Genomic DNA, 57,294 nt, shown 5'->3' on the forward strand with positions numbered 1-57,294 from the left:
CCCACAATTAGGACAAATTTCGAATTTTCCAGAAAAAATAACCATAAAATCTCACAAAAAAACACATGACAAGAATACAGATTTAAACGAAACAAACAAATACAGTCTTCACCCGATCAAGCTAATAAAAACCGAAAATACGGATATAAAATTTACGATTATATTTTCGTTTAGAAAATCTGCGAAACAATTTCACTTGGGACAAATTTACTTTTCAGATTCATGTGAATAGTGGATATCTTGGCAACTGATTCTTCGAATTAACAACAACACGACTTATTATGGTTTCGGTCTTCTAAAACAAAACCCCGCCGGATTGCTCTGGCGGGGTTTTGCCTTTGCACGGCCCCTTGCCCCCGGGACCGCACATCGGGGTTTTGATCAGAGGGACTTTGTGCAGAAATAGAAGTCCACATAATCATAGGCGGGATTGGATGCGCGTTCCGCGGCGGCCTTGGCGGTATGGGCCGGCGGGACGATGACCTTGTCACCCGGCTGCCAGCCTTCGGGGGTGGCGACACCGTTCTTGTCGCTGGTCTGCATGGCGTCGATCATGCGCAGGCATTCGGTAATGGAGCGCCCGTTGCTCATTGGGTAATAGACCATGGCGCGCAACATGCCATCCGGGTCAATGATGAAGGTCGCACGCACAGCAGACGTGTCGCCCGCCCCCGGATGGATCATGCCATAGGCTTGGGCGACTTCCATTTTCAGGTCTGAAATAATCGGAAACGGGATTTCCACACCAAAATTCTGCTGGATGTTACGCATCCAGGCAATGTGCGAATGGGTGCTGTCAATCGACAGGCCCAGCAATTCGCAATTGCGCTTGGCGAATTGATCGGCATGTTTGGCAAAGGCGATAAATTCGGTTGTGCAAACCGGGGTGAAATCAGCAGGGTGGGAAAACAGGACAAGCCATTTGCCGCGATAGTCCGACAGGGCTCTGACACCATCGGTGGTCGGGGCCGTAAAATCCGGTGCAGGTTCATTGATCCGCGGCAGACCGACACGAATCTGGGGGGATACAGTCATTGTCAGGCTCCTTGGTCAGGAAATATCGTCCACTCCATTTGAAAACATTATAATTATTTAATTCTTCGTCCTAGACGATGATGTAAATCAATCATCTGTTGGTTTTTTAACGCAACATCGCGAGGCACCGCCGTTTCTGGTTCGTGCAACTATGTTGGCTGCCCCCTGACATCCCGCCTTAGCAATACCACGCTGCAGCCGCCCGGCACCGCCGTTGCGCCTTGTTCTTTTTCACTGGCCTGCCTTCGTGCTTCTGGTTAAGGTCAGCGCGCTTGCCACCATACTTTCAACGACTTACAATCCTGCGGAGCTCCCATGCTGCGTGATATTTCGCCTCAAAGTATTTTCATGGGCCTGTTGGCCGGTTTTGTTGGCTCTGCCAGTTCGTTTGCGGTTGTGCTGCAAGGCCTTACCGGCGTTGGCGCAAGCCCGGAACAGGCGGCATCGGGCCTGATGGCGCTATCCATTTCGATGGGCCTTTGCGCGATTGTTTTATCCCTTAAAACCCGCCTTCCGATCAGCATTGCGTGGTCCACACCCGGTGCGGCCCTTCTGGCGACATCCGGTGCCATTGAGGGCGGCTTTGCGGTTGCTGTTGGTGCGTTCATCGTTTGCGCCATCCTGATTATCATCAGTGGCGTTTGGAAGCCGCTGGGCCGTGCGGTTGCTGGTATACCGGCCCCCTTGGCAAACGCGATGCTGGCCGGTGTGTTGCTGGGTCTGTGCCTTGCCCCGGTCAAGGCAGTTGCCTTTGATCCGTTGCTTGGTCTTCCAATCGTGATTGCATGGATTGTCATGGGCCGGTTCAACCGGTTGCTTGCCATCCCGGCCGCTTTGTTGGCCTTTATTGCCGTGATGGTGTTCGGCATTGAGTTCCCTGAAAATGCCCTTGCCGATCTGGGTGGGGCGATTGCGCCGCCCGTTGAATTCGTCATGCCGGAATTCACATTGGCCGGACTGGTCGGCATTGCCTTGCCGCTTTTCATCGTCACCATGGCATCGCAAAACATTCCGGGCACAGCGGTTCTGCGCGCCAACGATTATGATACCCCACCGGGGCCGCTTTTTACCGTGACCGGGATCTTCTCGTTACTCTCAGCCCCATTTGGCGGCCATGCGGTAAACCTTGCCGCCATCACCGCCGCCCTTTGTGCGGGCAAGGATGCCCACCCCGATCCGGCCAAACGGTATTGGGCCGCGGTATCAGGCGGCGTTTTCTATATCGTGTTTGGGCTTCTGGCCGGGCTGGTCACCGCGTTTATCAGTCTGGCACCGGGCATCCTGATTGAGGCGGTTGCCGGTCTCGCCCTGATTGGGGCGTTTGCGGGATCAGCCGTTGCAGCCTTCAAGGACGAAGACGGACGTGAAGCAGCCGCCGTGACCTTTATCGTCACCGCAGCTGGCCTGACATTCTATGGGATTTCGGGCGCGTTCTGGGGCTTGCTTGCCGGCGGGCTGATTTATTTCCTGACCCATCTGCGCGATGGCAAAAAGAAACCGGACTGAAAACTCAATCCGGTTTCGATTTTCGGTCCTAGACCAGTTTGATTTTTGGTTCGGTGCTTGGTGGTGTTTCCGCCACCTGCACGTCTGTCAGTTTCGAAACAGCTTCGAACTGGGACAGGAAAACCTCGCCGGTCAGTTCATCAAGGAAGTGGGTCTTTTTCAGTCGATCCATCACCGGGCCTTTGACCTCGGACATGTGAAGGGAAATACCCATTTCCTCAAGCCGGTGATTGATCGCCTCAAGCGATTCAAGCGCGCTTAGATCGATCTCGTTCACGGCCGAGCACATCAGAACCACATGCTTTAGGTTCTTGCACCCGACCACCCGGTCATAGAGGTAATCCTCCAGATACCGCGCATTGGCGAAATAAAGGCTTTCATCAATCCGGATCGTCAGGACCGATGGATGGGTGATGACCTTATGACGCAGGATGTTGCGGAAATGCTGGGTATCGGGCACAAGGCCGACCTCGGCAATATGCGGGCGTGATGTTTTATACAAAAACAGCCCGATCGACAGAACCACACCGGCGGTCACCCCGACCTCGACACCAAGACCAAGGGTCAGAAGGATGGTGGCCAGAACCGCAATGAAATCCGCCTTGGAATATTGCCAACTGGTTTTCAGGATCGAGAAATCGACCAGCGACAGCACCGCAACAATGATGGTCGCGGCAAGGGTTGCCTTTGGCAGAAAATAAACCAGCGGAGTCAGCGCCACGGCGGCAATCGCCAGACCAACAGCGGTAAAGGCCCCGGCAGCAGGTGTCTGCGCCCCGGCATCAAAGTTCACGACCGAGCGGGCAAAACCACCCGTTACCGGATAACCGCCCGTGAAGGACGCTCCGATATTAGCAGCCCCCAGACCAATCAATTCCTGGTCCGGGTTGATGCGTTGACGTCGTTTGGCCGCCAGCGTCTGCGCGACAGAGATCGATTCAACAAATCCGATGACTGAAATCAGGATCGCCGGCACCAAAAGGTCCACCATCAGTCCTGGGCTGAAGTCCGGCATGGTCAGCGGCGGCAGGCTTTGCGGAACCTCGCCCACGATCTTGACCCCTTTATCAGCCAGACCAAGATACCAGGTGGCTGCTGTGGTCGCGAAAACAGCAAAGACCGGGCCCGCCTTGGTCAGGACATCCGCAGCCCGTACGCCAAGGCCCAGTTTGCGCAAGGCGGGTTTAAGGCCCTTGCGCACCCAGAACAGAAAACCGGTGGCGCAAATGCCGATGATCAGGGTCGTCTGATTGGTTTCGGGAATATGGGCAATCAGGAAGGCGACAATTTCCCAGAGGTTATGGCCGCTGGCATCCACACCAAGGATGTGTTTGAGCTGACTGGCGGCAATGATCATGCCCGATGCAGTGATGAAACCGGCAATCACCGGGTGTGAGAGGAAGTTCGCCAAAAAACCCAGCTTGAACACCCCCATCGCAAGCAGGATCGCCCCGGAAAGGGCGGCAAGCGTCAGCGCGGCCAGCGCATAGCCCATGGTGCCGGTTTCGGCAATATTGCCCACCGCCGCCGCCGTCATCAGCGAAACAACCGCAACCGGACCGACCGCAAGTGCGCGGCTGGTGCCAAAGATGGCATAAAGAATGATCGGCGCGATGGAGGCATAAAGCCCGGCCTCGGGTGGCAGACCGGCCAGCAACGCATAGGCAAGCGATTGCGGGATCAGCATGATCGTCACGATCACGGCTGCAATCATGTCATTGCCAAAGGCCGTCCTGTCATAGGTCTGTCCCCAGTCAAAAATCGGGACATATTTCCGAAGCATTTTGAAACGCATTGATCGATCTCTTAGATCAAGGTTGATCCAAGGCAACGCGCACGCTGCCTTGGACGAAGGGTGTTTTAGGCGCCGGTGACTTTTTCAGGCTTGGCCAGCCATTCCTTACCGCGCAGCATCGCCTTCCAATAGATCGGCGGCAGCAGCTTTTCCTTAAGCAACCAGGCAAGGTGGGACGGTTTGGTGCCGTCAATCAGCCATTTCGGGAAGGACGGCAAAAGCGTTCCGCCATACCCGAATTCGGCCAGAACGATGCGGCCGCGTTCCACAGTCAGCGGGCAGGACCCATAACCGTCATATTGCGCGACCGGGGATTTGCCCTCGATGTCGGCAACCACGTTCTCGGCAACAACCGGGGCCTGTTTACGGGCCGCAGCAGCCGTTTTGGCGTTGGGGGCATTCATCACATCGCCCAGCGACCAGATGTTTGTAAATGACTTGTGGCGAAGGGTCGCCTGATCGACATCCACCCATCCGGCGGCATCCGCCAGCGGGGACACACGAATGAAGTCCGGTGCCACCTGCGGCGGGCAGACATGGATCATGTCAAACGACTTCTCAACGCGTTCAACCTTGGTATCTGGCTTGGCGACATCGAACCAGGCCTTTTTCGCCTGACCGTCAATCGCCACCAGATTGTGGAAGAAATCGAGATGTGCGTCGTATTTCTTCACATAGCTTTCAAGGGCCGGGACATAGTCCTTAACCCCGAACAGCACGCCACCGGCATTGCAGAAATCGATATCAATGTTCTTCAAAACACCGGTGCGATGCCAATGATCGGCCGAGAGATACATCGCCTTTTGCGGCGCACCAGCACATTTGATCGGCATCGGCGGCTGGGTAAAGATCGCCTTGCCTTCGCGCATCGAGGAAACCAGTTCCCACGTGTAAGGGGCAAGATCATAACGATAGTTCGACGTTACACCATTGCGGCCGAGCGTCTCGACCAGACCTTCAACCCGGTTCCAGTCAAGCTTAAGCCCCGGGCAAACGATCAGACGGTCATATTTGACCACCCGGCACCCATCAAGGATGACAGCATCGTCTTGCGGCTCAAACGCGGCGACGGCGGCCTTAATCCAGTGCACGCCCTTGGGGATCAGCGATCCCATGGTCTGGGCCGTGGTGCTGGCTTCAAACACGCCACCGCCAACCATGGTCCAGCCCGGCTGGTAATAGTGGATATCGGCCGGATCGATTACTGCAATCTCAAGACCGGAACGACGGGCGATCAGGCTGGATGCCACCGAAATACCGGCAGCACCGCCACCGATGATCACGACGTCATATTTTGCGTCGCCCTGATCGGTCGGCGTCTTGCCGCCATTCACAATCCGGCGGACAACACCGCCCATGTCATAACCGGCCGCCTTGGTGGCGCGAAGGATTTCGCTGGTATCAAGATGCGCAGCCTGGCTTAGCGACCAAAGTGTCGTTGAACGGGTGCCAGTGCGGCAATAGGCAAAGACCGGCTTGGGCAATTCATCATAAAGGCGACCAAAGTCACGGGCATCATCATCGCTGACCTTGCCCGACACAATCGGCTGATAGCGGACCTCAAGCCCGGCTTCCTTCGCCGCGTTTGAAATCTCTTCAAAGGTTGGCTGATCGGCGCCCTCGCCGTCCGGGCGGTTACAGACGATGGACCGGAAGCCGCGCTTGGCGATTTCCTTGATATCGTCTGCAACGATCTGCGGACTGACTGAGAACCCATTGCTTATTGTTTTGATTTCCATGGCTTTTCCTCACCTGAGTGTTGATCACAGCCCGTTTACCGGGACTTTCAGCATTTTTTTGCCGCTGCTATCCGTCGGCACCTGACCGGCGCGCATATTGACCTGAAGCGACGGGATGATCAGACGCGGCATATCAAGCTGGGCATCACGCTCGGTGCGGAACTTGATGAAGTCTTCGCGGGTTTTGCCTTCGCCAACGTGAATGTTGTGCTTTTTCTCTTCGCCGACGGTGGTTTCCCACTTGATCTCGCGACCATTGGGGCCGTAGTCGTGGCACATGAACAGACGCATATCGTCCGGCAGGGCCAGAAGCTTTTGGATGCTGTCATAAAGCGTCCCGGCGTCACCGCCCGGGAAGTCGGCACGGGCCGAGCCGCCATCAGGCATGAACAGGGTATCGCCGACAAAGGCGGCATCGCCCATGACATGCACCATGCAGGCGGGGGTATGACCCGGGGTATAGATGGCAAAGCAGGTCATGGATCCAACCTGATAGGTATCGCCATCTTCAAACAGGCGATCAAACTGACTGCCATCACGCTGGAATTCGGTGCCTTCGTTAAACACCTTGCCAAACGTGTCCTGCACAACCGTGATCTTGCTGCCGATACCAAGCTTGCCGCCAAGCTTTTCCTGAATATAGGGTGCGGCCGACAAATGGTCGGCATGGACATGGGTCTCGATGATCCATTCCAGTTTCAGGCTATTATCCTTGATAAAGGCAATGATGTTATCGGCGTGGGTAAAGGTGATCCGACCCGCCGCATAATCGATATCCATCACGGAATCGACAACCGCACAGGCGTTGCTTTCCGGGTCCTTAACCACATAGCTGATCGTGTTGGTGTCTTCGTCGAAAAAGGCCGTAACTTCGGGTTTTACGGACATATTGACCGGGTATGCAGACATGAAGTCCTCCTAAACAACTGCCTCCGTGCCGCCTTATGACTGGCGCGCACCGGATGGATTTGCGATATCCCTTGCCCGCGTTGTTTGCGGACAAAACATCTGGCTATGGTCTTTATTTTAGGAGTTCGCGATGTGCACTTCAGTGATGAAGTCACCAAACATCGAAACATTAACACTTAATAATTCTAAAGTCGCAGGGCGGCCGTGCTTGCGGGTAAAATCCTAGCTCTGCGCCAGTTTTTCCAACGCCGCACGATCAATCAGCCGGATGGTGCCGCGCGATTGTTCGATCCAGCCCCGACGCTGAAATTCCTGAAGCTGGCGCGAAATCACTTCACGGGCAGAGCCCAGTTCGACCGCCAGTTTCTGATGGGTTGCTGACACCGTATCATTGTCCCCGGCCAGTTCGATCAGCTTGTGGGCCAGACGGATATCAAGCTTCTGGAACGCGATTTCTTCAATCACCATGAACAGGTCGGTGATGCGTTTGGAATAGGCGGTAAAGACAAACTGGCGGAACTCGATTGAGTCCGAGACAAGCTTGTCAAACACCTTGCGCGGGATCGCCACTGCGCGGGTTTCAGTTTCGGCAATGCCCTCTGCCGAGTAATCCTCGTAAGCCAGAAGGCAGGCCGTGGTCAGAACGCAGCTTTCACCCGCATGAACCCGATAAAGAACGATTTCACGACCGGTATCGGATGTTTGCTGCACACGCACTGTGCCATCAAGTAGCAGCAACAAATGTTCCGGCGATTTGCCCGGTCCGAAAATGACCGTATTGGCCGGAACGGTGACGATCTTGCTTTCTTCGACAAGGTAGGATCGGATGGCATCGGGCAAACGTGACAGCCCCGGAAACTGCTCGATCCAACTCAAAACCTTATCCCCCTTGAAAGCTTGGATTAAAACTACATCCCGTTCGATGTAAAAGTAAATTATCCCCGATGCAACTGTACTTTGGAATATCTACGAAAACGGGCAGCAAATTGCTGCCCATGCTGTGTAAGTATGCAGTGATGCCGTGATGGCGCGATGGATGCGCCCTACTCGGTTTTCTGTGGCGGGATGTGCAGATTGCCCTTCTCGTCAATTTCCCAGAACGGATTAAACGCCACTTCCCACGCATGGCCATCCGGATCACGGAAATAACCGGAATACCCACCCCAAAATACCTTCTCGGCCGGTTTCTGGATTTTGGCTCCGGCTTTTTGCGCCTCCGCCATCACCTGATCGACTTCTTCTTCGCTGCGCGCGTTATAAGCCAGCGTCAATCCTGCAAAGCTGGCACCTGTGTCGTCATCAAAGTGCCCGTCTTCCTTAAGCGCTTCGCGCCCGAACAGACCAAGGGCCAAACCATTGGAGAGTTGGTAAAACACCACCTGCCCTTCGACCATTTCGGTCATCTGCCAACCAAGGCCACCTTCGTAAAAACGCCGCGATCGATCCAGATCCGCAACACCCAGAGTAATCAGCGAAACACGCTGTTCCATTTCACGCTCCTTGCTGTGCGCACCCGAAACCCGACTAAAACTTAACACGCCCGATTTTCACCGCCGAGCACAGACTCGGCCCTATTTGCAATTTCGCAGCGCAACAGTGCCGCAATTTTATTGCGCGCAAATCGGTACCGGAATAAGTAAATAATAAGTTGACCTTACGTCAACAGATGCAATCAGGCGTTTTGCATAGTGCGATGCGACTTCGCTTTGAAAAAAGGTCAGTCTTTATTACCATTTCAAGGTCAGGCACAGGTCCCGCACACCCGACCTGACAGATAAATTAAAGGTCATACCGGAACACTGCACAAACACCCATATCAATAAAAGCAGTGCATTGGGCCCGAAATGACCCCGCATATCAGAGAGATCCCAGGGAGACCGGTCATGGCACAACAATTGGCGGCAGTCCAACTCGACGACAAATACACGCTTGAGGAAGGCCGGGTTTACCTTACAGGTATCCAGGCTCTGGTCCGTTTGCCCCTGATGCAGCGCCAGCTTGATGCGCGCGCGGGGCTGAATACCGCCGGATGCATTTCGGGTTATCGCGGATCGCCGCTGGGTGGACTGGATCAGCAACTTTGGCGCGCCCAAAAATTCCTGACCAAACAGCAGATCGAATTTCAGCCGGGTGTGAACGAAGACCTTGCTGCCACCGTCGTCTGGGGCAGTCAGCAGGTCAATATGTACAAGGATGCCAAATATGATGGCGTCTTTGGCATGTGGTACGGCAAGGGCCCGGGTGTTGACCGGTCCGGTGACGTTTTCAAACACGCCAACCATGCCGGCACGTCCAAGCATGGCGGTGTTCTGGTTCTGGCCGGTGATGACCACAGTTGCAAATCATCCACCCTGCCCCATCAGACCGAATATGCCTTTATCGATGCGCAGATCCCGGTTCTGAACCCATCCGGCGTTCAGGACATTCTCGATTACGGCCTGCATGGCTGGGCGATGAGCCGCTATTCCGGTTGCTGGGTGGCGATGAAAACCATCGCCGAAACGGTTGAAAGTTCGGCCGCGGCCGATGTCGCCCCGGATCGCATTACCCCCGTCATCCCGACCGACTTCCCCATGCCCGAGGGCGGCCTGCATATCCGATGGCCCGACACGCCCAAGGAGCAGGAACATCGCCTGATGAAATACAAGCTCTATGCCGCACTGGCATATGCGCGGGCGAACAAGCTGAATAAAACCGTGATCGACAGCCCGAATGCGCGGCTTGGCATCATTACCACCGGCAAGGCCTATCTCGATGTCATGCAGGCATTTGATGACCTTGGCATTTCCGAAGAAGACGCTGCGAAGATCGGCATTCGCGTGCTTAAGGTCGGCATGAGCTGGCCGCTGAACCGCGAGGATGTCCGCGAGTTTGCCCTGGGGCTTGAGGAAATCATCGTCGTCGAAGAAAAGCGCGCGGTGATGGAAAACCAGGTCAAGGAACAGCTTTATAACTGGCGCGAAGACGTTCGTCCGACCGTGATCGGCAAGTTCGATGAAAAGGGCGAATGGATCCTGCCATCGATGGACGAACTGACCCCGGCCCGTGTTGCCGTGGTTCTGGCCGAACGGATCAAGCGGTTCTATGACAGCCCGGCCATTCATGAACGCATCGACTGGCTTGCCGAAAAAGAAAAGGAAATTGCCGAACCGCGCCCGGACGTTGCACGCATTCCGTGGTTCTGCCCGGGTTGCCCGCATAACACTTCGACCAAGGTGCCCGAAGGCAGCCGCGCCATGGCCGGTATCGGGTGCCATTACATGGTCAACTGGATGGATCGATCCACCGAGACCTTTACCCATATGGGCGGCGAAGGTGCGACATGGATCGGACAGGCACCGTTCACCCATACAAAGCACGTTTTCCAGAACCTCGGCGATGGCACCTATTACCATTCAGGCTCCCTCGCCGTGCGTGCCGCAGTCGCATCGGGTGTGAACATCACCTATAAGATCCTGTTTAACGACGCGGTCGCCATGACCGGCGGACAGCCGGTTGACGGGCCACTGACCGTGCCGCAAATCACGCGCCAGATGTTTGACGAAGGTGCCAAACGCATCATCGTTTTGTCGGACGAGCCCGAAAAATATCCGATGGGTGCGGACTTTGCGCCGGGTGTCGACATCCGCCATCGTGATACGCTGGAAGACACCCAGAAAGAATTGCGTGAAATCGAAGGCGTTTCGATCCTGATCTTTGATCAGACCTGTGCGGCCGAAAAACGCCGCCGTCGCAAACGCAAACTGATGGTTGATCCGCCCAAGCGCGTGTTTATCAATGATCTGGTCTGCGAAGGCTGCGGTGATTGTGGCGAACAGTCCAACTGCCTTGCCGTTGTGCCGGTCGAAACCGAGTTTGGCCGCAAACGCGCGATTGACCAGTCGGCGTGCAACAAGGATTTCTCCTGCCTCAAGGGCTTCTGCCCAAGCTTTGTCACCATCGAAGGCGGCGAACTTCGCAAACCTGATGCCGCCGCCAAGGGTGATACCGGTACCGATGCAGTCTTTGCCAGCCTGCCGCGCCCGACCCTGCCCAAAATTGACGAACCATGGTCGGTTCTGGTCACGGGTGTTGGTGGCACCGGCGTTGTCACCATCGGCGCACTTCTTGGTATGGCTGCCCACATCGAGGGTAAGGGTATTGTCGGCCTTGATATGGCGGGCTTGGCACAAAAAGGCGGGGCTGTTGTCAGCCATATCCGCTTTGCCAATGACCAAAACAAGCTGCATGCCGCGCGCATTCCGGCCGGTGAAGCCAATGTGGTTCTGGGCTGTGACCTTCTGGTTGCGGCAAGCTATGAAGGGCTTGCCAAAATGCGCCGGAACTTTACCCAGGCGGTGATCAACACCCATGAAACCGTCACCGGCGCCTTTACCCACAACCCGGATTTTGAGCTTAAAACCAACGAACATATGAAGGTCATCAGTGACGCCTGTGGATCTGATGCGGTTCATTTCGTTGAAGGCAGCGACATTGCGACCCGCCTGATGGGCAACTCGATTGCGACCAACCTGTTCATGCTGGGCGTTGCCTGGCAGCGCGGTCTGATCCCGATCAGTGAAGAGGCGCTTATGCAGGCGATTGAGCTTAATGGCGTGTCGATTGACATGAACAAGCAGTCCTTCCATTGGGGCCGCCTGTATGCCCATGACCGCGACCGCGTGATCGGGATCGTCGGCCCGAACGAGGCCGAAGCCCACCCGATTGCGACCGAGCTTTCCGATATCGTCGCCAAGCGCCGTGCGTTCCTGACCGATTATCAGAACGCGGCCTACGCCGATCGTTTCACCGACCTTGTTGATAAGGTTGCAGCGGCCGAGAAACGCCTTGGCGATGAAGATGATCTGGCCCGGACAGTTGCGAAATACTACTTCAAACTGCTGGCCTATAAGGACGAGTATGAGGTTGCCCGTCTTTACACTGATCCGGCATTCATGAGGAAGGTCACCCAGACCTTTACGGGGGATTACAAGATCAACTTCCATCTGGCACCGCCGTCACTTGCCAATGTCGATCCGGAGAGTGGCAAGCCGCAAAAGTCGGTTTACGGTCCATGGATGATGTCGACATTCCGCATGCTGGCGAAACTGAAGTTCCTGCGGGGTACCAAACTTGATCCGTTTGGCCGCAACCCGGAACGCAAGATCGAACGCCAGTTGATCACGGATTATGAGAAACTGGTAACCGAGGTCCTTGACGGCCTTAACCACGAAAATGCCCGCATCGCCAAGGCGTTGCTAGCCCTGCCCGAACACATTCGCGGTTACGGCCACGTCAAGGAAGAACACATTGCCAAGGTCAAGGTGCGCGAAGCCGAACTGCTTGAACAGTTCCGCAACCCGCCCGAACACCTCAAGGCGGCGGAATAAGCCAAAAATCAAAAGGGCCGCATGATGCGGCCCTTTTTTTTGTTACTCAGACAAAGCGCGGAAACCGGCTTTGGAATTCAGGCAGAATGCGCATCGCGCCCTCTCGCAAACTTTTAACAGACTTTTCCTGACGTTTGCGTTGGCGGTAATCCGCAATCATGTGATCAGTTGACTCAAAACCATCCTCGATCCCGCGATCAAGGTTTTCCCACGTCCAGTCATAGTTGATGTGCGGGGAAACCGGGATTTCAACGATATCGATCTTGCGGCCACTTTCGGCGACTTCACGTTTGAAGGCTGCAACAGCATCTTCGCTGGCCGATGCGGCAAACAGCATGATCAGGTTATTCAGCGCGTCATACAGGTTTTCAGGCTGACGCACCTGCTTAAGATCAAGAATTCGACTGACCCAGACCTCATCGACATCCGGATGCAGGCGCAAGAAATCAAAGAAGTTGACCGTATCAACAGTCGCCCCCTCGCAATAGGTATCGCCGTTGATTTCGACCGGCTCTTCGATAAACGGCAAGGCAGAACAGGCACACAGCGTCTGCGCGTTCATCTGTGGCAGGTCGTAGTGATCGGGTTTGTTGGTGAAAAGTTCAAGCCGCTGCTTGGACAGGTTATAGGCGTTGTGGAACATGGCCGGCTTGTCGGGCTGATAAAGGCGATCAAAGTTCAGCCGGTCCAAAAACATGCTGTCGGGTGAATAGATCTTGGCCAGTCCCTTGGTCTGGGTCTGATAGATAGATCCGACCAGAAGACGCGACAGGGGATTTGCCGCCAGAAAACCGTTTAGCAAAACATCGTTGAAATTGTGCGGCGTCCAGTATTTCGGATTGCCCATAAAATGCTGCACATGTTCAACGGCCTCGCCGATGGCGTCCGGCACGATCAGCCCCTGATAGCTATTAGGGTTAAAGAAGTAATTGAGTTTGTTGGTGAAATCAGAAAAGAAGTCCGGTGCAAAGGCCGATGCAATCGGGAACCGTTCATAGACACTTGCGGGTCGGAAAATTTTACGAAAGAAGGCGATGGTCTGGTCGAGTTCCTGACCCTCGTCGGCCTGATGCCAGGCAACCGAGAGCCAAGCGCCGATACAGGCAGACGACCAGATATCAAATTTTATATCCGGTTCCTGCTGCAGACGCTTAAGCACCCCGATGCTTAAGCCAACAGCAGGCCCGCCGCCTGACAGAAAGATAGCTCGTTTGATCTTTTCCACGTCGCGATCTCCTTGTTGAAAACCGAATGGTTCGGTCCAAACAACATGGCGCAAACGATAAAAATGCCATCGCGTGCACCACCGCTCACCCCCAGGAGATACCAGTCCGTCTTTGCGGACCTGTAGATACAGCCATCATTATAATGATTTTAAGCCGCTACATTTGAGACAATTCTTCAATAGTGATGTGACAAAATGAGCGACTACGTATACTTAGATATATTAAATCTGGCGATTTATATACTAAATCGCACTTTTGATCAGAGTCATGTTAAGTATTTTCTAAACTATGCGCTCGAAATCCCACTCATTTAACTTAACAAATATTTTACAAATTGATCCATTTTACTTGAAACACAAAAACCGCCCGAAGGCGGTTTTTGCTTTTTGGAAATTATTACTTCTTAGTCGTAATAGCCCACCATGAAAATCTTGCCGTCATGGGCTTTCACCCAGGTTTTCTTTTCGGCAAGTTTTTTGGTCTGCGGATGAGTCCAGGTGTAGTTGGACCAACCACCATCCGGCGATGCCTTTCCGGTTTCGACCATGTCACGAATGATGAACTTGCTGTTCACATCCTGAAGGTCCCAAAGGCCCGGGTTGTTAACAAGCTTCGGGTTGATCGCGTGTGTCAGGAACGTGCCTTTTTCGCCATCAGCAACAATGACGTAAAACTCGTCAAATACGAATTCACCGGACTTGTCGTTGAACATATCAAAGGATTTCTCCTGCCCGACGTCGTCATAAAGGGCGATTGCCTTATCCACCAGATCCTTGGCGGTTGCTTCCTTATCCTGGGCCATGGCCGACGATACACTCAAAACCATCAGCAACGACGCCAGAGCCGCACCGAAAGAACGCAAAACCTTATTCATCCTGAATTTCCCTTGTTGATCATAGATAGATGTCGTGATTGACGATTGGTTGGTTGAAACAAATGAACACAAAGGTCCGTCAGACGGCGCGCAGCCGTGCAACAAGACCATCAACCGAACTGCTTAGCCCTGCCATTTCGCGGCTAAGCTCTGCGGTTGCCTCGCCCACACTTCCCGCAGAATCACGGGTCGCCCGGGCAATGTCGCGCACATCACCGATGCCGCCTGACACGGTTTCCGCATAACCGGCAGCCTCGGTGATACTGGTGCTGATCTGGCCTGTCGCATTGCCTTGCTCCATGACAGATTCAGCCGTCAGTCTCAGAATTTCGTTGATGCCCTGAACACTTTCGACAATCGTTCGGATCGCTTCGACCGCCTGTCCGGTTTCGGCACGGACATTGGCAATTTCAGATGCAATTTCCTCGGTCGATTTCGCCGTCTGGCTGGCAAGGTTTTTGACCTCGTTGGCAACAACGGCAAACCCTTTGCCGGCCTCACCGGCACGGGCCGATTCAATCGTGGCATTAAGGGCCAGAAGATTGGTCTGTTCGGCAATATTGCCAATCAGGGCAGCGACATCCTCGATACGGATGCTGGCTTCTTCAAGACGGCGGATTTTCTCATCCGCGTCGCGGGCCTGCTCGCTGGCTTCCTGTGCCTGACGGCTACTTTTCTGGATTTCCTCGCTGATATTGGCAATCGCCGAAGCCAGACCGGACGCTGCTTGGGCGATCTCGCCCATGTTGTGGCTGGACTTGCCGGATGCATCAAAGGCGTTTTCGCTCTGATGGTCGGTGCGCTCGGCATTGTCGAGAAGGGCCGATGCGGATGCGCCGATTTCCTCGATCGCGGCACTGACTGCCGTTGCTGTGCCCTGTACCGACGTTTCAATATCGCGCGCCAGTTCCTGCATGATCTGGCGTTTTTCCTCGACCGCGCGGGCTTCGTCCTGCAGGCGCTGTTCTTCGGCGGCCTCAAGGCTTTCGGCGTTCTTGCGGAACACCTCAACCGCATCGGCCATCTTGCCCATCTCATCCTTGCGCGCGGTATAGGGAACCGATATGTCGGTTTTGCCTTCGGCAATTTCGCGCATCACATGCGTCAGCTTCTTGACCGGCGCCCCGATCAGGCTTGCGATGACAAAACTGATCACCGCCATGGCGATGGATGCCGACACAGCCGCGATAATTGTCTGATCCTGTGCGGAACTGCCAACCGCCATGGCCGCACCGCTCGCACTGTCCATTCTAAGCTCTGCGGTTCCGCGCAGCTTGGAAAGAATGTCCATCAGTGCTTCATAGTCGGATTGTGCAGACCAGGAAAAGCTGAGCGCGCCAGTGTAATCAATGTCGAGCATGCCAAGGACCTGATTGACCTTGCCGAGGTAACCATCAAAGCGTTCCTGCGCATCAACCGACATCTGGCGACCGGATTCTGGGAGACTTTCGTTTTCAAGCAACGTCACAAAGGACTGACGCGCTTCTTCGATCTGGGTTTCAAGATCCTGGGAAACGGCTTCCATTCGGTCGCCTTCAACACCGGCGGCTGACCAGGACAGCATGCGATAAAGGGTCTGGTGCACCCGGGTCACATTGCGATCAATCTCGCCAATATCCTTGACCTCGGGATATGCCTTGCTGACAGCGAATTCCAGACCATCAGAAAGTGACATGATGGCCCGCCCGCCAATCAGGCTGACAGCGATGATCGCAATAACCGCAATCACCGGCAAAATGGAAAGTTTGGTCCCGATATTCAGATTCGCAAAAGTCTTCATTCTTTGGATATCCAAAATTGACATTCACAGATGACATCAGGCGGCGTCGTTACTTGCCGCCAGAAGTTTGGCAACAGTCACGTCGCCGGTGGTATTTCGATATGCAGAAAGAACATCGTTGGTCGCGCAATAGCCGTCCTCGATGCTTTGATCGAGGTTTTCCCACGTCCAGTCGTAGCTGATATTGGCTTCAACCGGGATTTCGATGCCCCGGATATCGCGCCCGCTTTCGGCAACCTTGTATTTGAAGAGCTTGACGTCATCTTCGCTGGTGGTTGCCGCAAACAGCATCACCAGATTGTTCAGCGCGTCATAAAGATTTTCGGGTTGGCGGATCTGTTTGATGTCGAGGATACGGCTGGCCCACACCTCGTCGAGATCGGGGTTCAAGCGCAACCTTTTTAAGGCGCCGATGCTCAAACCAACTGCTGGTCCACCACCAGCCAAAGCGATCGCACGTTTCTTTTCCGCCATGTCATCGTCCCCCGACGAAGGAACCGGGCGTTACACCCAACACGGGCCAGTCGACACAAAGGTCAAAGACAGAAATCGAAAACTGCTCAGTCTGGCCCAAACGTTCTCGCAATGCTTATATTGCATCGCACAAACACAACCCTTAGACCAGTGCGCTTCGTCACACCTAAACCTATACGTCTTGATACTACTCAGATGTATATTAAAAGTTGAAATCCATATTATTACTTAAATATCAATAACTTAATGCCATTCATAAATATGAAACAATAACAGGAAACTATCCTTTCGAGAGCCTAGCCCAATACATTTTCCTTTGAAGAAAACTTGTTTACTCGCCCTGCTGCGGTCTGTCCGAAGGAGATCAGGAGCTTTTTTCGACGCGCTGCGGAAAGCTTTTTTTCCGCACTTGCACGGATGATCGCAGCCTCGAACCGGTCGGCAACGATCAGTCCGACATCATCAGGAATCAGATCCTTGGGAAAGTGCATCGGAACGGCAAAAAAGAACCGATCACAGTAATCGAGATAGCTCTGCCATTTTTGGTCGACACGGAAATCCTCGACCGATGACTTGACCTCGACAGCCCAAAGTTCCCCTTTGGGGCCAAGCGCCAACACATCAAGCCTGCGACCATTGCCCAGACGAAGCTCCGTCAGGCAGGCCATTTCATGATGATATAACAGCCGACAGACACCTTCGGAGACCTCGGCTGTGATTTCGGGGCGGGATGCGGTTGTCATATGCCAAGATTACAAACGCAAAAGCCCGCTTGAAAGCGGGCTTTTGGTATTCTCGGCACGTCTGCTGACAGGATGGTGTCAGCTCATACCCAGCGCACGTTTGTAGACTTCCAGGATTTCTTCCTGTTCGGTGCGCTCGTGGTCTTCCATTTTGCGCAGACGAATGATCTGGCGCAGGATTTTCACGTCATAGCCAAGCGCCTTGGCTTCGCCATAGACTTCCTTGATGTCAGCCATCAGGTTGGCTTTTTCTTCTTCAAGGCGTTCGATACGCTCGACATAACTCGCAAGCTGATCGGCTGCGATACCACCGACTTCGGTCATCAATTCTTCTCCGATGATGGATTGCACAGCGGATATCCGATGCGCGGAATTCAAAGGGCCCAAACCCGTTTCGGCGCGACGATACTCAATGCACCGGTCGCTGACAAGCCCGTTAGAGTCTGCTCCGATTAGCTTGCATCGCTTTTGTTCGTGTTTGGCGAATCTGTTTGGCAAGGCACAGCGCGAAGGGCGATGTGGAGCATCGTTCAAGCGGTGTAACGCAGCGAAACATCGCCAAACCGAACCCTTCGGGCCGGGACATTTATCCGCCCTGCAGCGTCACGGATCTTGACCGTAGCACCGCTACGCCCTGCGATCCATTCCTTGCCGGACACAAGAATGTCCTCGGCAAAACGATGTAAGATAATCCGAGCAGACTCTAGGTATCCGATCTTGCGTTGGGATCCGTCCGTTCAATCAGCACATCGGCAACCGCGATCAATGCGTCCTTTGACGAGGCGCCGAGTTCGATTGCTGCGTCATATATTTCGCGCTGTCTGCGGGCACTGGTGCCGCGTTTTATGATGGTGCGCGCATGTTCGACTTCATCGACACAGCCAAAGAATTCGGCGTCGGGTCGGATCAGTTCAAGGATTTCTTCCAGCAGATCGGCATAGGGCACAATTTCACCCCGGCCAAAATCGATCAGCCCGGCCTTCTCGCCCGGATCACTGCCATAACGACACGCCCGCCAGCGGTTTTCGCGCACCAGCATATTGGCATAAATTCGCCAGCGTTGATTGTTGCGCCGCAAACGATACAGCATCCGCATCAGGCATCGCGTAATCGATGCAACACAGACCGCATCTTCAAGGTCGGTACAAACATCGGCGATCCGCATTTCAAGCGTCGGCCAACGATCAGAGGGCCGCAAATCCCACCAAAGCTTTGTGCCATCTTCGATCACACCGGCATTGATCAACATATCGACATGGCGGCGATATTCCGCCCACGAGCCAAATACTTCCGGAAGGCCGGTGCGCGGCAGGTTATCAAACACCGACAATCGGAATGTCTGAAGCCCGGTTTCCTTGCCGCGCCAGAATGGCGAACTGGTGGTGAGTGCGAGAAGATGGGGCAAGAAGTAGCTCGCCTGCGCCATCAGTTCGATGCGCAGGTCATCATCTTCGATGCCGACATGGACATGCATGCCGCAAATCAGCAAACGGTCGACCACGGTGCGCAAATCGCGCGCGATGGTGTTGTACCGTTCGCCATCAGTATGTTTCTGATCGTCCCATTGGGCAAAGGGATGGGTCGACGCCGCCAGCAGCGCCATATCGTATTTCGCCGCGACCTCGGAAAGCGTGCTGCGCATTTCAATAAGCTGCTCGCGCGCTTCAAGTGCGCTGTTGCACACCTTGCTTCCGGTTTCGACCTGACAGCGCATGAACTCGCTTGAGACCTGGTCGCCAAGCTTTGCCTTGGCATCCTTAAGGAATTCGGCAGGCGGATCTTTGGCAAGATCGCGGGTTTCACGATCCACGAGCCAGAATTCTTCTTCTATGCCGATGGAAAACCCCGGCTCGCGCGCGTTGGCCCCTGCCAAATCAGTCTCTCCTGATCTTGTATAGGTTCGGATCCGCAAGGATGTCGGCAAAGGCATCGCCAAGGATTTTTGCCCATTTTTCACATCCCGCATCAGTATCAATCAGATCCTGACGGATTTCAATCGACACACAGGGAAGACCAGCCGCCTCGCCGTGATGGTCAATCGTGTAATCGGCCAAATGACGCCCGGAATAAGGTTCGTTGTCGCCGATGGTCAAATCCGGGTTTTGCGCCCGCAGTGTTTCAAGCAACGGCACCGGAATGCGATCATCCTGATCCCACAAAACACCGATTTCCCATGGGCGTTCAAAGCCCTGAAACACCGGGGTAAAGCTGTGAATGGCGATCAGCGCCGGGGCGATTTTATGGGCGTGGAAATTGGCAATCTGTTCTTCAATCGCCCAATGATAGGGCAGGAAAATCTCACGGATGCGCTGCATATGTTCGCTGGGCGAAACATTCTTGTTGCCCGGAACCACGGTCTGATCGGCGATTTCTGGCATCCCGGTCGGATCCCAAAGCTGACGATTGCAATCAATGACAAGCCGCGAAAATCCGCCCAAAACTGCGCGACAATCAAACCGTTCAACCAGAATTTCGGTCACCTTGCGCGCACCGATATCCCAACCGATATGGCGTTTGCGCTCTTCCTCGGGCAGGCCAAGCGTGCCAAGGCTTTTGGGAATTTCCCGGGACGCGTGGTCACAGACAAAAAGCGAATGACCCTTGCCGTTTTCGTTCAATATCTCAAACGGGGCGGGATCATCATGGCCCAAAAGGGTCCCGGCTTGGTTCGGCACGCGTGTTCTCCTGAAATCTGGTGGTCTTTGGGTATCTGCAAGGTCTGATGGCGGTATCCCTCGGTATCACTGCCGCCGAAACGCCAGTGAAAGTGGGGCGGATACGCCATTCATCCCCTGTTGAACTATCAATTTATCTCTACCGAAACAAGATTGCACTGCAATAAGCGCGCGCCGCGCATATCGACACTTTGCGTCGCCGCCAAACATCCCGTAAACTGGTATGACCATTGCGCGAACCAATATCGGCATCGCTGCACTGGCAGAGAAAAACACGATTGGAGACAACCCAACATGCCGTCTGCCAAGACGCTTCAGGCACAAGACGACGCGGAAACCAAGCGCCCCAAAAGGATTGCGGATCAGGTTGCCGATCAAATTCTTGAAAAGATCTCGGATGGCATTTTTCTGCCCGGTGATCGCCTGCCCGGCGAACGCCAGCTTGCCGAAAGCATGTCGGTCAGCCGCGTGTCGGTACGTGCCGCCTTGCAAAAGCTCAAGACCCGCGGGTACTTGCGCGCAGTTCAGGGTGGCGGCACCGAAATCCTGTCATCCACCGGGATCGACATGGACACCGCGATGACCGATCTGGTGCGCGATTCGATCAGTAATCTGCGCGATCTTCAGGAAATTCGCTGCACGCTTGAAACCTGGGCTGCACGGCGGGCCGCCATCAACGCCAGTGACGAGGATATCAAACTTCTGCGCATGGCTTATCGTCAGGCGCATGACCCACGGCGGGCCGCCAAATATCGCGCGGATGATGACCACCGCCTGCACATGATGATCGGCCGGGCGACGGGCTCGATCATTTACTATCACGTGATGAAAATGCTGCATGATGTGTTGCAGGCAGCACTCAATGAAATTCGCTTCAATGGCATGGTCGGCCCGACCTTTGATCGCATGGTGCAGGAACATCACCGCGACATTATCGAAGCCATCGCGGCCCACGACCCGGACGCTGCCGAAAAGGCGATGTCAAACCATCTGCAGGCCGTGATCGATTTCTTCAAGACCGCATCTGACAAGCAGGCGACTTAAAAACCCGGACCAAACCGGCTACAATCCAATCAGGGAAACCCGATATGACGACTTCGCGCGAAAAACTTTTGGCTTTGATGGATGCGGCATTAAAGGCCGCCGACCCCGGGGTTCAGATCCCGCGCAACCTGCCCGAACCACCCAAGGGCAAAACCATCGTCATTGGTGCGGGCAAGGCATCGGCCAATATGGCGCGTGCATTCGAGAAGGCTTGGAAAGGCGACGTCGAAGGGTTGGTCGTCACCCGCTATGGCCATGCGGTTGAATGCGATCAGATCGAAATTGTCGAGGCATCCCACCCGGTCCCCGATGCTGCGGGCGAAAAGGCGGCCAAGCGTATCCTTGATATTGTTTCTGATGCCGGCCCCGATGATCTGGTTGTCTGCATGATTTCCGGGGGTGGATCGGCCCTTCTTGCCCTGCCCGGTCCGGGTTTGACCCTTGAAGACAAACAGGCCATCAGCAAGGCGCTTTTGCGCAGCGGTGCGACCATTTCAGAAATGAACTGCGTGCGCAAACACCTCTCCGCGATCAAGGGGGGCCGCCTGGCCAAGGCCTCGGCACCGGCGCGCATGGTGACCTATCTTGTATCTGATGTGCCGGGCGACGATCCGGCGATCATTGCGTCTGGCCCGACGGTTTCCGATCCGACGACCGGGCAGGATGCGCTTGATATCATCCGCCATTATCAGATCGACATTCCGCAGGCCGCGAAGGACCTTTTGCAAAGTGCAGAGGACGAAACCATCAAACCCGATAATCCCTGCTTTGACGGCCATGAAACCATCATGCTGGCCCGCCCGCAGGATAGCCTCGAGGCCGCAGCATCGGTTGCCCGTGACATGGGGCTGAATGCCGTCATCCTTGGTGACGCCATCGAGGGTGAGGCACGCGAAGTCGCCATCGTTCATGCCGGGATTGCCCATCAGGTTTCCAATCATGGCCAACCGGCGGCAAAGCCCTGTGTCTTGCTTTCGGGTGGTGAAACAACCGTCACCGTGCGCGGCAAGGGTGGCCGGGGTGGCCGCAATAGCGAGTTCTTGCTGTCACTTTTGTTGCAACTTCGCGATCAGCCGGGTTTCACGGCACTGGCGATTGATACCGATGGCATTGATGGCAGCGAAGACAACGCCGGGGCAATCATTGACGCCAAAAGTTGGCAAAACGCCCAGGAGGCCGGTATCGACCTTCGCGAATATCTGGCCAACAACGATGCCTATAGCGCGTTTGCCAAGATCGATGATCTTCTGGTGACCGGCCCGACCCTGACCAATGTGAATGATTTTCGTGCCATCCTGATCGAATAAATCCGGGGGATCAGGCGCCGGGTTTTGGCATCCATGGACGGACCCAGCCAAGCCCGTCTTCGGTCTTGCCGTGCGGCTTGTATTCGCAGCCGATCCAGCCTTCATAGCCAATGCGATCCAGCATATAGAACAGGAAAGGGTAATTCAGTTCCCCACTGTCGGGTTCATGCCGACCCGGTGCACCGGCGACCTGCACATGGGCGATGCTGTCGATATGTTTATCCAGCCGTGCGGCGATGTTCCCGCCAACAATCTGGGCGTGATAGATATCGAATTGCAGTTTGAGGCGCGGGTGGTCAAGCTGTTCAAGGATCACGGCCGCCTGTTCAACGGAATTCAACAGATAGCCCGGCATATCAAGCGGATTGATCGGCTCGATCAGGATATCGACCCCGGCCTGATCGGCAAGGTCCGCAGCATAAAGCAGATTGTCGCAATAAAGCCGGGCGAGTTCGCCGGGATCTTCGCCCTTGCCCATCAAACCGGCCATGCAATGGAGCATCTTGCAATCTGTTGCCGCCGCGTAATCAAGCGCCTGCACGACTGAGTCGCGAAAAGCTTCCTCGCGCCCAGGGCGACAGGCAAGACCACGGTCACCAGCCTCCCAGTTACCGGCTGGCAGGTTAAATAAAACCTGTTCCAGACCGTTGTCGCTCAGAAGCGATTTGACCGTCGATAACGGCATGTCATAGGCGCCAATATATTCCACCCCGACAAAGCCTGCATCTGCCGCCGCGGCGAACCGTTTTTCAAACGGCAAGTCGGCAAACAGAAACGAAAGGTTGGCGGCAAAGCGGGGCATGATCCATCCACACGAATGATTAACAATGGCACATGGTTTCCGATGCAGCCCGCAAGGTCAATCGTCAATCGCCGGATTGCTCGGGAATTGGCACCGAAGATGCCACTTCGCTTCTGATCCACTCCCCGAATGCTTCAACTTCGCGAAGGTTATCGCCCCGGCCAGTGTGCACATAGTGATAACAATGCCCTTTGATTTCCGGGCCAAATGGCATCATCAGCAATCCTGCATCAATTTCTGCGCGCACCATCACCGGACTGGCCAAAACAACGCCTTGGCCTGCAATCGCCGCCTGAATGGCGTGACTGTCATCGGAAAAACTGATCCCCGCAGATGGCAAGTGATCTGCAGCATCTGCCACCTGCCCCCATCTTTGCCATGTCGGGGTCGCATCATCGACGCGTAACCAGTCAAAATGCAGCAAGGTCGCATTGCGCAAATCTTCCGGTTTTTTCAGGCCCAATGCCGGACTGCAAAGTGGCACGAACTGTTCGCGAAACATCTTGTACGCAACCAATCCCGGATAGGGTCCGACACCATAGCGAATGGCTGCATCCGCCAAACCACCTGCGAGGTCGACGGCCTCTGGCGAGGTGTGAAGTCGCAAGTTGATATCGGGGTATTTCGCCTGAAACCGCGACAGGCGTGGCAACAGCCATTTTGCCGCAAAGGATGGAATGACCGAAACCGTCATGCTGCGCGATACCGGGCGGTTCCGCACCCGATCAACCGCCTTGGCAAAGGCGGCAAAGCCATCCCGCAAAACCGGATATAGCTCCTGCCCGACATCGGTCAGAACAACTTGTCGTGGCTTGCGGTCAAACAACCGGACACCCAGCGTTTCTTCAAGCAGGCGGACCTGATGGCTGATCGCGGTCGGCGTGACGCCAAGCTCGGATGCGGCGTTCTTGAAACTTTGATGGCGTGCTGCGGCTTCAAAGGCGCGCAGGGTCGCAAGCGGCGGCAAGGACATATGAATGAATTCAACTCATCTGTTGGCTGAGGAATTCGATTTTGCCGTGTGAATAAATTTCCGTCAATCCTTGGTCATCAAACCAAAATACAGATGAGCCATTTTCATCACATGGAGAACATGATGACCAGAATTCTTCATATCGACAGCAGCGCCCGGCCCGGCAGATCCGATCAAAAACAACATGGTTCGCACAGCCGCCGCCTGACGGCCAAGTTCATCGAACACTGGCTGACCAAGCGACCGGAAACCGAAGTCATCTATCGCGATGTCGGCGCAAATCCGCCAAGCCCGGTGACCGGGGATTGGGTCCATGCTGCATTCACCAAACCCGAAGACCGCGAAGAATGGATGCGCCACACCTTGCGCGAAAGCGATCAACTGGTCGACGAGCTGCTTGCCGCCGACATCATCGTTGCCGGGGTGCCAATGTATAATTTCGGCATGCCGTCACAGATGAAGGCCTGGGTCGATAACATTGTCCGCGTTGGCCGGACATTCGGCTTTGACCGAACGCGTGGCGACGTTCCCTATTGGCCAATGGTGACAGGCAACAAATCGATTGTCGCCCTGTCATCACGTGGCGACTATGGCTATGGACCGGATGGTCGTATTGCGCATCTGAACTTTGTTGAAGGCGGGCTGTTTACCCCGCTGCAATATATCGGCATCACCGATCAGTTTGGTGCGGCCATTGAATATGACGAGTTCGCCGACGAACGAACCGAGGCCTCCATTCACGCAGCCGAACAAGAAGTCATCGGCCTTGTTGATCAGCTTCTTGCCAAACATCGCGATGTAAAGGTCGCATGACTTCCCGGGCGGGAGGGCCTGACCTTCTCGCCAATTTTCGCCCCTATCCGCGCAGCCATCTTATGGATTTCACACCACAGACCAAGACAGAGAAAGAACGGCAGGTTATAAGCAGGGACATTGTTCGGGCTATCACAATAACAAGGACTGACCATGAATAACGCATTCACCCTTCATCCCCAGCTTGCCGCCGATACCACCCTTGTCACCGACGGGCCACTATCGCATGTGCTTTTGATGAATGATGCGCGTTATCCGTGGCTTATTCTGGTACCCAAGCGCCCCGACCTTGTCGATTATGACGACCTGAGTACGGAAGATCGCAAAATCCTGGGTGACGAAGTCGCGGCGGTTTCAAGCGTCATCAAGCGTCGCTTTGATGCCTTCAAAACCAATGTCGCGATGCTGGGCAATATGGTGCCACAGCTTCATTGCCACGTCATCGGCCGCTTCAAGGACGATGCCGCATGGCCGGGCCCGGTTTGGGGCGTTGGTACCGCCGAACCCTATGAAGAAGACGAAGGCCGTGACCGTCTGGCCGCCCTTCGTGCCGATTTGATATCGGCCTTCAAGCATCTTTGAAGGCCGTCCCTGACATCGCCACGGCGCAAACCGAGTGCCACCACCAAAAAGGCCACACCCCATGCCGGATCTGGAACGCGATACGATATTCCTGCTCAAACCCGACTTCGAAGATCCCGCATGGCCAAACCAACGCTTTTACTGCTGGCATTGTGCGTTGATTGATGGGGTTTTGGGATCTTTTCCGGACTTGCTTGCCGGACTTGATATTCGCCATATCAATTGGCCGCGTCCCCGACACGATGTGATTGCGCTATTGGGCGAAGATCATCAGTCACTTCCGGTAATGATCCTGAAATCCGGCGATACATCATCGCTGCAAACCGGCACCGCAAATGGCTATGCCTTTATTGACGGCAAGGACAACATTTTGCTGGCGTTAAGCGAACGACACGGCTTCCCTGTTCCCCACCCTTGACGCATATCAAGGCAGGCAAGTTTGGAATAATGCAAAAGACGGACAGAACGAATTATCGGGATGTCCGTCATGCAGCTTGCCCTTTACGAAAAATACGACCTGCGACTGCCGCGCTATACCAGCTATCCGACCGCGCCGCATTTCCATGCCGATGTGAATGGCGAGGTGTTTGAAGGCTGGCTGGGCGATCTTGATCCCGCGCAACCGCTATCGCTTTATCTGCATGTCCCCTATTGCGAGGAAATGTGCTGGTTCTGCGGTTGCAACACCAAGATCACCAAAACTTACAAGCCGGTGAATGGCTATGTCACAGCCCTTCTGACCGAGATCGAAGGTACGCTTGGCAAACTGCCTGCGGACCAGAAATTCACTGTGTCGCACATTCACTTTGGTGGCGGCAGCCCGACCATCCTCAAGGCTGACGATCTGCGCGCTATCATGGACGCAATTCGCGCCCGACTTGATATCCTTGATGATGCCGAAATCGCCATTGAAATGGATCCGCGCACCGCGACCGATGATTTCATGGAAGCCATGGTCGAGTGCGGCTTTAACCGTGCCAGTATCGGCATTCAGGATTTCAACCAACAGGTCCAGACGGCGGTCAACCGCATTCAAAGCATGCAGCTCGTCCGTGATGTGATTGCCAAATTGCGCTCGCACGGAATTGCCGGCATCAATGTCGATCTGATGTATGGCCTGCCGTTCCAGACCGTGGACTCACTGCGCGAAACGGTTGATCAGACGGTGGAGCTGTGCCCCGACCGGCTGTCGGTCTTTGGCTATGCCCATGTGCCGTGGATGAAAAAGCATCAACAGCTTATCCCGACCGAGGCCCTGCCAAACACCGGAGAACGCTGGGCGCAGTATGAGGAAATCCAGAACCGCCTTGCCAAGCATGGCTTTGTCGCCATCGGCCTTGATCACTTCGCCCATCAGGCTGACAGCATGGCGCGCGCCCTGTCTGATGGCCTGCTGCACCGGAATTTCCAGGGCTACACCACCGACCGGGCAGAAGCCCTGATCGGGTTTGGCCCGTCTGCGATTTCATCCCTGCCGCAGGGTTATGCGCAAAATGATCCGGCACTGGCCCGCTGGCAGCGCGCGGTCGAAGGTGGCAAATGCGCCATTGAAAAGGGTGTTGCCCTGACCAGCGAAGACAAATTACGCCGCGACATCATTAATGAACTGATGTGCAATCTTGCCGTTGACCTTGACCCGGTTTGCGCCAGCCACGGCATTTCGGCCGATCGCTTCGCGCCAGAGCTTGAACGCATCAAGGCAATGACCCGGGATGGCATTGTCGAAGTTCAGGGGAACTACATTAAACTGAGCGCGTTGGGCCGTCCGCTGGTGCGTGCGGTTTGTGCAGCATTTGATACCTATCTCAACCACGCGCACGGGCGTCATTCACAAGCCGTCTGATAAAACAAACACACTGCAAGAAGGGAGCCAAATGGCTCCCTTTTTTATCGGCTCAGGCCCCTTTGCGCAGGGTCAGAATGACAATACCGCTGACCACGACCAACCCGCCCAGCATCTGGACCGGGCTGATCATCTGGCCGAGAATGACCCAGCCAAACAGCAATGTCGCGATTGGCTCCATATTCATTACTGGCGCATTACGCGCCATATCAAGACGCGGCACATTGATGAACAAAACCGCGAACGCCCCGCCATAAAGCAGCATCAAGGCCATAAGCCCCATCCATCCCGGCATGGCATTCGGAAGCCCCATGCCACCAGGCACGACATCACCGATCCCGGCAATGATCATCGAAACAAAAACAACCAGCATGGTGAACATCGAGCGCACCGGACCGCTGATCCCGGCAAGCTTGTGATCGGTCACCCAGAAAGCCACCGAAAGAACGGTCGCCGCCATCAGGGCAAAACCGATGCCCAGCCACCAGCTTGATGTCACCTCTGCCCCGCCGCCGAGAATACCCGGAAGATCAAGCGCCAGAACAAGGCCAGACAGGATAAACAACATCAAACCTGCCGCACGCAATGTCGGGCGCGGACCGCCAAGCCCCCATGTCAGCAAGGCAAGAATGATCGGAAAGGTATTGGCCGTCAGCAACGCCAGGGCGACCGGCACACGGGCCACTGCGGAATAAAGACACAGGCTCTGGATCGTGATCATCAGGCCAAGCACCAATTGCCAGCGCACCAGGCCACGCGGCAAACGAATGGAATGACATTTGAAATAGACGATCGCAATCAGGATCGAAAGCGCAACAGCCGAGCGGCATAAAACAGCCAGAAGCAGCCCTGTCCCGTTTTCAAATGCCAGACGTGCGGCAACATGGTTTGCCGCAAAAAAGCAGGCAACAGCAGCCAAAATCGCAACTGCAATGTGGCGTGGAAACAATTGCGGTGCGTTTAACGCACGCACAGCTGCGGGATCAGTCGGGGACGAAGACATCGGGGCGATATTCCTTGGTGGTGGTGCCCCGCGAATAGACCCGATACACCACGACAAAACAAGGTGTTATCGACCTTTCAGGTCAGGGAGCCCCCAAAAGCTCCAGACAGCGCTGCGCAACCATGCGGGCTGGCTGCAAGGACGGATGCTTGAATGGCACCAGCTCTGTGTCGGGCAAAAGCGGTCTGGCGTAGCCGCCTTCAAACAAGGTCTGATGCAAACGTTGATGCCTCTCGTTTGCCAATCCGTCCGGCGCGTAGATATATACGCCGCCCGGGGATGCTGCGGCTTCGCAGCACATCGAGACAGAATCACTCGTTACAATCACCACATCAGCCAAAGCAAGATAACCGAAATAAGGATTTTCTTCCTGCGACTTCCAGTCATGCAGGTGATAGGCCACCCCAGAACTGGCAAGACAACTGGCAATAAATTCTTCGCATTCTGCCCCGGTACGCCGACTGGTCGTGACAAGCAAAGAACCGTCGACGCTCTGCGCGGCATTAATTGCACGCGTTATGACTTCTTTTGCCATCGTGGTGGTGAATGTGGTTTTTTTTGTGCTACCACCAATGACCACCGCAAATCTTGGGCTTGGCAGTCCTTTGAAATGGGCACGCCAGTTGTCGGCTTCAATCAAAAGCCTGGTCTCAGTCACCCGATGCGGCGCACCAGGGATTTCGACAACATTTTCGCGCACAGCCGGACGATCATGGGCAGGCACGGCAATTAGATCAAAAGAGCCTTCGCCGCCATCTGGACGCATAATTTGACAAATACGCGTATGACCACGGCTTTGTTTCTTTATCCAGCGGGCCACTGACGCCGTTCGACGTCCTGCGGCAATAACAAGATCAGGCCACGGAGCCACTAGTCGCGCACGCGAAGCTTCGTCAAGCCCGATCAGGGTCGCACGGCGAAGGAAATTTGGCAGTTTAGCAAAAGCTGTATAGCCAATATCAATGCGCTTGAAGGGCTGAGCAAGTGCCTCCGCGACGCCAACCGCCTGATTGACGTTCCCGGCGCGATCATCGGCCAGAACCCAGATCAGGTGTGTGTCTTCGTCGCTCATGCAGGGAACTTTCCTGACAGGTTTGTTCGGGCTTGATCAACCGTGCATAAATGTGGTCTGAAAATCCCGCGGATGCTTTCCTGATAGGTACAGCCTGATCCAACTATTATCAAGCATGAGAAGCATCGATAAAATTTGCGCTGGGCTTTGAAATCTTTTTGTAATCTAATCCCGGCGCCCCACCTTTAAGGGAAGACTTCCCACCCTTAAGAAGGGGCGATCAAAGCCCAACGCCAACGTGGACAGAATGCTGAACTCTTCGGTTTCAATCAAAAGAATATCCCGGATCGTATTATGCGGTTTGCTTGCACTGCTGCCGGTAACCGTGTGGTTGGTCACGACGTTCTGGCATGAGGCAAAGCTGATCGACATCACGGAAGATGGGCGCAACAAGCTTGAGCTGTATCGATCCAACCTTCAGGGCGCGATCAAGGAACACGAATATCTGCCGATTACACTGGCATCGGATAAACGCATCATCGATCTTGCAATCCATGCCGATCCGGTAATCGCCAAGGCCGTCAACATTTACCTTGAAAAACTGGCCGCCGACAGCGGCGCCTCAGACATCTATTTCATGGATCAAAATGGCGACACCCTGGCGGCCAGCAACTGGAACAGCGATGCATCCTTTATCGGGCGCAACTTTTCCTTCCGCCCCTATTTCCAGCAGGCCAAAAGCGGCCTGACCGGTCATTACTTTGCCTTCGGGATTACCTCGAACGTACCAGGTTATTACATCTCCCACCCGGTGCGCCCGGACGGGACGCGTTTTGCCGGTGCCGTGGTGGTCAAGACCCACCTTGAAACCCTTGTGCAGCGTTGGGCACGCGGCAGCGAAAGCGTTCTGGTCACCGATCAGAACGGCGTCGTTATCATTTCATCCAATCTCGATTGGCGGTTTCGCGACCTTGCCGGGCTCGGCAACAATGATCGCCCCCGCCTGATCGCATCGCGCAAATATGGTGACTACCCGCTTGAACCCATGCCTTTACTCGATGGGGCATGGCCGGTTGATGATAGCCCGGCAATCCTCAGCCTCGGCCCGGTTGCCAGCGAAGACGAGGCACGAACCGCCAACGAACAAGCAACCGGCAAACCGCAAACGCGCCAGACCACGCCAGACAAGACAACCTATCTGGTGACGGCAAGCACACTCCCCAAACAGGGCTGGCGGATGTTTCTTTTGACCGATAAATCCGTGCTGGATCGATCCGTGATCAGTGCAGGTGCAATGGGCGGGGCTGCGCATATCATTCTGACCGGTCTGATATTCATCATTCTGCAACGCCGGCGCGCGATGCTTGAACAGCTTGAAATCCGCGACTGGTCGCAACGCGAACTTGAACGTCAGGTTCGCCTGCGCACGACCGATCTTATGAACACCAACCAGCGTCTGGCAGAAGAAATTACCGAACGGTCACGCACCGAAGACGCGCTGCGCACGGCACAAGCCGAATTGGTCCAAACCAGCAAGCTTGCCGCCCTTGGTCAGATGTCCGCCGGGATCGCCCACGAAATCAACCAGCCCCTGACCGCCATCCGGAACTATGCGGAAAACGCGATGAAGTTCATCGCGCGCGACAATAAGGAAACGGCAAACCGCAACCTTCAACGGATTTCAGAACTGACCGACCGCATGGGGCGGATTACCGGCAACCTCAAAACATTTTCGCGCCGCCCGGAACAGGATAATCATCCGGTCGATGTCCCGGCCCAGATGCAGATGGCAATTGATCTTGCGATTGAAAGCGGGCGCGCAGGTGTCGAAAACATCACCCTGCACCAGCACGGCGATGTCAAACACGTCATTGCCGAAGCCAATCAGCTGACCCAGGTCTTTACCAACCTGATCAATAACGCCGCGGATGCCTGCCAGAATATGGCCAACCCCGAAATTGATATCGCGATTACCGGCGGCGAAGACCGGGTGATTGTGAAGGTCAATGACAACGGGCATGGCATTTTGCCAGACAACCTGCCCAAGCTTTTTGATCCCTTCTTTACCACCAAGCCGTTTGGTGATGGTCTGGGGCTTGGTCTTTCAATCTGTTATGGCATCATTCGAAGCTTTGGCGGAACGCTTCGTGCGGAAAACCGCCCGCAAGGCGGCGCATCCTTCATTGTCGAGCTCCGCTATGATGGCCCCGGCGATACGGAGCCGAAAAACAGCATCTCGACGCCCGCCTTCACGGCTGCTAAAACACCGTCAGAAACCCGCTCATACCTTGCAAACCATCACGATCAGGGCTGACACGTAAATTGTCCTCTGATCCAGTTATCGGGTCAAAGGATAAGCCAGTGCCAACCAGTGCCGAATGCGTTCTGTTTGTTGATGACGACGAAGATGTGCGTGAAGCCGCACAGCAAACGCTGGAGCTTGCCGACATCCCCGTCGAAGTATTCTCGGACGCCGCGTCTGCGGTTGAACGCCTGAAAAAAGGTTGGCCGGGTGTGGTGATTTCCGACATTCGCATGCCGAAGATGGACGGCCTTGATCTGCTGACAGAGGTCAAAAAGATCGACCCGGAAATGCCGGTAATTCTGGTCACCGGGCATGGGGATGTCGCAACCGCTGTTCAGGCCATGCATGACGGAGCATTTGATTTTATCGAAAAGCCCTATGCCCCGGATCTGTTCATCGACATTACCCGCCGCGCAATGAGCCACCGCGCCCTTGTGCTTGAAAACCGCACGCTCAAGATCGAACTCGCACGCCATTCCAAAAACGCATCGGACTTTATCGGCCGCAATCCGGCGATGGAAAAGCTCCGCACCCTGATCGGCAATGTCGCGGCCACCAACGCCCATGTCCTGATCAATGGCGAAACCGGATCGGGCAAGGAAGTGATCGCGCGCAATCTGCATGAAATGTCGGGGCGTCCCGGCCCGTTTGTGGCGGTGAATTGCGGCGGCATGCCCGAACATCTGATTGAATCAGAACTGTTTGGTCACGAAGCCGGCGCCTTCACCGGGGCCGATCACAAACGCATCGGCAAATTCGAGTTTGCCGACAAGGGCACGCTGTTCCTTGATGAAATCGAAAGCATGCCGCTTGCGTTGCAAATCAAATTGCTGCGGGTTTTGCAGGAACGCGCGGTAGAACGGCTTGGATCAAACCGGGTCCTGCCAATCGACTTGCGGGTTATTGCAGCAACCAAGGTCGATCTGCGGTCGGCATCGGCACGCGGTGAGTTTCGCGAAGATCTTTATTATCGTCTGAATGTCGTGCAACTGCATATCCCCCCGCTTCGTGATCGCAAGGATGACATCGCGCTGTTGTTTGAATATTTCACCCGTGATGCCGCCAAGCGGTTCGACCGTACCGTCACCGCCTTGAGTGCGGCGGAACTGGCACGGTTCAATGCCTATGACTGGCCGGGCAATGTACGCGAACTCCGCAATGCCGCCGAACGCCGGGTGCTTGGCCTTGATCCCCTGGCAAACAGCGAAGATGGCGAAGACAATTATGCCGTCCCCCTGCCCCAGCAAGTCGAGGCATTTGAAAAAAGCCTGATTACCGAAGCCCTGCGCGAACATGGCGGCAATGTTACGGCCACGGTCAGTGCGCTTGGCGTCCCGCGCAAGACGTTTTACGACAAGCTGACCAAATACAACATTGTCCCGGCCGAATTCCGACGCCCGCGCTAATCAACCGATCACGAGCCCGTCAGTTAGACGGGCTTTTTTTTCGTCATCCGATCCTTCAACTCTGGATCCGGCACCCTGTGCGGTCTGTCGCACATTAGCATGAAATTCGTGTGCGCCTTCACACACGAAATAGCCAAAATTTGCTGCATCGCAGCAACGTGAAATTCACCTTATTTCATTGATATAATTACATAAATCCAACTGATTTCGAACTGGCCCAGTGCTTGCTGATTACGGCACAGCGCCAAACGGCGTTTTAGAACGACGCCAAAAATGGCGCGCTAACGGGAAAACAGATTTAATTCATCAAGGGAGACGTTTTGATGCGTCCTATCAGCAAAAGCATTCTTGCTGCTGGCGTTGCTGCCGCAGCACTTCTGGGGTCCAACTTTGCCGCGTCGGCACAGGAAGTGATCAAGTTCGCGCACGTTGTTGCGCCGAACACCCCGAAAGGCCAGGGTGCCGACTTCTTTAAAAAACGCGCTGAAGAAATTCTCGGCGACAAGGTCCAGATCGAAATCTATCCGAACTCGCAGCTGTTTGATGACGACAAGGTTCTTGCCGCCATCCTGCGTGGTGACGTTCAGTTCGGCGCACCGTCTCTTGCGAAATTCGGCAAATGGACCAAGAAACTTCAGGTCTATGATCTTCCGTTCCTGTTCAAGGACATGGATGCGGTTTCCTGCTTCCAGAACGGCGAAAAAGGTCAGGAACTGCTGAACGCAATGTCGTCCAAAGGCCTGACCGGTGTTGGTTACTGGCACAACGGCCTGAAACAGCTTTCGGCCAACAAGCCGCTGCGCGCGCCGGAAGATGCTGCTGGTCAGAAATTCCGTATTCAGTCGTCTGACGTGATTGCCGCCCAGTTCGAAGCTGTTGATGCGGTTCCGCAGAAAATGGCCTTCTCGGAAACCTATTCGGCCCTTCAGACCGGCGTTGTCGACGGTCAGGAAAACACCTGGTCGAACATCTATTCCAAGAAGTTCTTCGAAGTTCAGGATTACATCACCGAATCCAACCACGGTCTGCTTGACTACATGGTTGTGACCTCGACCAAGTGGTGGGACGGTCTGGATCCGGAAATCCGCGACGGCCTTGCGCAGGCGATGAAAGAAGCCAGCGATTACGCAAACGGCCTGTCGGCGGAACTGACCGCCGAACAGCGTCAGGCAGTGATTGACTCCGGCGAAACCGAAATCCTGCAGCTTTCCGGCGAAGAATTCGCCAAATGGCAGACTGCAATGAAACCGGTTTGGGATGAGTTCTCTGGCGATATCGGCCAGGACATCATCGACGCCGCTGCTGCGTGCAACTGATCCGTACTTTTTTCCCAACATCATCGGAAAAGGGCCGTTCAAGATGATCTCAACGGTCGTTAACCGGCTGGAGGAGGGCATTATTGCCCTCCTGCTCGCCGCTATGACGTCGCTTACCTTTGTAAACGTCGTCATGCGTTACGTGTTCAATTCCGGCCTGACCTGGGCCTTGGAAACCACGGAATTTCTTTTTGCCTGGCTGATCCTGTTTGGCATGTCCTATGGGGTCAAGGTTGGGTCGCATATCGGGGTGGACGCCCTCGTTCGCCTGTTCCCCAAGAATGCCCAGCGCGTCATCGGTCTGATCGTCGTGGCGGCCGGCATTCTGTATTCAAGCTGGCTGATTATTGGCGGCTGGGAGCTTGTGAGCTTCAACCACATGCTTGAAATGGAAGCCGAAGACAGCCCGATCATGCTGTGGATCGTCTATCTGATCATGCCGGTGGGTGCCGCTTTGCTGGCGTTCCGTCTGGCACAGGTTGGCTGGCGCATCATTACCGGCCAACAGGTTGGCTTCAATCTGGCTGACGAAGCACGCGAAGCGATTGATCAGCTTGGCGCAAGCACCGTGGAGGACGACAAGTCCGCCACCGCTTCGACGCCAAAATCGTAAGCCGGACAGGGGGAACATTCAAATGACTATCGCATTCCTGTTTATCCTACTGTTTGGCTTGATGGCGCTTGGCGCACCGATTGCCATTTCGCTGGGTGTTGCGTCGCTTTCGACCATCCTTCTTTTTGGCGACGACAGCCTTGCCACCCTGGCAGAAAAGCTTTTTGGCGGGATGGAGCACTATACCCTTCTTGCCATTCCCTACTTCATTCTGGCATCGGCCTTCCTGTCGACCGGCGGTGTTGCCCGCCGTCTGATCCGCTTTGCCATTGATACCGTGGGCTGGTTCCCCGGCGGTCTTGCCATGGCATCGGTTCTGGCCTGCATGCTGTTTGCGGCTGTTTCGGGGTCAAGCCCGGCAACCGTCGTCGCCATCGGTTCCATCGTGATTGCCGGTATGGTGCGCGCAGGTTACCCGCAAAGCTTTGCGGCTGGCGTGATCTGTAATGCCGGTACGCTTGGCATTCTGATCCCGCCATCCATCGTGATGGTTGTTTACGCCGCCGCGACCGAGGTTTCGGTTGGTCGCATGTTCCTTGCTGGCGTTATTCCGGGGATCATGGTCGGCCTGATGTTGATGATTGCGATCTATATCGTCGCACGCATCAAGAAACTGCCAAGCCAACCCCGCCCGACCCTTGGTGAATGGGGCGGTGCCCTGTTTTCGGCATCGGGTGGCCTGTTGCTGGTTCTGCTGATCATGGGTGGCATTTATGGCGGGGTTTTCACCCCGACCGAGGCCGCGGCGGTTGCCGCGTTCTATGCCATGTTTGTTGCCGTGCTGTTTTACCGTGATATGGGCCCAATCAAGGAACTTTCATGGGTACCTGAAAACGGCAATACCGGCATTGGCAGCCTGATGGCGCACAACCTTCCGAAAATGGGCAAGGCACTGGTCCTGATCCCGTTTGACAAGGAAGTCCGTCACGTCCTGCTCGATGCCGGTAAAGTCACGATCATGCTGATGTTCATCATCGCCAACGCGATGCTGTTTGCCCATGTTCTGACCTCTGAACGCATTCCGCACACCATTGCCGAAACCATCATTGGATGGGGTCTTCCGGCGTGGGGCTTCCTGATTGTCGTCAACATCGTTCTTTTGATTGCCGGCAACTTCATGGAACCGTCGGCGATCCTTCTGATCATGGCACCGATCCTGTTCCCGATTGCCATGCAGCTGGGCATTGATCCGATCCATCTGGGCATCATCATGGTGGTCAATATGGAAATCGGCATGATCACGCCGCCGGTCGGATTGAACCTGTTTGTGACATCCGGGATTACCGGCATGCCGTTGCTCAAGGTCGTGAAGGCCGCCTTCCCGTGGCTTCTGATCCTGCTCGGCTTCCTGATCCTGATCACCTATGTCCCGGTGATATCGACCTGGCTTCCGACCACCCTGATGGGGCCGGAAAGGATCATGACCCACTAAGCGGGTTTGATCGCAGACACACAAAAATCAAGGGCGGCATTCGATCAGATGCCGCCCTTGCTGTATTTCAGTGCCACGGCCCGCGACATGCGGTAGTATTGGTTAAACCCATGACAACCAAGAAAAACCAGGCCTGATTGCGCCTCTGGAAGGAGCGGTTTCAAAATGTCCAAGATGAATTTCAACGACTATGGCCGCTGCATGGCGACCTATAACAGTTGGCAGAACGGCGTGCTGTTTGACCTCTGCGATCAGATCGGCGATGTCGAACGGCGGTTGGATCGCAATATGTTCTTTGGCTCCATCCACAACACGCTAAACCACATCCTGTATGTTGATCTGCGCATTCTGACCATCCTGCGCACCGGTGAAGCCGGTCCGTTCGAACCAACCACCATCGTTGCCGACGATTTCGAAACGCTGAAGGCCATGCGGGCCGAAGTCGATGCCGACATCACCGAATTCGTCGAAGGCACCGATCACAGCTGGCAGGATGAAATACGCGAACTGCCCTTCCCCGATGGCGTCACCCGCAAACTCCCCCGACAGCTGTTTCTGGTGCAACTGTTCAATCATCAAACCCATCATCGTTCTCAGATCACAAGCGAACTGCACAAGATGGGCCTTGATTACGGCAACACGGACGTGCCCTACACGCCCGATCTGCCAATAAGCTAACAAGCGATCCAAGCAACCGCTGGCAGAAGCCTGAATTTTATGGATAATACAGGGCTCGGGACTATCACACCCGACGCCCCACACTGCTGCGCCTTGGTCACTTTGCTTACCTGCGCGTGCTTGCATACTCCGCGCAACGCGTGCCCTCTGCTGGGGGCTCTGACCCGCCGCCAAACACTGAACGGAATTGATTGCGCATGTCCACGCCCCTGCCCGGCGCATCGCTTGACCCGAAAAAGCTTGCCATCTTGCTTGCCGCACTGGTTGCGACGGCACCATTTGCCATTGATACCTATCTGCCGGCGATCCCGGCCATGGCGCGCGACTTTGGCGAGGCCACCCATGCTGTTGAAGTTTCCGTCAGTACCTTCTTGATCGGATTTGCCTTGGGGCAACTGATCGGCGGACCGCTGTCTGACCGGATCGGTCGACGTCCCATCGCATTGGTCGGTTTGGTCATCTATATCGTCACCAGCGCGATCATCACCACCGTCGACAGCGCCTTTTCGCTTAATGTGATGCGCTTTTTCCAGGCCGTTGGCGGCGGATTTTCGATTGTGATTGTCGGTGCGTCGGTGCGCGATCTGTTTGAAGGCAAGGAAGCTGCGCGCATGTTTGCGCTGATTGCGGTGATCATGATGATTGCACCGCTTGTCGCACCAACCATCGGCTCGTTACTGCTGGTCTGGTCGACCTGGCAATCGATCTTCGTCCTGCTGATTGTCTATGGCAGCCTGATGCTTGCCATCGTTTACCTGAAGCTGCCCGAAACAAGCTTGATGCGCCGACGCCATCCCGGCCCGGTACGCCGGGTTTGGTGGACTTATCTGGAAGTCCTGCGCACGCGCAAGGCGGTTGGCTTTATGCTGACACATGCCGGGGCCAGTGCGGTGATGTTCAGTTTTGTCACCGACAGCCCATTTATGTATATCGATTTCTTTGGCGTGCCGCAGGCATACTTCCCCTATCTGTTCGGGGCCAATGTTGCGGTGATTATCATCTGTAACCGGCTCAACAACCCGTTGCTCAAACGCCTCGAATGCCATCAGATTCTAAAAATCGGCACCGGCATTCAACTTGTCGCGACCATCGGCCTGTTCATTGCGACAAATGTGTTTGAGCCAAGCTTGTGGACGGTGGTGCCGTTCATCATGTTCTCGGTCGGCCTGATCGGTCTGACGGCCCCGAATGCCACGGCATCCTTCATGCAGTACTTCCCGTATATCGGCGGTACGGCGACGGCCCTTTTGGGAACGATCCAGTTCGCCACCGGCGCGGTTGCAGGCATCGTCATCGGTCATTTTCATGACAACACATTGTTGCCACTGACCGTATCAATGCTGGGCTTTGCGATTTTTGCCAATCTGATGGTCCATTTTATGGCCGACGCCAAACAGACAGAATCCCCCACCTGATCAAGCTGCTGATCACACCGACCCCGCCACCACTCATTTCAGGATATCTTCAATGGCCCGGATGACATTTGACGACTATGGCTGCGCAATGGCCAAATACAACACGTGGCAGAACAACGTGCTTTATGATCTTTGCCATCAGATTGGCGACGAAGAACGCCGTCGTGATCGCGGCATGTTCTTTAAGTCGATCAATGCCACCCTTAATCATCTGGTGCATATCGACCGTCGTATTCTCAGCATCATGAAAACCGGCGAAGCCCCGGTCTATGATGCCCACACGCAGGTCGCCGATGATTTTAATGAGTTGCGCCAAATCCGCCGCGATCTTGATGCCGAGATCGAGGTATTTGTCGCGTCAGACGATCGTGACTGGCAGGATGGATATCGCGAATTCACCGGGGTCGACGGCATTACGCGCAACCTGCCCCGCCCGCTATTTTTGGTGCAATTTTTCAATCACCAAACCCATCACCGTTCCCAGATCACCAGCGAATTGCACAAGATGGGCATTGATTACGGCATCACCGACGTGCCGTTGACACCGGATTTGGGACTTTAACATGCCGACTGTTAAAGTCCTCTCTGCCTATTTCCCGGTGAAGACCGGTTTGCGTTTTTCAAGAAACGCGGTGTAGCCTTCCTTGAAATCCGCACTTTCAAAGGCGCGGTAGCCTTCATCAAATTCATGCATGTCGATTGAGCCGCCCTGTCGCAGACGGTTCAGCATGCTTTTGTGCGCCCGCTGCGTCAGTGGCGCACCACCGGCAATGCGTTTGCCCGTCGTGTCGACTTCTTCGTCAAACACTTCGAGTGCAACGTGACGGGCGATAAAACCGATCTCGCGCGCCCGGACGACGTCAAACACCTGCCCTTCAAGCAGGATTTCAAACAAAGCCGCCTCGCCCAGCAGATCAAGCATGATTTCAAGCTCGGGATAGCCAAGTGTCGCGCCCAACTTCATCGGCGGTACAGCGAATTTTGCGTTATCGGCGGCAATGCGCATGTCGCACGCAGCTGCCAGCACGAAAGACGCCCCCATGCACGGGCCATCAATTGCAGCAATCACCGGATGGGTGCAGTTCTGAATGGTCTGAAGCGCCTCAGCATGCAGCATGCCGTAATCGCGTGCTTTCTCGAACCCGGACCGTTCACGCACGAACTCATGGATATCTGCCCCGGCACCAAAACCGGCCCCTTCGCCACCGCGAATAATAACGCAACGCAGATCAAGATCATCCGACAATTCGTGGACAATCGTCGCCAACGCACCCCACATCGGTTTGGTCAGGGCGTTCTTGCGTTCCGGCTGACAGATCGTGATGGTGGCAACGCGATCATCAATGGTGACATTCAGTCCGGTCTGATCAGTCATGGCATTTCCTTTTGGGGCTTGCTGTTTGGGCACAGCTTAAATCGGCATAACGATACCGAATAAACCCAAAATGCTGTTTTGCCAACAAAAGACCAATTGGCTGCGTCCGACTGCGGTTAATCCCGCAACGTGCCAAGCTTTTCGCCCAGCCATTTGACAGCCTGTTCAACATCGGCCTCATAATGGATTGCTGGCGGCTTCATCCCGTGCACAAACAAATCGCGCCGGATATCGTGTTTCGTGCCGCTAAAGACAATCAGCCCGCCCCGGCTGCGCACTTTTTGAACCAAACTCGCCAGCGTATTGGCGGCCGTCGAATCAAGAAAAGGCACGGCTGAAAAATCAACAACCAGCGCACGGCGCGTATCACCGATCCGATCCAGCACCGATCCGAAGGCCGCCGTCGCCCCAAAGAAAAAGACGCCGGAAATTCGGTAAACAACAATGTCGGGATCACCGGCCGATACGGGGTCCGATGCCATCAAGACAACCTGATTATCCGCCCGGTCCTCGGCAACAAAAGGTGTGGCACTTTCGATATCGGCCATGCGTGACATACGACGGATAAACAGAACCGATCCCAACGCAAACCCGACAACAATCGCCTCAAGCAGATCGCGAAACACGGTCAGAAGCAACGTTGTCAGCAAAACCGCCGCATCACCGCGCGATGATCGCAGCAAGGTAACGATGGCGTGCTTTTCGATCATGTTCCAGGCAACGGTTGCCAACAGACCGGCAAGGCATGCCAAGGGAATGAACCCCGCCAAGGGGGCCGCAATCAGAATGAACAGTAACAGAAATACGCCGTGCAAAATTCCGGCGATCGGACCGTGTGCCTTGGACCGCACATTGGTTGCTGTGCGCGCGATTGTGCCGGTAACGCAAATGCCCCCGAACAGGCCCGAGGCAACGTTTGCAATGCCCTGTGCCACCAGTTCGCAGTTTGATCTGTGACGACGCCCCGTCATGCCATCGGCCACCACAGCAGACAGCAGTGACTCAATCGCCCCCAAAAGCGCAAAGGCAATGGCGTTTGGCAGCACGGCCTGCGCCTTGGCAAAACCGATTTCGGGCAAGGATGGCATTGGAAAACTGCTTGGAATGCCGCCGTAAATACTGCCGATCGTCGCAACCGGAAGATCAAACACAGCCGTTATCAACGCGGCACCGACCACGGCAATCAGCATACCCGGCCAATGCGGGCGAACATATTTAAGCCCGACAATCACCAGAATAGTCGACCCTGACAACATCACGGTCGCAAGATCCATACTCGGCAATGCGGCCCAAATAACCGGCAGCTTTTCAAGAAACGGTCCCGGCTCCGGACCACCAAGATCAAGTCCAAGCAGATCCTTGATCTGGCTGGCAAAGATGATGAAGGCAATTCCGGCGGTAAATCCAACCGTCACAGGATAGGGAATAAACTTGATATAGGTGCCCAGCCTGAAAAGGCCGATTAAAACCAGAAGCGCGCCCGCCATGATCGTTGCCAGCAACAAGCCATCCATGCCGTGCGCCTGAACGGTGGCCGCGACCAGTACAATGAAGGCACCCGCCGGCCCCCCGATCTGAAACCGGCTCCCGCCCAGAAGCGAGACCAGTATCCCGCCAATAATCGCGGTATAAAGGCCTTGTGCGGGTGTCGCCCCGGATGCAATTGCAATCGCCATCGACAACGGCAAGGCAACGATGGCGACCGTCAGCCCGGCAATCGCATCTGCGCGCAATTGGGCAAGACCATACCCTTCACGCAGAACGGTGATCAGTTTCGGTGTAAACAGTTCGACAAAATCCGGCTTGGGATACCGGCTCTTCTCTGGATTTTCTGGCTTCATTTTGCTTGGCACCCTCATTGGGTGATTGCACACATCAATTCCCCGGCCGGGCCGGGATGACACAGATCCTTACCGATCAGCAGTCACCAAATTTGGCGACTGCACGAACCGGCATTTTTGACTGCACGCTAATCGTTTCTCGATTGTCGGGTTTCCGCTTCCTTCAGCCGAACACCCCGACCGGCGCCCATACTCGGAACCTGTTCGCCAATAAGCTCGATACCTGCACGGTCAAGCGCCTCAACCACCTTTGAAAGGGTATCTACGACTCCTCGTACATTGCCCTGACTGGCTTCCATGCGCTGAATGGTCGGAACCGAGACGCCTGACATTTCTGCCAGCATTTTCTGGTCAATCCCCAAAAGGGCCCGCGCGGCCCGCATCTGTCCGGCTGTAATCATCAAGTCACCCTTCCAACAGGCAGATCATCAAACTCCAGATGTAACAAATTCACCTTATAACTTCAATTATGATATCTCAGATATCACTACTGGTGCATTATGTATCATCATAATGACGACAGAACCCCACCTGAAGCCCCTTGCTCGGGCAACAGAAACCACAAAGAAACCTGACCAAACGGTCAGCGGCTTTTCTTTGCGCTTTTCGGCCAAAAGCGCTAAGAGGTCGGCAAATAGTCGATCCGGAGAAGGTATAGCCGCCATGACCACTGAAAAACCGACCGCGCATTGCACCTATGCTGCCAAAACTGTCGCCAAGATTTTGCTGGATATCGGGGCTGTGAATTTCCGCCCGGAAGAGGCCTATATCCTGACATCCGGCTGGGCCAGCCCGGTTTACATCGATTGCCGCAAACTGATTTCCTTCCCGCGCGCCCGCCGCAAGGTGATTGAACTCGCCGCCCGTCAGGTTTCTGATGCGGCTGGCTACGAGGCCTTTGACGCGGTTGCTGGTGGTGAAACAGCTGGTATCCCCTATTCCGCATGGCTTGCCGATGCGCTTGACCTGCCGATGCAGTATGTCCGCAAAAAGCCCAAGGGCTTTGGCCGCAAGGCGCGCATCGAAGGCGATATCCACGAAGGACAGCGCGTTCTTCTGGTCGAAGACCTTGCCACCGACGGCGCATCAAAGGTCAACTTCGTCAACGCCATCCGCGAAGCCGGTGCCGAGTGCAAACATGCCTTTGTTGTCTTCTTCTATGACATCTTCGAAGGCGCGCTTGACGAACTGCGCAAGGACGACATCGAAATGCATTACCTTGCAACCTGGGCCGATGTCCTCGCCGTTGCCGAAGAAGGCGAATATTTCAGCAAGGATGCCATCGAAGGCGTGCGTTCCTTCCTGAACGACCCGATCGGCTGGTCAAAGGCCAATGGCGGCAAGCACGACTAAGCTGCAACAAGCCCAAAAAACAAAACGCCCGCAGGTTCAACCAAGCGGGCGTTTTTTATTGCCTTTATTGCGCATCAAAGCGCAAGCGCGATGTTGTCTTGCGGTATCATGCGTAAACGGTTTGCCAGATACCCGTCCTTGCACGCGATGAATTCATGCAGTTCCCGATAATAGGTGGCGGGCACCGCGTTTCGGACTGTCTTGTGCTTGGCCAAATCGCTTGCCCAGCCTCGTAACCCGGGAAAACCGGCAAACAGATCCCGGTTCAGCCCGACCGCGATCAGGGCGAAAGGCCGAAAAACCGTCGCAAAAACGATATCGAGCATCGAAAGCTCTCTGTCCGCGTCCAAGGCCTGTGGCGACATCAGATCCGACACAATCGACATTTGCTTGTGGATCTGATGCATCGTCGCATCCACACTGCTTTCAGACAGATCGCGATAAATCAGATCCGCGGTAAGGGATAATAACTTATCGCCAATCGCAATCACCGCCTGCGCCAAGGCAAGGTCATAGGCATCCGCCCCACACGGGTTTTTACCCGTTATTGCCTCAAGGTATTGGCAGATGGCGGCGGCCTCAAACAAGGTACGCTCATCATCAACCACCAGAACAGGAACATTGCCGGTCGGGCTTAGTGCCAGAAACCACTCGGGTTTGGCATCAAGGGCAATGTCGGTGCGTTTATGGGCTATGCCATTTTGCGCCAGAACCATCGCCACACGCTGGACATAGGGGCAAAGCCGGTGACCGATCAAATGATATGATGACATCAGCTCCACTCCCCCGCCGCATCACAACCAATCATCGCCTTAGCCCATATGATGGATGTTGAGTTTGTTACCATCGGGATCGCGGAAGTAGGCCGCGTAAAACCCGTTTTCATGGCGTTGACCCGGCTCACCTTCCGACGATGCACCAAGCGAGATCGCCTTTTTATACAGCGCATCGACCTGATCACGTGACGCTGCTGAAAGGGCGATCATTGTGCCGTTTCCAACCGTTGCCGCATTCCCGTCAAACGGAACATGCACCGAAAATGCCGGGCTGTTTTCGCCGGCACTCCAGACGATAAAGTCCGGCTGTTCAAAGACGCGCTGCGCCCCAAAATCGGCAAGCAATGCGTCATAAAACGCGCCCGAACGGGATAGATCATTGGTGCCGAGTGATGTGTATCCGATCATGTTTTCTTTCCTGACATATGAAGGTGAATTCCTTGATACCGACACCGTACGGAATTTCAATTTTGCAATACACAGGCAATTTTGTAGTATCTGATTGCAAATTTGAAACGGAGCACCGATTGGACTGGAACTATATCAAGTCGTTTCTCGCCATCGCAGAAACAGGGTCGCTTGAATTGGCCGCGCAGAAAATCCGGGTTAGCAACACCACGGTGTTTCGCCATATTCATGCGCTGGAGGAACAGGCAGGTACGCGGCTTTTTGATCGCATCCGTGGCCAATACAGCCTGACCGATGCCGGGACAGAAATGCTTGTTCCCGCCCGTCAGATCATGAACAGCTTTGATGTCATCAACACCACCATTGCGGGGACAGACGCCGCACCGGCCGGTTTGGTGCGCATCACCGCACCGACCAGTTTTTCCTATTTCTTTTTGCCAGACCATCTCGCCTGCTTTCAGGATCAATGGCCTGATATTCAGATCGAACTGCTTGCCAGCAACCTCGAATTCAACATGACACAGCGATATGCCGATATTGCCGTGCGGGTTGCGGCCAACCCGCCCGAACATCTTGTTGGCAAGGAAATCCGCACTCTGGAATGGGGCATCTATGGTGCCGCCGACCGATATCAGCCTGCAAAGCTTGATGACCTGCTGGCGGAGCCCTTCATCGGTGCGTCGGGAACACTGGCAAGCTACGCACCTTATAAATGGCTCGATGCGAACCGCCGCACGCCGAATAAACAGCAAACCGATGATCTGATCGCGATGGCGCATCTGGTGCGTGCCGGATGCGGCCTGGCCTGTTTACCATCCGACCTTGCCCTTCCGGGTTTGCGGTTGCTTGCGCCTTTGCCGGAAATACCCGCAAACAAGCTTTGGGTTTTAACCCACCCTGATTTGCGCAACATTTCGCGCATCCGCGAAACCATGCGATGGATCGCCAAATCATTGAAAGACGAACCGCGGCTTTCGCCGGGCAAAGAACTGTGAACGTGACGAAAGTTCGATATTACCGTCTGATTGCATTCGCTGGCGGTGCACGTGCCCGGACTGGACAGACTCCGCAACGACGTTCAATATGTTCGCAAGCAAAAGCAAAGTCATAGCAGCGACTGTGGCAGAGTTCGGGACAACAAACTGACGTGACCAAGGCGCGCCCGCCACCGGTCGGAGGAACAACGCATGTCGATGCGCAAGATTGTCAAATGCCTGCCCGCAATCGGACTGGGCCTTGCCCTGTCGGGGTGCATGGCCCCGGTCGAAGAACCGGTCACGATGTCCAACAGCTCCGACACCATCGTTACCCCGTGGGGGGCACCAGCCCAGAATACCCGCCCGGCATCACCGGCCACCATGACGGGCTCTGCGTCTGCGGGGGAAAATGACAATCTGGTCATGATGGACGATCCCAATCGCAAGGCGATGGATGAAATGCGCCAAAAGCAGATCGACGAAGCCCGTATTGCGCTCGGCATTCTTGATCGCATGGCGCAGCGCTGTGTTCAGTCCGGCGATGCCGCAGCCTGCACAACGCTTCAAACCAATTGGAGCACATTATCCCAGCAATTGCACAAGACGCTTTCGATGATGTCAGGCGACACAATGCAGATGCCAACCAGTGTTCCGACCGATGACCCGGCGATGCCCGCCATGCCCGCGATGAACGACAGCGCACCGATGTCACCTGCCCCCGTCACGCCCCCTGCCACCACAGGCGTTCCGGCTGGCGGTGACATTCCGACCATGGAAAAAACCATCCCGATGACCGAACCGGGTGCGGACGGGTGATACTTGGCCCGAAATTACAACTTGGAATAATTTAATTTGAGATAGAGCAAAGAAACCATCCCGAGACGACGATAGGGTAGCCACAGACATTAAGGCCAAGGGCAATTTGACAGATTTCGGGTCAGCCCCACGCCACCTACCGAATGGAGATCGGATCATGTATCGGGATATTCTTGTTCATATCGACACCTCAGCTGCCTGCAAGGAACGCCTTTCTGTTGCGTTGAAAGTTGCCAAGGCGCAGGACGCGCACCTTACCGGTCTTTTCCTGCTGCCCTATCCTGAAATTCCGCGCTTCATGGAAGTCCAGATCACCGAGGAAATCATCAATCAGCAGCGATCTGCGATGGCTGAAACCGCAAAGGCTGCACGCACCCAGTTTGAAGAAACCTGCAATGCGGCCGGTGTTGCTTTCAGCTGGCAGGAAACCTCCTGCCCGGCGTCCGAAATTGCCGATACCACCGCGATGTATGCCCGCCATCATGATCTGACGGTTCTGGGCCAGCACGACCCGGAAAGCTCCGATCCGTGCTCTGTCTCGGAAATGCCGGACAAAGTCATCCTGACCGCCGGTGCGCCGGTTCTGCTTGTGCCCTATGTCGGCAAGTTTGATACCATCGGTGATCGCGTCATGGTCGCCTGGAAGCCCTATCGCGAAGCCGTGCGCGCGATGAATGACAGCATGCCGTTCCTCGAGGCCGCAAAATCCGTTCTGGTTCTCTGTGCTGACCCGAACAAGGGTGCCCGCGATACCATGCCGGTTCCGGGTGTCGATATCGGCGAACGTCTGAAATGCCATGGCGTGAATGCCAAGAAAGAAAGCATGAATGCATCGGGCATCAGTGTTGGCGACCTTATTCTGTCGCGCGCAGCCGATGAAAGCATCGATCTGATGGTGTGCGGCGCCTATGGCCGTCCGCGCCTGCGTGAACTGATGCTTGGTGGCGTCACCCAACACCTGCTGCGTCACATGACCGTTCCGGTCCTGATGTCACACTAGGCAACAACATTCCGCATTCCCAAAAACCGGCCGGAACTTTCGGCCGGTTTTTTATTGGCTTTGCCGATTACGAGCTTGCAGACAGGCAATCGTACACGGACTAATCCCTTGTCTAGTCACGGAAAAATCAAGAAATCCGCTTCTATCTCCGTCACCAAATCCAAAAATTACTGGCAAATTTATCTGATCATCAACATTAATACATATTGAAAATCATATGTAATTTCTGTCATGATTGATTTTTCCGATGGATGAAAACGATTTAATTGTGGCGCAAAAGCTTTTCGAATCCTTGCCAAATGACGCCAACGAGGCCAAATTGGGTCTTAAGACAAAACGGAGCTTGCTCCGAAAAGAGATCGACACAAGAGAGATGGATCGCCTTCTCTGATCTGATGGTTCCAAACAAGACTGGAATCGCTTTAATTTTTGACAAGGGTCAATGCCGTATCCGCCTTCATGGTTGATAAGGGAACCATAAAGACCCGGTCGAACCGGAGGATATGTCCAGAATCAGGTCGCTGATCTGGACGAGACCAGAGCTTTGTGATGCCACGACCAGATACAAAGTCCGTGACACTGCAAAGAGACAGGCGAAAGAAACAAGTATGAATTACAACACCTTCTTCAAAGATGCGCTGTCCGGCCTCAAGGCTGAGGGCCGCTATCGTGTATTCGCCAATCTCGAACGTATTGTCGGAAAATTCCCCAAGGCGCTCTATCACCCCGATAACGGCGAAGCCCCGCGTGAAATCACCGTGTGGTGCTCGAACGATTATCTTGGCATGGGCCAACACCCCAAGGTGCTTGAAGCCATGCAGAACGCCATCACCGGTCAGGGTGGCGGTGCGGGTGGCACGCGCAATATTTCCGGTTCCAACCATCTGCATGTCGCGCTTGAGCGGGAGCTCGCCGATCTGCATGGCAAGGAAGCCGCCCTTCTGATGACCTCGGGCTATGTCGCGAACTGGACGACGCTGTCAACACTGGGATCGAAGCTCCCGGATTGCGTGATCATTTCCGACTCCGAAAACCACAATTCCATGATCGAAGGCATGCGCCATTCCAAGGCGGAGCGCCGCATCTGGAAACATAACGACGTCGCCCATCTTGAAGAAATCCTCAAGGATCTCGGGCCGCAGCGCGCGAAGATCGTCGCGTTCGAGTCTGTCTATTCGATGGATGGCGACATCGCACCGATCAGTCAGGTCCTTGATCTTTGCGAAAAATACAACGCGCTTTCCTATCTGGACGAAGTTCATGCGGTTGGCATGTATGGCCCGCGCGGCGGCGGTGTTGCCGAACGTGATGGCGTCATGCACCGCGTCGACATCATCCAGGGCACGCTTGCCAAGGCCTTTGGCGTGATTGGTGGCTATATCGCGGCCAAACCGGAAATCGTCGATTTCGTTCGCAGCTTCGGTAATGGCTTTATCTTTACCAGTTCCCATCCGCCAAGCATCGCGGCGGGTGCGCTTGCCGCTGTGCGCCACCTGAAAGAATGCAATGTCGAACGCCTTGCCCAAAAGGAACGCGCCGATACCCTGCGTGCACGCATGCGCGCAGTCGACCTGCCGGTCATGGACGCGCCAAGTCATATCGTTCCCCTGATGGTCGGCGATCCTTCCATGTGCAAGGAAGCCAGCGACCGTCTGTTGTTCGAACATGACATCTATGTCCAGCCGATCAACTATCCGACCGTCCCGCGCGGCACCGAACGCCTGCGCTTTACGCCGGGCCCGCTGCACAATGACGAATTGGTCGATCATCTGATCGACTCGCTCCTGTCGGTCTGGAGCAAACTGGGTATTTCCAAAGTCGCCTGACCCACTTGGTAGTCAGAAAATCAAAAGGCCGGTGGCAAATGCCCCGGCCTTTTTGATGATCCGCCCCATGTAATGGCCTGCTGCCGGGAACAATGATGTTCGGCCATTTGCTTTCACCGGGCGGCGTCCTATATTGAGGCTGTCTTGCCGGTTTCGCGTCGGTATAGATAATACTTTGCAATTAAGAACCGTTCGCGTTAATGTCGGACCTGTCATCAAACAGGGACCGCCCATGTATTCGGATAAAACCTTGCTCCCCAAAGAATGTCTTCGCCTGTGCGCACTTGGCACCCTTGCCCTTTCCGAAAAGCCGATCAGCTATGGCGATCTGGCCAACGAGGTGCGCCATTTCATGTCGCACATCATGGGGCCGTCCCTGGATATGATGGGAAGTTCGCTTCAACTGCTTAAACTTGAAGGGCTGGTCAAGGAAGATACCGCAAGCGGCGGGTTATCTGACGCGCAATTGAGCCTGACCGATGCCGGGCACAAGAAGTTCATCGAACTGATGCAGGGCAATGTGCGTGATACATCGGGCGAGCTTTCCCGCCTGATCATGGCGCTCAAGATGCGGTTCCTGCATCTGCTTGATCATGACATCCGCACTGAACAGATCGAAATCCTGCAAGACGTCTGCGAACTTGATCTCGAACGCGTGCTGGCCCTGCGGGACGAGCATGCAAACGAGGCCGAAAACTTCACCAGTTGGCTCGAAATGGAAGTCAAACGCCTGGAGCAAAAACGCGACTGGCTTAAAAGCCTTTCAGCGTAAACCGTTTTCCCGTTATAGTCGTGATGGATGGCCCGCAGGAAGCAGGTCCAACGTCACAGGCAGGGACGGAAAATGTTGATACGTGAAGAAACCGAAAAAGATATCGCGGCGATTCACGCGTTGCTGGATGGTGCCTTCGCAACTGCACCCCACAGTCAGCAGACCGAACATTTGATCGTCGATGCGCTCCGAAAAAGTGGTCAACTTACCCTTTCCCTGATCGCGGAACAGGACGATGAAATTGTTGGCTGCATCGCGTTTTCACCGGTAAAAATCGATGGCAAAGCCTGTGGTTGGTTTGGCCTGGGTCCGGTTGCGGTCACGCCGGATCGCCAAGGCTTGGGCATTGGCTCCGAACTGATCCAAAGCGGCATCCGCCATTTGCGCGCCGATGATGCCCATGGCTGTGTCGTGCTGGGGGAGCCGGATTATTATGGCCGGTTTGGCTTTGCGCCCCTGCCCGATCTGAAACTTGAAGGCGTGCCCGATGAATATTTCATGGCACGCCCATTGGTTGATGAAATCCCGGCGGGTTTGGTCGAATACGATCCGGCCTTTTACGTCAAGGCTGACAGCTAAGAAGTCATCCAGTCCCGGTCTGTCGATCAGTACAGATGCTGCCCACCGGTGACAAAAATCTCTGTGCCGGTGACATAGGTACTGTCATCCCCCACCAGATAGTGCACCGCGGCCGCCACGTCTTCGGGTGTTCCCATCCGGTTCATCGGAATGCGCGGCACAAGCGCCTCATATTCCGGGGATATCATGTCGGTCTTGATTTCGCCCGGGGCAACCGCATTGACCCGCACCCCAAGTTCGGCAAATTCAACGGCCATTTCACGCGTTAGCCCCGAAAGCGCTGCCTTTGACGTCGAATAGGCCGATCCGGCAAACGGATGGACATAATGCCCCGCGATCGAGGTAATGTTGCAAATCGCCCCCTTGCCCCGATGCAGTGCTGATGCAAACCCGCGCGAAAGTGTGAGTGGCGTAAAGAAGTTCAGCTCAAACACATCGCGCCAGGCAGCAATATCACCATTCAGACAACCAAGCCGTTCCTTATAGGGGGTCTTGGGCGACACACCGGCATTGTTGATCAGGGCATGCAACGGATCATCGCCCAGAACTTCGTTCGCCTCGGCAATAAAGGCTTCGACCTCTGCCGGTTTGGAAAGATCGGCACGGATGTGAATGCCCAACGCCGGATCGCGTGGGCAGCTCGGCGGCGGGGCTTCGCGTGAACAGCAAATCACCCGCCAGCCGCGCTTGGCAAAATATCCAACCGTAACATGGCCGATGCCACGACTGGCACCTGTCAGAACGACTGTTTTCGGGGCATTGCTGCTCATTGGTGTACTCACTTCACAAGATATGCAGGCAAACAGAATTTTGCTGGTTTTCTTATAGCACCACAGGCCCCGCCATCGAAGGAAAAGCCTTGTACTGTAAGATTTTTCTACAGTTACCGTCGCGATATAGGCTGCCCTACAGGCATTTGGCAAGGGATGCGAAACAGGCTATGTTTTCGCCATTGTAAAGATGGGTAAGACCATGTGCAGCCGCTTTGATCTTAACAGCGATATCCGCGCCTTTCAGGTTCAGCTTGGCCTGGAAATGGAAGATATCATTCGCATGCCATTGCCCGACGGGTTCAATCGCAACGGACCCGATGACGAGGACGAAGACGCCGCCTTCGACAGCCTGACCGGTACGCGTCGGCCGACCGATCCGATAGCCGTCATTCTGCCGCATCAAAAGGCCGCCATTCGATACTGGGGGCTGAGCATCCCGGGCATGAACAGCCCTATGATCAATGCGCGCGCCGAAACCCTGACCGAAAAGCCAACCTTCCGACCACTTTTGAACCGCCGCTGCCTGATCCCGGCAAGCGGTTGGTATGAATGGCGCAAGGACGGCACGGCAAAGCACAAGAACCGCATCACCCTACCCGATCATCAACCGTTTCTGTTTGCGGGCCTCGAAAACGGGCGCGAAGCCACCATCATCACCTGCGCGCCATCGGGCTCAATCGCCCATATTCACAACCGGATGCCGGCTGTGATCGGCCCGAACCATCTGGCGTCCTGGCTTGATCCGCACATGGCGTTCGAAGATCTTGGGTACATACTGGGCCCGCTGCCCGATCATGTTCTGTCATGGCAGGAAGAAAGGTCGGATCGCCCGAAAACAGATCCGAATACGGATGCGGATGAGAAAACAAACCAGATTGATCTGTTTTCAAAATAGGCTGTTCGGGCAGGCATGCAGCCTGTCTGGCCCAATCAGTCCGTAATTCCGAATAAGATGATCAGTCGCTGTCAACGTCGTTGGCGGCACATGGTGCTGCATTGCATGACTGCAACGCACCGCCAGCTTGACCAGACAGCAACGCAGCAAGATCAGGCACACCAACATTCGGATTGTTAAGTTCCTGTGCCAGGTCTTCGGACATCGAAGCGAAATCGATGATATCGCGCAATGACAACATGGGTTTTCCCCTGTCAGACGTTGATTTCCCACAATGCGAAACACCTCGTTTAGGGGCAGTACTGCCCCCGATGGGGTTTCGTCACATTCTTATTTCTGTAACCCTGTGCCTATTTATCCCGCAACGCAACAAAAAAAGGCGCATAAAAAATGCGCCTTTTCAGTCATATACCATCGGTTAGGTAACATAATTTCGCGATATCAGGCTCTTAAGCAGCCCCTTGCCTTAGTGCATTATCCAAAGCGGCAAGGCACATTTTGCCAACATATCCTGCGTCACACCGCCAAGGATCATCTCCTTGAAGCGTGAATGGCTGTATGCCCCCAGAACAATGGTATCGGCACCGCATTTTTCTGCCTCGGAAATCAAGGTATTAGCAACCTGTCCGGTTTCCGTGCTTTCAACCACAGCCGCATCGACTCCGTGCCAGCTGAACTGTTCGGCCAGCGCCTTGGCGCACGCACGGCCATAGGGAACCTCGCCGACACTGACAATCGTGACTTCCTTGGCATTGCGCAACATCGGCATTGCGGATGTGACCGCGCGCGCGGCCTCGATCCCACCATTCCAGGCGATCATGACTTTTTCACCGATGGTCGCCGGGGTTACTTCAGGTGCCACCAGGATCGGACGTCCGGTTTCCATCAGGGCCGCATCAAAGGTCAGCGATGCGGAGGCTTCCTTGGGATCCCGGCCAATCACCACCAGATCAAAAAGACGCCCGCGCCGCGCCACTGTTTCGTCTTCGCGCCCGCTATCCTTGCGCCAGGCGCAAGTTGGCTTGGCGTCTGCGCTCGGTGTGTTGGACTCTTCAATGCCGGCCTCTTTAACGGCGGCGGCAAAGGATGCCTTGCCGCTGGCTTCGCGCTTTTCGGTCTCGGTGGTGGCGGCCTGGATCATTTCTTCGATAATCAGGCCTGACATGCCTTCGCCAACAATCGGAATGGCGTCTTGTGGTTCGGCCGCAACAAAAAGCGCCTCAAGATGCGCGTTGAACGACTTGGCCAGCTTAAAGGCCGTCGCCATCACACGTTTGTCGATTGCCGTACCTGCTACCGGTGCCAGAATGGTGCGAATTGCCATGTTAACTACTCCCGCCTGTCGAACAGGTCATTGAACCTGCCTGAAATACCGACTGATGATGCCTTTACTGCCAAGCAGTCTGAGGTCTTTTGCCCCAGCTTTCTTTGTTCAAGATCAAAAATTTGCGAAAGTTATTATTATTCTTATACTTTGTTGGTGTCGGTGGTTGGTGCCAGATCGGTTTTTCTCAATCGACCGTGCACAAAATGATTGTAACATGAATGCCAACGATTACGATGACGCTTTAAAGATCGAGATATTATTCTCTTGGGTAGGATACCGGGCATTCAAAGCAAAAATGCGACCTGGTGTGCAGAGTTAAGAACGGGGTTACTCGCGGATGGACTATACGGCACTGCACGAGAATGCACGTGAAGCTGCAGAATTTCTCAAAACGCTCGGCAATGAGTGGCGTCTGCTTATTTTGTGCTCTCTCGGCGACACGGAAAAATCCGTTGGCACGCTGGAAAATGAACTGGGCATCAAACAATCCGCCCTGTCACAGCACCTTGCACGCCTACGCCGCGAAGGGCTTGTAAAAACCCGCCGTGATGCGCAAACAATCTATTATTCGCTGGCCAATCCGGACATCATGAAGATCATCGCTGTGCTGCAGGACACCTTCTGCCCGCCAGAACCCGCAGTCTAAGGCACACCGATCCAAAATACAAAAACGCACAAGGCGTGATCCCTTGTGCGTTTTTTGCGTTTCGGAGTCTCGTGGCTTCCTTACGGAAACAGCTTTTGCGTATCCCAGCCGCTATCGGCGTCATCGCGGGTAAACAGCTTGCGGTCATGCAGGCGGAATTTGCCCTCTGCCCAGAACTCGATCCGATCCGGGACAAGGCGATAACCGCCCCAATGTTCCGGACGCGGCACCTTGCCAAGACCAAATTTGGCGGTGAATTCCGCAACCCGTTTTTCAAGATCAAAACGGCCACTCATCGGGCGCGACTGAATGGATGCCCAGGCCCCCAACTGGCTGCCACGCGGGCGGGATGCAAAATATTCATCTGACTCGGTGGCATCGACCTTGGCAACCTTGCCCTCGATACGCACGCACTTTTCAAGCGTCTTCCAGTGGAAACACAGGGCAGCAAAACCGTTCTCGGCCAACTGGTCGCCCTTGCGGCTTTCATAGTTGGTATAGAAAACAAATCCGCGCGGATCAAAACCCTTAAGCAGCACAATGCGCGCCGACGGGCGACCTTGCGCATCGGCAGTCGCAAGCGTCATCGCATCCGGATAGGCAGTCTCGACCTTTTTTGCCTCCGCAAACCAGGTTTCGAACATGTCGAACGGGGCATCGTGGGGTTCATGCCCAATTTTTGGCGCATTTTTCTCGTTCATTGCGAAAGGATTTCCTTTGGCTGATTAAATTTGTTGCCGTCAGGACGACATATTTCGGAACTACGGTGGCAGCAACAACGTTGGATCAATATATATACCCAAAGAATATCGGTTGGGACTGTAAAGACAAGATGGGCAAATTAAACATGAAATTCCGTCAGATCGTTATCCCGGTGGTCATGACCGCCTTTATCGCTGGCTGCGCCCAAGATCAGGGTCAGAAGCAAACGGCCGGCACACTTCTTGGTGCCGTCGGTGGTGCCGTCGCAGGCGCGCAGTTCGGCAAGGGCAGTGGCCAGCTTGTCGGTGTTGCGCTTGGTACGCTTGCCGGCGCCTTTATAGGCAGCGAAGTCGGCAAGTCGCTTGACAATGCCGACCGCGCCATCATGGCAAAAAGCACCCAGCGCACGCTGGAAGCCACCCCGACAGGTCAAACCACCACTTGGAACAACCCCGATACCGGTGTTCAGGGGACGGTGACCCCGACCCGCACCTATCAGGAACCGAAAACCCAGGAATATTGCCGCGAATACCAGCAGACGGTGATGATCGGTGGTCAGGAAGAAACGGCTTATGGCACCGCCTGCCGCCAGCCGGATGGCAGCTGGAAAGTTGTCAACTAAGCCTTGCTAAAAATCTGAAATGACAGGCGGTGCGGTCCTTGCGATCTGCGCCGCCTTTTCATATCTGGTCATCGGTTCGGGCGACAAACCCGCCTTAATCTCATTGTTTCGGATCAGATGCGGCAAAATGGTTCATCTTTTGCGGCGCATGATCTAATAATGAACACAACGTGCAAATCACATAACGTGCTTTTAGTTTCTGGAACCGGTCAGTAAATGCAGGATCCCTACAAGACACTTGGCGTTGCCAAAAACGCCAGTCAGGAAGAAATCAAAAAGGCCTATCGCAAACTGGCGCGTGAACTTCACCCCGATGTCAATCCGGGCGATGCCAAAATCGAAGAACGCTTCAAAAAGGTATCGAGCGCCTATCACCTTCTCGGTGATGCGGAGCGCCGCAAGAAATTCGACAATGGTGAAATCGACGCCGATGGTCGCGAAACCAGCCCGTTTGCCCGTGGCGGCGGACATGCCGGTGGCGGCTTTGGCGGCGGTGATCCGTTCGGCGGCTTTTCCGGTGCCAATGCCGAGGACATCTTTGACGAAATTTTCGGCAAGGGACGCGCACGTTCTGGCGGCGGCGGTTTCGGTGGCTTTGGCGGGGAACGCAAACCCAGAAAGGTTAAAGGCCCGAACATCTCCTATGAACTGAGCCTTGATTTCGCCGAGGCCATCCTTGGCACGACAAAGCGCATCAATCTCGCCAGCGGCAAAAGCCTTGAGGTCCGCATCCCGCCCGGAAGCGAAAACGAACAGACGCTCCGTCTTAAAGGCCAGGGGATGGCTGGCATGAATGGTGGCGAGGCCGGTGATGCGCTGATCAAGCTGCATGTCCATCCGGATAAAACCTTCCGGCGCGAAGGCAATGACCTGCATTGTGATCTGGCAATCAGCTTGCCTGAGGCCATTCTGGGTGGCTCCATCGAAGTGCCGATTGTCGATGGCAAGGTCAATATGAAGCTGCCTGCCAACGCCAATAGCGGCACGAAACTGCGCCTGCGCGGCAAGGGTGCCCCCTATGACCGGGGCAACAAACGCGGTGATCAATATGTTCACCTGACGGTCAAGCTGCCCGAAGAACGCGATGACGAATTGGTCGAGTTCATCAAGGACTGGTCTGAAAAGCACCCCTATAAGGCGCGTTGACCCAATAATCCAAAGCCGGCATTCGCCGGCTTTTTTCTTGGCCCGTTGGCACCCGGGATCAGGCCACGCAAAAGAGCCCGCGTTGAAAGGTGCCTGTTAATCCCGTTCCGTGTTACCATATTGTTTTAACGGGCTTTGTCGCAAAGAACGAAACCGATCATCAGGGGCAATATGGAACAGCTCAGCAATCCGGACATCTATTTGCAGTGGCTTGAACAGGCAATCGCCTGGATCTCTGCAAATGTCCTGCTGGTCCCGATCCTGATCCAGATTGCTGCCTGCCTGCTTGCCACCATCCCGGCCTTTTTGCTGCGAGGTCGCCTGGCGTCGCTTCTCGCGCGTTTGCAGGATTGGAAGCCGCTTTTACCCTATGCCGGGTTTCGACGCTTTGCGCTGGTGCTGCCCAGTCTTGCCTTCCCGCTGATCTTTGTCATTGCCATCTGGCTGCTTGATGCCATCGCCATTCAGGCTGGCTATCGCCATAACATCATCCGGTTGGTGGCAAGCCTTCTGAATGCGTGGATTGTCATTCGTCTGGCCGCCGCCGTTGTCAATGATCCTGTCTGGTCACGCACCATTGCCACCGTCGCCTGGACGTTGGCGGCACTCAACATTGTCGGATGGCTGGAACCAGGTATCGCAATCCTTGACGGGCATGCGATTGAGTTCGGCGAGTTCCGCATTTCGATCTATGGCATCATCAAAGCCGTTCTCTCGCTTGCGGTTTTGCTGTGGGTGGCATCCTTTGCCTCGCGCCTGTTTGAACAACGCATCCGCAAGGTCCATCACCT

56 protein-coding genes (1 of these 56 only partly in view) are annotated in these 57,294 nt (G+C 54.9%); 29 read left to right on the top strand and 27 right to left on the bottom strand.

Going from position 1 to position 57,294, the window contains the following annotated elements; translation table 11 throughout:
* The coding region (locus AC5Q5A_RS15625; RefSeq protein WP_493895838.1) for a hypothetical protein at positions 1–232 on the top strand (232 nt) is incomplete at its 5' end.
* A gap of 149 nt (positions 233–381) precedes the next feature.
* On the opposite strand, the gene AC5Q5A_RS15630 is transcribed toward AC5Q5A_RS15625, so the two are convergent.
* Positions 382–1,035: a peroxiredoxin gene (locus AC5Q5A_RS15630; RefSeq protein WP_493895839.1), complete on the bottom strand. Its 654-nt coding sequence runs from the start codon at positions 1,033–1,035 to the stop codon at positions 382–384.
* Between the two features lie 315 nt (positions 1,036–1,350).
* Between AC5Q5A_RS15630 and AC5Q5A_RS15635 the strand changes: the two genes are divergently transcribed.
* Positions 1,351–2,541 carry a benzoate/H(+) symporter BenE family transporter gene (locus AC5Q5A_RS15635; protein ID WP_493895840.1) on the top strand — a complete coding sequence of 397 codons (1,191 nt, stop codon included), beginning with the start codon at positions 1,351–1,353 and terminating at the stop codon, positions 2,539–2,541.
* A 28-nt stretch (positions 2,542–2,569) separates the two neighbouring features.
* On the opposite strand, the gene AC5Q5A_RS15640 is transcribed toward AC5Q5A_RS15635, so the two are convergent.
* From AC5Q5A_RS15640 to AC5Q5A_RS15660, 5 genes are all read right to left on the bottom strand, one after another.
* Positions 2,570–4,336: a SulP family inorganic anion transporter gene (locus AC5Q5A_RS15640; protein ID WP_493895841.1), complete on the bottom strand. Its 1,767-nt coding sequence runs from the start codon at positions 4,334–4,336 to the stop codon at positions 2,570–2,572.
* 65 nt (positions 4,337–4,401) lie between these two features.
* The gene (locus AC5Q5A_RS15645; protein ID WP_493895842.1) at positions 4,402–6,075 is read right to left on the bottom strand and encodes a bifunctional protein tyrosine phosphatase family protein/NAD(P)/FAD-dependent oxidoreductase; all 1,674 of its coding nucleotides are present in this window, start codon (positions 6,073–6,075) and stop codon (positions 4,402–4,404) included.
* A 24-nt stretch (positions 6,076–6,099) separates the two neighbouring features.
* On the bottom strand, positions 6,100–6,984 hold the full coding sequence (locus AC5Q5A_RS15650; RefSeq protein ID WP_493895843.1) for an MBL fold metallo-hydrolase: 885 nt from the start codon (positions 6,982–6,984) through the stop codon (positions 6,100–6,102).
* 222 nt (positions 6,985–7,206) lie between these two features.
* Positions 7,207–7,860 carry a Crp/Fnr family transcriptional regulator gene (locus AC5Q5A_RS15655; RefSeq protein ID WP_210516787.1) on the bottom strand — a complete coding sequence of 218 codons (654 nt, stop codon included), beginning with the start codon at positions 7,858–7,860 and terminating at the stop codon, positions 7,207–7,209.
* A 167-nt stretch (positions 7,861–8,027) separates the two neighbouring features.
* On the bottom strand, positions 8,028–8,474 hold the full coding sequence (locus AC5Q5A_RS15660; RefSeq protein ID WP_493895844.1) for a VOC family protein: 447 nt from the start codon (positions 8,472–8,474) through the stop codon (positions 8,028–8,030).
* A 393-nt stretch (positions 8,475–8,867) separates the two neighbouring features.
* Between AC5Q5A_RS15660 and AC5Q5A_RS15665 the strand changes: the two genes are divergently transcribed.
* Positions 8,868–12,353, top strand: a complete 3,486-nt coding sequence (locus AC5Q5A_RS15665; protein WP_493895845.1) for an indolepyruvate ferredoxin oxidoreductase family protein — start codon at positions 8,868–8,870, stop codon at positions 12,351–12,353.
* A gap of 46 nt (positions 12,354–12,399) precedes the next feature.
* Here the strand turns inward: AC5Q5A_RS15665 and AC5Q5A_RS15670 are convergent, their stop codons facing one another.
* The 8 genes from AC5Q5A_RS15670 to AC5Q5A_RS15705 form a co-directional block, all read right to left on the bottom strand.
* A complete protein-coding gene (locus tag AC5Q5A_RS15670) occupies positions 12,400–13,578 on the bottom strand; it encodes a patatin-like phospholipase family protein (protein ID WP_040824236.1) in 1,179 nt (392 codons plus the stop codon).
* Positions 13,579–13,982: 404 nt separating this feature from the next.
* Positions 13,983–14,453 carry a cache domain-containing protein gene (locus AC5Q5A_RS15675; RefSeq protein ID WP_008891347.1) on the bottom strand — a complete coding sequence of 157 codons (471 nt, stop codon included), beginning with the start codon at positions 14,451–14,453 and terminating at the stop codon, positions 13,983–13,985.
* 79 nt (positions 14,454–14,532) lie between these two features.
* Positions 14,533–16,233 (bottom strand): methyl-accepting chemotaxis protein, encoded by a 1,701-nt coding sequence (locus tag AC5Q5A_RS15680; RefSeq protein ID WP_493895846.1) that lies wholly within the window; start codon positions 16,231–16,233, stop codon positions 14,533–14,535.
* A 36-nt stretch (positions 16,234–16,269) separates the two neighbouring features.
* Positions 16,270–16,707, bottom strand: coding sequence for a hypothetical protein (locus AC5Q5A_RS15685; RefSeq protein ID WP_493895847.1), 438 nt, complete (start codon positions 16,705–16,707; stop codon positions 16,270–16,272).
* A 296-nt stretch (positions 16,708–17,003) separates the two neighbouring features.
* A complete protein-coding gene (locus AC5Q5A_RS15690) occupies positions 17,004–17,450 on the bottom strand; it encodes an MmcB family DNA repair protein (RefSeq protein WP_493895848.1) in 447 nt (148 codons plus the stop codon).
* A 78-nt stretch (positions 17,451–17,528) separates the two neighbouring features.
* Positions 17,529–17,774 (bottom strand): DUF2312 domain-containing protein, encoded by a 246-nt coding sequence (locus AC5Q5A_RS15695; protein WP_007090950.1) that lies wholly within the window; start codon positions 17,772–17,774, stop codon positions 17,529–17,531.
* 379 nt (positions 17,775–18,153) lie between these two features.
* Complete coding sequence (locus tag AC5Q5A_RS15700) at positions 18,154–19,323, bottom strand: carboxylate-amine ligase (protein WP_008891343.1); 1,170 nt, start codon at positions 19,321–19,323, stop codon at positions 18,154–18,156.
* 1 nt (position 19,324) lies between these two features.
* The gene (locus tag AC5Q5A_RS15705; protein ID WP_008891342.1) at positions 19,325–20,125 is read right to left on the bottom strand and encodes an N-formylglutamate amidohydrolase; all 801 of its coding nucleotides are present in this window, start codon (positions 20,123–20,125) and stop codon (positions 19,325–19,327) included.
* Between the two features lie 294 nt (positions 20,126–20,419).
* Between AC5Q5A_RS15705 and AC5Q5A_RS15710 the strand changes: the two genes are divergently transcribed.
* Both AC5Q5A_RS15710 and AC5Q5A_RS15715 read left to right on the top strand, forming a co-directional pair.
* The gene (locus AC5Q5A_RS15710; RefSeq protein WP_063087159.1) at positions 20,420–21,169 is read left to right on the top strand and encodes a FadR/GntR family transcriptional regulator; all 750 of its coding nucleotides are present in this window, start codon (positions 20,420–20,422) and stop codon (positions 21,167–21,169) included.
* A gap of 44 nt (positions 21,170–21,213) precedes the next feature.
* Positions 21,214–22,476: a glycerate kinase type-2 family protein gene (locus tag AC5Q5A_RS15715; protein ID WP_493895849.1), complete on the top strand. Its 1,263-nt coding sequence runs from the start codon at positions 21,214–21,216 to the stop codon at positions 22,474–22,476.
* A 10-nt stretch (positions 22,477–22,486) separates the two neighbouring features.
* Here the strand turns inward: AC5Q5A_RS15715 and otnI are convergent, their stop codons facing one another.
* Together otnI and gcvA are read right to left on the bottom strand one after the other, a co-directional pair.
* Entirely contained in the window at positions 22,487–23,278 is a 792-nt protein-coding gene (gene otnI / locus AC5Q5A_RS15720) for a 2-oxo-tetronate isomerase (protein ID WP_120225048.1), read from the bottom strand.
* A 64-nt stretch (positions 23,279–23,342) separates the two neighbouring features.
* Complete coding sequence (gene gcvA / locus AC5Q5A_RS15725; protein ID WP_493895850.1) at positions 23,343–24,251, bottom strand: transcriptional regulator GcvA; 909 nt, start codon at positions 24,249–24,251, stop codon at positions 23,343–23,345.
* Positions 24,252–24,374: 123 nt separating this feature from the next.
* Here gcvA and AC5Q5A_RS15730 point away from each other — a divergent pair, with 123 nt between their 5' ends.
* The 4 genes from AC5Q5A_RS15730 to hemN all read left to right on the top strand — a co-directional run bounded on the left by AC5Q5A_RS15730 (position 24,375) and on the right by hemN (position 27,489).
* On the top strand, positions 24,375–25,064 hold the full coding sequence (locus AC5Q5A_RS15730) for an FMN-dependent NADH-azoreductase (RefSeq protein WP_493895851.1): 690 nt from the start codon (positions 24,375–24,377) through the stop codon (positions 25,062–25,064).
* Positions 25,065–25,217: 153 nt separating this feature from the next.
* Positions 25,218–25,646 (top strand): HIT domain-containing protein, encoded by a 429-nt coding sequence (locus tag AC5Q5A_RS15735; protein ID WP_493895852.1) that lies wholly within the window; start codon positions 25,218–25,220, stop codon positions 25,644–25,646.
* A gap of 61 nt (positions 25,647–25,707) precedes the next feature.
* A complete protein-coding gene (locus tag AC5Q5A_RS15740) occupies positions 25,708–26,064 on the top strand; it encodes a DUF3088 domain-containing protein (protein ID WP_493895853.1) in 357 nt (118 codons plus the stop codon).
* A gap of 69 nt (positions 26,065–26,133) precedes the next feature.
* Positions 26,134–27,489 carry an oxygen-independent coproporphyrinogen III oxidase gene (hemN, locus tag AC5Q5A_RS15745; protein WP_493895854.1) on the top strand — a complete coding sequence of 452 codons (1,356 nt, stop codon included), beginning with the start codon at positions 26,134–26,136 and terminating at the stop codon, positions 27,487–27,489.
* Between the two features lie 52 nt (positions 27,490–27,541).
* Here the strand turns inward: hemN and AC5Q5A_RS15750 are convergent, their stop codons facing one another.
* Positions 27,542–28,492 (bottom strand): EamA family transporter, encoded by a 951-nt coding sequence (locus AC5Q5A_RS15750; RefSeq protein ID WP_493895855.1) that lies wholly within the window; start codon positions 28,490–28,492, stop codon positions 27,542–27,544.
* 82 nt (positions 28,493–28,574) lie between these two features.
* Complete coding sequence (locus AC5Q5A_RS15755) at positions 28,575–29,564, bottom strand: mitochondrial fission ELM1 family protein (RefSeq protein WP_493895856.1); 990 nt, start codon at positions 29,562–29,564, stop codon at positions 28,575–28,577.
* A gap of 301 nt (positions 29,565–29,865) precedes the next feature.
* Between AC5Q5A_RS15755 and AC5Q5A_RS15760 the strand changes: the two genes are divergently transcribed.
* From AC5Q5A_RS15760 to AC5Q5A_RS15795, 8 genes are all read left to right on the top strand, one after another.
* The gene (locus AC5Q5A_RS15760) at positions 29,866–31,818 is read left to right on the top strand and encodes a sensor histidine kinase (RefSeq protein ID WP_493895857.1); all 1,953 of its coding nucleotides are present in this window, start codon (positions 29,866–29,868) and stop codon (positions 31,816–31,818) included.
* 47 nt (positions 31,819–31,865) lie between these two features.
* A complete protein-coding gene (locus AC5Q5A_RS15765; protein WP_493895858.1) occupies positions 31,866–33,215 on the top strand; it encodes a sigma-54-dependent transcriptional regulator in 1,350 nt (449 codons plus the stop codon).
* Between the two features lie 323 nt (positions 33,216–33,538).
* A complete protein-coding gene (locus AC5Q5A_RS15770; protein WP_063087151.1) occupies positions 33,539–34,531 on the top strand; it encodes a TRAP transporter substrate-binding protein in 993 nt (330 codons plus the stop codon).
* 43 nt (positions 34,532–34,574) lie between these two features.
* A complete protein-coding gene (locus AC5Q5A_RS15775; RefSeq protein WP_008891328.1) occupies positions 34,575–35,144 on the top strand; it encodes a TRAP transporter small permease in 570 nt (189 codons plus the stop codon).
* A 22-nt stretch (positions 35,145–35,166) separates the two neighbouring features.
* A complete protein-coding gene (locus AC5Q5A_RS15780; RefSeq protein WP_008891327.1) occupies positions 35,167–36,576 on the top strand; it encodes a TRAP transporter large permease in 1,410 nt (469 codons plus the stop codon).
* A gap of 165 nt (positions 36,577–36,741) precedes the next feature.
* Positions 36,742–37,254 (top strand): DinB family protein, encoded by a 513-nt coding sequence (locus tag AC5Q5A_RS15785; RefSeq protein ID WP_120225056.1) that lies wholly within the window; start codon positions 36,742–36,744, stop codon positions 37,252–37,254.
* Positions 37,255–37,451: 197 nt separating this feature from the next.
* The gene (locus AC5Q5A_RS15790; RefSeq protein WP_296993346.1) at positions 37,452–38,669 is read left to right on the top strand and encodes a Bcr/CflA family multidrug efflux MFS transporter; all 1,218 of its coding nucleotides are present in this window, start codon (positions 37,452–37,454) and stop codon (positions 38,667–38,669) included.
* A gap of 52 nt (positions 38,670–38,721) precedes the next feature.
* Complete coding sequence (locus AC5Q5A_RS15795; RefSeq protein ID WP_493895859.1) at positions 38,722–39,231, top strand: DinB family protein; 510 nt, start codon at positions 38,722–38,724, stop codon at positions 39,229–39,231.
* A gap of 27 nt (positions 39,232–39,258) precedes the next feature.
* Here AC5Q5A_RS15795 and AC5Q5A_RS15800 read toward each other — a convergent pair whose 3' ends face one another.
* The 3 genes from AC5Q5A_RS15800 to AC5Q5A_RS15810 form a co-directional block, all read right to left on the bottom strand.
* The gene (locus tag AC5Q5A_RS15800; protein WP_120225396.1) at positions 39,259–40,044 is read right to left on the bottom strand and encodes an enoyl-CoA hydratase-related protein; all 786 of its coding nucleotides are present in this window, start codon (positions 40,042–40,044) and stop codon (positions 39,259–39,261) included.
* A gap of 116 nt (positions 40,045–40,160) precedes the next feature.
* A complete protein-coding gene (locus AC5Q5A_RS15805) occupies positions 40,161–41,885 on the bottom strand; it encodes a SulP family inorganic anion transporter (RefSeq protein WP_493895860.1) in 1,725 nt (574 codons plus the stop codon).
* Positions 41,886–42,013: 128 nt separating this feature from the next.
* A complete protein-coding gene (locus AC5Q5A_RS15810; RefSeq protein WP_063087145.1) occupies positions 42,014–42,286 on the bottom strand; it encodes a helix-turn-helix domain-containing protein in 273 nt (90 codons plus the stop codon).
* 262 nt (positions 42,287–42,548) lie between these two features.
* On the opposite strand from AC5Q5A_RS15810, the gene AC5Q5A_RS15815 reads away from it, so the two are divergent.
* Positions 42,549–43,238, top strand: a complete 690-nt coding sequence (locus AC5Q5A_RS15815) for an orotate phosphoribosyltransferase (protein WP_044828964.1) — start codon at positions 42,549–42,551, stop codon at positions 43,236–43,238.
* Between the two features lie 74 nt (positions 43,239–43,312).
* On the opposite strand, the gene AC5Q5A_RS15820 is transcribed toward AC5Q5A_RS15815, so the two are convergent.
* Entirely contained in the window at positions 43,313–44,011 is a 699-nt protein-coding gene (locus AC5Q5A_RS15820; RefSeq protein WP_493895861.1) for a glutathione S-transferase family protein, read from the bottom strand.
* A gap of 39 nt (positions 44,012–44,050) precedes the next feature.
* Positions 44,051–44,422, bottom strand: a complete 372-nt coding sequence (locus tag AC5Q5A_RS15825; protein WP_493895862.1) for a VOC family protein — start codon at positions 44,420–44,422, stop codon at positions 44,051–44,053.
* Positions 44,423–44,541: 119 nt separating this feature from the next.
* Between AC5Q5A_RS15825 and AC5Q5A_RS15830 the strand changes: the two genes are divergently transcribed.
* The 6 genes from AC5Q5A_RS15830 (at position 44,542) to AC5Q5A_RS15855 (ending at position 50,392) form a co-directional block, all read left to right on the top strand.
* Positions 44,542–45,417 carry a LysR family transcriptional regulator gene (locus AC5Q5A_RS15830; protein WP_493895863.1) on the top strand — a complete coding sequence of 292 codons (876 nt, stop codon included), beginning with the start codon at positions 44,542–44,544 and terminating at the stop codon, positions 45,415–45,417.
* A 192-nt stretch (positions 45,418–45,609) separates the two neighbouring features.
* Positions 45,610–46,215, top strand: coding sequence for a hypothetical protein (locus tag AC5Q5A_RS15835; RefSeq protein WP_493895864.1), 606 nt, complete (start codon positions 45,610–45,612; stop codon positions 46,213–46,215).
* Positions 46,216–46,372: 157 nt separating this feature from the next.
* Positions 46,373–47,215 carry a universal stress protein gene (locus AC5Q5A_RS15840; RefSeq protein WP_063087139.1) on the top strand — a complete coding sequence of 281 codons (843 nt, stop codon included), beginning with the start codon at positions 46,373–46,375 and terminating at the stop codon, positions 47,213–47,215.
* A 608-nt stretch (positions 47,216–47,823) separates the two neighbouring features.
* Positions 47,824–49,041 (top strand): 5-aminolevulinate synthase, encoded by a 1,218-nt coding sequence (gene hemA, locus AC5Q5A_RS15845; protein WP_493895865.1) that lies wholly within the window; start codon positions 47,824–47,826, stop codon positions 49,039–49,041.
* A 232-nt stretch (positions 49,042–49,273) separates the two neighbouring features.
* Positions 49,274–49,813, top strand: a complete 540-nt coding sequence (locus AC5Q5A_RS15850; protein ID WP_493895866.1) for a hypothetical protein — start codon at positions 49,274–49,276, stop codon at positions 49,811–49,813.
* Positions 49,814–49,885: 72 nt separating this feature from the next.
* A complete protein-coding gene (locus AC5Q5A_RS15855) occupies positions 49,886–50,392 on the top strand; it encodes a GNAT family N-acetyltransferase (RefSeq protein WP_064790083.1) in 507 nt (168 codons plus the stop codon).
* Between the two features lie 26 nt (positions 50,393–50,418).
* Here the strand turns inward: AC5Q5A_RS15855 and AC5Q5A_RS15860 are convergent, their stop codons facing one another.
* On the bottom strand, positions 50,419–51,162 hold the full coding sequence (locus AC5Q5A_RS15860; protein WP_008891311.1) for an SDR family NAD(P)-dependent oxidoreductase: 744 nt from the start codon (positions 51,160–51,162) through the stop codon (positions 50,419–50,421).
* A 202-nt stretch (positions 51,163–51,364) separates the two neighbouring features.
* On the opposite strand from AC5Q5A_RS15860, the gene AC5Q5A_RS15865 reads away from it, so the two are divergent.
* Positions 51,365–52,060: an SOS response-associated peptidase gene (locus AC5Q5A_RS15865; protein ID WP_493895867.1), complete on the top strand. Its 696-nt coding sequence runs from the start codon at positions 51,365–51,367 to the stop codon at positions 52,058–52,060.
* 61 nt (positions 52,061–52,121) lie between these two features.
* Here AC5Q5A_RS15865 and AC5Q5A_RS15870 read toward each other — a convergent pair whose 3' ends face one another.
* Both AC5Q5A_RS15870 and AC5Q5A_RS15875 read right to left on the bottom strand, forming a co-directional pair.
* Complete coding sequence (locus tag AC5Q5A_RS15870; protein WP_063087136.1) at positions 52,122–52,301, bottom strand: hypothetical protein; 180 nt, start codon at positions 52,299–52,301, stop codon at positions 52,122–52,124.
* Positions 52,302–52,526: 225 nt separating this feature from the next.
* A complete protein-coding gene (locus AC5Q5A_RS15875) occupies positions 52,527–53,384 on the bottom strand; it encodes a universal stress protein (protein ID WP_064790082.1) in 858 nt (285 codons plus the stop codon).
* A gap of 340 nt (positions 53,385–53,724) precedes the next feature.
* Here AC5Q5A_RS15875 and AC5Q5A_RS15880 point away from each other — a divergent pair, with 340 nt between their 5' ends.
* A complete protein-coding gene (locus AC5Q5A_RS15880; protein ID WP_008891308.1) occupies positions 53,725–54,033 on the top strand; it encodes an ArsR/SmtB family transcription factor in 309 nt (102 codons plus the stop codon).
* Between the two features lie 80 nt (positions 54,034–54,113).
* On the opposite strand, the gene pdxH is transcribed toward AC5Q5A_RS15880, so the two are convergent.
* Positions 54,114–54,734, bottom strand: coding sequence for a pyridoxamine 5'-phosphate oxidase (gene pdxH, locus AC5Q5A_RS15885; RefSeq protein ID WP_493895868.1), 621 nt, complete (start codon positions 54,732–54,734; stop codon positions 54,114–54,116).
* Between the two features lie 146 nt (positions 54,735–54,880).
* Here pdxH and AC5Q5A_RS15890 point away from each other — a divergent pair, with 146 nt between their 5' ends.
* The 3 genes from AC5Q5A_RS15890 to AC5Q5A_RS15900 all read left to right on the top strand — a co-directional run.
* Entirely contained in the window at positions 54,881–55,357 is a 477-nt protein-coding gene (locus AC5Q5A_RS15890; protein ID WP_008891306.1) for an RT0821/Lpp0805 family surface protein, read from the top strand.
* 216 nt (positions 55,358–55,573) lie between these two features.
* Positions 55,574–56,503, top strand: a complete 930-nt coding sequence (locus AC5Q5A_RS15895) for a DnaJ C-terminal domain-containing protein (protein WP_008891305.1) — start codon at positions 55,574–55,576, stop codon at positions 56,501–56,503.
* Positions 56,504–56,674: 171 nt separating this feature from the next.
* On the top strand, positions 56,675–57,294 hold the beginning of the coding sequence (locus AC5Q5A_RS15900; RefSeq protein WP_493895869.1) for a mechanosensitive ion channel family protein. 712 nt of this gene lie beyond the right edge of the window; only the first 620 of its 1,332 coding nucleotides appear in the window; its start codon is at positions 56,675–56,677; its stop codon lies beyond the right edge, outside the window.

The organism is Thalassospira sp. CA1 (genome assembly GCF_059052855.1).

Excerpts from the sequence above, each read along its gene's own strand:
- AC5Q5A_RS15630 (WP_493895839.1), bottom strand. The coding sequence starts at position 1,035 with ATGACTGTATCCCCCCAGATTCGTGTCGGTCTGCCGCGGATCAATGAA.
- AC5Q5A_RS15635 (WP_493895840.1), top strand. The coding sequence starts at position 1,351 with ATGCTGCGTGATATTTCGCCTCAAAGTATTTTCATGGGCCTGTTGGCC.
- AC5Q5A_RS15640 (WP_493895841.1), bottom strand. The coding sequence starts at position 4,336 with ATGCGTTTCAAAATGCTTCGGAAATATGTCCCGATTTTTGACTGGGGA.
- AC5Q5A_RS15645 (WP_493895842.1), bottom strand. The coding sequence starts at position 6,075 with ATGGAAATCAAAACAATAAGCAATGGGTTCTCAGTCAGTCCGCAGATC.
- AC5Q5A_RS15650 (WP_493895843.1), bottom strand. The coding sequence starts at position 6,984 with ATGTCTGCATACCCGGTCAATATGTCCGTAAAACCCGAAGTTACGGCC.
- AC5Q5A_RS15660 (WP_493895844.1), bottom strand. The coding sequence starts at position 8,474 with ATGGAACAGCGTGTTTCGCTGATTACTCTGGGTGTTGCGGATCTGGAT.
- AC5Q5A_RS15665 (WP_493895845.1), top strand. The coding sequence starts at position 8,868 with ATGGCACAACAATTGGCGGCAGTCCAACTCGACGACAAATACACGCTT.
- AC5Q5A_RS15675 (WP_008891347.1), bottom strand. The coding sequence starts at position 14,453 with ATGAATAAGGTTTTGCGTTCTTTCGGTGCGGCTCTGGCGTCGTTGCTG.
- AC5Q5A_RS15680 (WP_493895846.1), bottom strand. The coding sequence starts at position 16,233 with ATGAAGACTTTTGCGAATCTGAATATCGGGACCAAACTTTCCATTTTG.
- AC5Q5A_RS15685 (WP_493895847.1), bottom strand. The coding sequence starts at position 16,707 with ATGGCGGAAAAGAAACGTGCGATCGCTTTGGCTGGTGGTGGACCAGCA.
- AC5Q5A_RS15690 (WP_493895848.1), bottom strand. The coding sequence starts at position 17,450 with ATGACAACCGCATCCCGCCCCGAAATCACAGCCGAGGTCTCCGAAGGT.
- AC5Q5A_RS15695 (WP_007090950.1), bottom strand. The coding sequence starts at position 17,774 with ATGACCGAAGTCGGTGGTATCGCAGCCGATCAGCTTGCGAGTTATGTC.
- AC5Q5A_RS15710 (WP_063087159.1), top strand. The coding sequence starts at position 20,420 with ATGCCGTCTGCCAAGACGCTTCAGGCACAAGACGACGCGGAAACCAAG.
- AC5Q5A_RS15715 (WP_493895849.1), top strand. The coding sequence starts at position 21,214 with ATGACGACTTCGCGCGAAAAACTTTTGGCTTTGATGGATGCGGCATTA.
- otnI (WP_120225048.1), bottom strand. The coding sequence starts at position 23,278 with ATGCCCCGCTTTGCCGCCAACCTTTCGTTTCTGTTTGCCGACTTGCCG.
- gcvA (WP_493895850.1), bottom strand. The coding sequence starts at position 24,251 with ATGTCCTTGCCGCCGCTTGCGACCCTGCGCGCCTTTGAAGCCGCAGCA.
- AC5Q5A_RS15730 (WP_493895851.1), top strand. The coding sequence starts at position 24,375 with ATGACCAGAATTCTTCATATCGACAGCAGCGCCCGGCCCGGCAGATCC.
- AC5Q5A_RS15735 (WP_493895852.1), top strand. The coding sequence starts at position 25,218 with ATGAATAACGCATTCACCCTTCATCCCCAGCTTGCCGCCGATACCACC.
- AC5Q5A_RS15740 (WP_493895853.1), top strand. The coding sequence starts at position 25,708 with ATGCCGGATCTGGAACGCGATACGATATTCCTGCTCAAACCCGACTTC.
- hemN (WP_493895854.1), top strand. The coding sequence starts at position 26,134 with ATGCAGCTTGCCCTTTACGAAAAATACGACCTGCGACTGCCGCGCTAT.
- AC5Q5A_RS15750 (WP_493895855.1), bottom strand. The coding sequence starts at position 28,492 with ATGTCTTCGTCCCCGACTGATCCCGCAGCTGTGCGTGCGTTAAACGCA.
- AC5Q5A_RS15755 (WP_493895856.1), bottom strand. The coding sequence starts at position 29,564 with ATGAGCGACGAAGACACACACCTGATCTGGGTTCTGGCCGATGATCGC.
- AC5Q5A_RS15770 (WP_063087151.1), top strand. The coding sequence starts at position 33,539 with ATGCGTCCTATCAGCAAAAGCATTCTTGCTGCTGGCGTTGCTGCCGCA.
- AC5Q5A_RS15775 (WP_008891328.1), top strand. The coding sequence starts at position 34,575 with ATGATCTCAACGGTCGTTAACCGGCTGGAGGAGGGCATTATTGCCCTC.
- AC5Q5A_RS15780 (WP_008891327.1), top strand. The coding sequence starts at position 35,167 with ATGACTATCGCATTCCTGTTTATCCTACTGTTTGGCTTGATGGCGCTT.
- AC5Q5A_RS15785 (WP_120225056.1), top strand. The coding sequence starts at position 36,742 with ATGTCCAAGATGAATTTCAACGACTATGGCCGCTGCATGGCGACCTAT.
- AC5Q5A_RS15790 (WP_296993346.1), top strand. The coding sequence starts at position 37,452 with ATGTCCACGCCCCTGCCCGGCGCATCGCTTGACCCGAAAAAGCTTGCC.
- AC5Q5A_RS15795 (WP_493895859.1), top strand. The coding sequence starts at position 38,722 with ATGGCCCGGATGACATTTGACGACTATGGCTGCGCAATGGCCAAATAC.
- AC5Q5A_RS15800 (WP_120225396.1), bottom strand. The coding sequence starts at position 40,044 with ATGACTGATCAGACCGGACTGAATGTCACCATTGATGATCGCGTTGCC.
- AC5Q5A_RS15805 (WP_493895860.1), bottom strand. The coding sequence starts at position 41,885 with ATGAAGCCAGAAAATCCAGAGAAGAGCCGGTATCCCAAGCCGGATTTT.
- AC5Q5A_RS15810 (WP_063087145.1), bottom strand. The coding sequence starts at position 42,286 with ATGATTACAGCCGGACAGATGCGGGCCGCGCGGGCCCTTTTGGGGATT.
- AC5Q5A_RS15815 (WP_044828964.1), top strand. The coding sequence starts at position 42,549 with ATGACCACTGAAAAACCGACCGCGCATTGCACCTATGCTGCCAAAACT.
- AC5Q5A_RS15820 (WP_493895861.1), bottom strand. The coding sequence starts at position 44,011 with ATGTCATCATATCATTTGATCGGTCACCGGCTTTGCCCCTATGTCCAG.
- AC5Q5A_RS15825 (WP_493895862.1), bottom strand. The coding sequence starts at position 44,422 with ATGATCGGATACACATCACTCGGCACCAATGATCTATCCCGTTCGGGC.
- AC5Q5A_RS15835 (WP_493895864.1), top strand. The coding sequence starts at position 45,610 with ATGTCGATGCGCAAGATTGTCAAATGCCTGCCCGCAATCGGACTGGGC.
- AC5Q5A_RS15840 (WP_063087139.1), top strand. The coding sequence starts at position 46,373 with ATGTATCGGGATATTCTTGTTCATATCGACACCTCAGCTGCCTGCAAG.
- hemA (WP_493895865.1), top strand. The coding sequence starts at position 47,824 with ATGAATTACAACACCTTCTTCAAAGATGCGCTGTCCGGCCTCAAGGCT.
- AC5Q5A_RS15850 (WP_493895866.1), top strand. The coding sequence starts at position 49,274 with ATGTATTCGGATAAAACCTTGCTCCCCAAAGAATGTCTTCGCCTGTGC.
- AC5Q5A_RS15855 (WP_064790083.1), top strand. The coding sequence starts at position 49,886 with ATGTTGATACGTGAAGAAACCGAAAAAGATATCGCGGCGATTCACGCG.
- AC5Q5A_RS15860 (WP_008891311.1), bottom strand. The coding sequence starts at position 51,162 with ATGAGCAGCAATGCCCCGAAAACAGTCGTTCTGACAGGTGCCAGTCGT.
- AC5Q5A_RS15865 (WP_493895867.1), top strand. The coding sequence starts at position 51,365 with ATGTGCAGCCGCTTTGATCTTAACAGCGATATCCGCGCCTTTCAGGTT.
- AC5Q5A_RS15870 (WP_063087136.1), bottom strand. The coding sequence starts at position 52,301 with ATGTTGTCATTGCGCGATATCATCGATTTCGCTTCGATGTCCGAAGAC.
- AC5Q5A_RS15875 (WP_064790082.1), bottom strand. The coding sequence starts at position 53,384 with ATGGCAATTCGCACCATTCTGGCACCGGTAGCAGGTACGGCAATCGAC.
- AC5Q5A_RS15880 (WP_008891308.1), top strand. The coding sequence starts at position 53,725 with ATGGACTATACGGCACTGCACGAGAATGCACGTGAAGCTGCAGAATTT.
- pdxH (WP_493895868.1), bottom strand. The coding sequence starts at position 54,734 with ATGAACGAGAAAAATGCGCCAAAAATTGGGCATGAACCCCACGATGCC.
- AC5Q5A_RS15890 (WP_008891306.1), top strand. The coding sequence starts at position 54,881 with ATGAAATTCCGTCAGATCGTTATCCCGGTGGTCATGACCGCCTTTATC.
- AC5Q5A_RS15895 (WP_008891305.1), top strand. The coding sequence starts at position 55,574 with ATGCAGGATCCCTACAAGACACTTGGCGTTGCCAAAAACGCCAGTCAG.